Raw genomic sequence first — 55,624 nt, forward strand, 5'->3', positions numbered from 1 at the left:
CACGGACTGCAAGCGGCCATCCGCCTGGCGCAGACGCCCCAGGGCCTCGACGCCGGCAATGCGCCCGGTGGCGGTATCGATGAACGGCTGGAAGCAGGCGAGCGGTTGCCCGTCGATCACGGGGCCTCCTTAAGCGAGGTGGCGAAAAAAAGGCCCGGCCCTCGTTGATGAGGGGCGGGCCGATTCTGTCTGCAAGAATGCAGCCAGCAGGGCTCAGCCTTTACGCGAAGCGCCGGCCATCGCCAATTTGATCAGCGGGATCAAACCGGCGCCCAACCGCACCAGGCGCGTCAGGCTGCTGAGGCTGCCGCTCTTGGCGCCCTTGCCGGTAAAGAAGCCCAACAGCGTTACCGCCGCCACGCCCCACAGCGGCGCGTGCTTGATGCCCAGGCTGTCCTGCCAGTTGTGGCGCATGTCGCGGACTTTGTGCAGGGGCGCCATCAGTTGTTGGGACTCGTGACGGATCTCCTGGCGGTGCATTTCCATGCGCAGGCGGATCAATGCCTTGCGCATTTCCCGGCGGGAGGTGGTGTGGGGGATTTCAGTCAGGCTCATGGCAGCAGGCGCTCCCGGTCATTGGCCAGCTCTTCGAGCGTGGCGTGGAAGGGCGTGGACTCATCGAACACCGCCGCTTTCAAGCGCACGCCGCAGAACGCGGCAGCAAGGGTGTAGAACACGCACAGGCAGATGATCCCGGTAAGGCGATAGCCGGTGTCCCATACCAGAATCATCACCAGCGTCGACAGCCCCACCAGCAACAGCAGGGCAAACACCAGCGCCAAGCCCGCAAACAACAGCAGGCTGACGGTGCGCGCCTTCTGTTCCTGCAATTCGATGCCAAACAGTTCGACGTGGCTGTGCAGCAAGCCTAGAACGGCTGCGCCCAGGCGTCGTGAGGTTGAACTTGTGCCCGTGGACGAGCCGCTTTCGCCGATAGACATAGTGTTAGCGCCTTGTAGCCAGCAGACCGATCAGAAAGCCCACGCCGGCGGCAATGCCCACTGCCTGCCAAGGGTTGGTCTGCACGTAATCTTCAGTGGCGGTGACCGCCGCCTGGCCGCGTTCGCGCAGGGAGTCTTCGGTCACTTGCAGGGTTTCACGGGCCTTGAGCAGGCTTTCGTGGATCTTGCTGCGCAATTCGTCAGCCTGATCGCCGGCCAGGATCGCGGTGTCGTCCAGCAACTTTTCGGTGTCACTGACCAGGGTTTTAAAATCCGCCATCAGTATTTCTTGGGCGGTCTGAGCTGTTTTTCTGGCCATGGTTATCTCCGTGATGGGCTGATCTGTACGTGTGGTTTCGAGTCACCGGCATCGGTGAAGGTTCAGTGCAATTGTCTGGTACAGCTTTTGCTTTGCCTTGGTGCGCGGGTCGCGAGGCCTGCGCTGAAGCTGGGCGGTAAGGCCTCAAGCCCTCAAAAACCTTACCTTAAATAACTGAAACTCGCGGAAAAACCCTGTCGGCGAAGGCCTTTGAGGTTGATCGCTGCGCTAAAGCGGTTCACGCCCTCTGCAGAGGGGCGGTGCCGTCGGTGCCAATTTAGTGCGCGCAACCCCAGGCTTGAACCGCTTTGGTGCTTTTTTGCCTTATACAGGCCTGCCAACCTCAATGGAAAATCTGCAAAGCGCGGTGGACACGCTGGTCCACAGCTCCAACACCCTGTTTATCCTGATCGGTGCGGTCATGGTACTGGCCATGCACGCAGGCTTCGCGTTTCTCGAAGTCGGCACGGTGCGCCAGAAAAACCAGGTCAACGCGCTGTCGAAGATCCTCAGCGACTTCGCCATCTCCACGTTGGCCTACTTCTTTATAGGCTATTGGATCTCCTATGGCGTGAGCTTCATGCAACCGGCGGCCGTGATCAGCGCCGACCACGGTTATGGCTTGGTGAAGTTCTTCTTCCTGCTGACGTTTGCCGCGGCGATCCCGGCGATTATTTCCGGGGGCATTGCCGAACGCGCAAAGTTCGCTCCGCAGTTGTGTGCCACTGCGTTGATCGTGGCGTTTATCTACCCCTTCTTTGAGGGCATGGTGTGGAACGGCAATTTCGGCTTGCAAGCCTGGTTGCTCGCCACCTTTGGCGCCAGTTTCCATGACTTCGCCGGCTCCGTGGTGGTGCACGCCATGGGCGGCTGGCTGGCGCTGGCGGCGGTATTGCTGCTGGGCCCGCGTAATGGACGCTACCGTGAAGGGCGCCTGGTGGCCTTCGCACCGTCGAGTATTCCGTTCCTGGCGCTGGGCTCGTGGATCCTCATCGTCGGCTGGTTCGGCTTTAACGTGATGAGTGCGCAGACCCTGAGCGGCGTCAGTGGCCTGGTGGCGGTCAACTCGCTGATGGCGATGGTCGGCGGCACCGTTGCTGCACTGGTGATCGGTCGCAATGACCCCGGCTTCCTGCACAACGGCCCGCTGGCCGGGCTGGTGGCGATCTGCGCCGGTTCCGATCTGATGCACCCGGTGGGCGCGCTGATCACTGGTGTTGTCGCGGGCGGGCTGTTTGTGTGGTGCTTTATCGCCGCTCAGGATCGCTGGAAGATCGACGACGTGCTCGGCGTGTGGCCGCTGCATGGTCTGTGTGGCGTATGGGGTGGCATCGCCTGCGGCATCTTTGGCCAGACGGCGCTGGGCGGGTTGGGCGGCGTGAGCCTGATCAGCCAGTTGATCGGCACCGGCCTCGGCGTGGCCGTGGCGTTTGGCGGCGGCCTGCTGGTGTACGGCGTGATCAAGCGCGCAAGCGGGCTGCGCCTGAGCCAGGAGCAGGAGTACTACGGTGCGGACCTGTCGATCCACAAGATCGGCGCGGTCAGTCAGGATTGATCGGCGCCTCGTCTTCGCTGTTGGGGTGCGCGTAAAAACCATGCAGCAAGCTGTAGCGGTCATGCCGCACTTCAGCGACCCGCGCCTGCACCTGCTGGTCCGGTAACCCCAGCAGGGTCAAGGCGTGGGAGGCAAGCATCAGGCTCGACTCCAACAGCTCGGGCACCACTTCGCTGGCTCCCGCCGCTTTCAGTTCGGCCAACTGGCTGTCATCGCGCGTGCGCACCAGAATCGGCACCTCGGGGTTGATCCGCCGCGCCTCCTTCAACACCAGCAGCGCGACGTCACTGTTGTCCACCGCAATCACCACCAACCGCGCACGCTCAAGGCCGACCGCGCTGAGCAAGGCGCCGCGACGGCAATCACCGTAATGCACGCTGCTGTCCTCGGTAGCGGCTTCCTGCACTCGTTCCGGGTCGTCATCCAGCGCAATAAACGCCTGTCGCTCGCGACGCAGAAAACGCCCGATGGACTGACCGACCCGGCCATACCCGCAGATCAACGCATGGCCCTGCAATTGCGCGTTGAGAGCACTGATGGTTTCCAACTGCACTTGCTGGTTGGGTTTGCGGTGCAGGCGCAGCGCAATGGCGGGCGCGGCGCGTAACAGCAGCGGGGTCAGCAGCATCGAGCAGAAGGTCGCGGCGAGCAGCAAGCCATTGAACTGGTCCGGGATCAGCCGGCTTTGCTGCATTTGCGCCATCAGCGCAAAACAGAACTCCCCGCCTTGGGCCAGGGCCAGGCCGCTGCGCCAGGCGGTTTCACTGTCGCTGCCGCGCAGCTTGACCAATGCGGCGACCAGGCAGCCCTTGACCAACATCAGTGTGAGGGTCAGGCCGAGGATCAACAGGCCATGGCTGAGGAACAGCTGCAGGTCGATGAGCATGCCGATGCTGACGAAAAACAGCCCCAGCAGGATGTCGCGAAACGGTCGGATATCCGCTTCGATCTGGTGACGATAATGGCTTTCGCCCAGCAACATGCCGGCCAGAAACGCACCGAGGGCAGGGGAGAGGCCGAGCAAATGGGTCAACCAGGCGGTGAGCAACACGATCACCAGCGCCAGCAGCACAAACAGCTCGGCCGAATGGGAGGCTGCGACTTCATGAAACAGACGCGGCAATAACCAGCGACTGGCCAGCAGCAAACCCACGAACAGCACCACGGTTTTACCCAGGGTCAACGGCAGGGCCCAGTACCAGGCTTGGTCGCTGCTGCCGGCAAACACGGGCACCAGGGTCAACAGCAACACGGCCACCACGTCCTGGAACAGCAGCACGCCAATCGCGTTCTGCCCATGGCTGCTGAAGATTTCCCCGAGGCTGGTCAGCTCCTTGCTGACGATCGCCGTGGACGACAACGCCAGCCCTGCGCCGAGCAGCAAGGCGATGCCGGGCGCCACGCCCAGGGCCATCAACAAACCGCCAAGCAGCACCGCGCAACCCAGCACTTGCAAACTGCCCAGGCCAAATACCACACGGCGCAGTGCCAGCATCTTGGTCAGGGAAAACTCCAGGCCCAGGGAGAACAGCAGGAACACCACGCCCAACTCCGCGAGGTCGGGCAGTTCTTCACTGTCGTTCACCCAGTCCAGAGCAGTAGGCCCCACGGCCAGGCCCACACACAGATAGCCGAGCACGGGCGGCAGTTGCAGCCGGCGAAACAGCGCAATCACCACCAGGGATGAGGCCAGAATGATCAGCAGGTTGGCGAACACGAGCAGCTCCGTTGCAGGGGTGAGCGGACAAAAAGCCGCGAGAATCGCTGATTCAGTTATAGGTCATGCTGATCTGGGTCAGTTTTTTTTGTGGGTCACAGCGGGAGGGCGGCTTTAGAATGATCGCTCGTCTCTTGCGAGGTCCAATTGCCATGCTTCCTGAATGCCAGCTGTTCGGCACCCTGGGTTGCCATTTGTGTGAGATTGCTGAGGCGGTAATCATGCCGTTCGTCGTCGGACAGGGGCTGCTCGTTGAGTTGGTGGATATCACCGACCCCGACGACCTGACCGAGGTCTACGGCCTGAGAATTCCTGTGCTTCGACGGGTGGACACGGGGGCGGAACTGGACTGGCCGTTCGACATTGAACAGGTTGTCACCTTTCTTCGCTGAGGTTTATGCGATGGCGGGTTTCCAAATATTAAGTTACTGTATGTTTGTACAGCGATTGAATAGAGGGAACGCCCGTGGTGAATGTTGAACAACTGAAAAGCAGCGTCAATCGCATGTCTGCCGACGTCGTGCGCGATGCGGTGAACGAGCTGCGCCTCGATGGCCTGGTCACGGAAGGCAAGACGCCGTTTAACAAAGTGCATTTCAATACCTGCTTTGCCGAGATCGAAGCGTTGTTCCAGCGCGCCGGTTACCACAAGCAGTTGGACGTGGTGGGTTACCAGGGTTTGCTCTACGCCTTGTACGATCCGGGCCGCTGGGAAGCGGTGGACGTGCTGCGCTGGCTCAAGGAGTTTACCGAGGCGGCCAGTGCCTCAAAGGTGCTGCGGGCCGAATTGGCCAAGGCCTGAGATCGGCCCTAGGCCGAATCCCGCTTCATGCGGGATAATGGCCGCCGGTTTTTTCCAAGGCTTTGAGCATCGGCATGTCCACTTCCGGTTTTTCCGCGTCCCAGCACCAAGCCAGCACCTTGTACTTGCCGCCCGGCCCGTGGGCGACCGTGCTCGATTGCCTGTGCGAGCACTTCCCGGCGATCGGCCGTGAACAGTGGCTGGACCGCATCGCCCGTGGCCGCGTGCTGGATATCAACGGCGGCCCGATTCTCCAGGACCTCGCTTACAAAGAGGGCCTGTGTATCTACTACTTCCGTGAAGTACTGAACGAAAAAGCGATCCCCGTGCAGGAAACCATCCTGTACGCCGACGAGCACTTGGTGGTGGCGGATAAACCGCACTTCCTGCCCGTGACTCCGGCCGGTGAGTACGTCGAGCAAACCTTGCTGCGCCGTCTGATCCGCCGCCTGGACAACCCATCGCTGGTGCCGCTGCATCGCATCGACCGCCACACCGCGGGCCTGGTGCTGTTCTCCGCCAACCCGGCCAGCCGCGCGGCCTATCAGCAGCTTTTTCCCACACGTCAGATCGACAAATTCTACGAAGCCATCGCCCCGGCCTTGCCTGGGCTGACGTTTCCGTTAGTCCACAAAAGCCGCTTGGTGGATGGCGAACCGTTTTTCCGCATGCAGGAAGGCGAGGGTGCCTGCAACACCGAAACGGGCGTGCAAGTGCGGGAGAAGAACGGTGACCTGTGGCGTTACGGCCTGTTCCCTGTGACCGGCAAGAAGCACCAGCTGCGCGTGCACATGACTGCGCTCGGCGCGAGCATCTGCAACGACCCGTTCTACCCGAACGTGATCAAGGATGCCGTGGACGACTACGCCAACCCCCTCAAACTGTTGGCCCAGGGCGTGCGGTTTATCGACCCGGTCACCGGGCAAGAGCGGCGTTTTCGCAGTGCCATCACCCTGGACTGGTAAATCCCAGATACGACAAGGCCCGCACGAGGCGGGCCTTGGGGCAAACGTTAAGCTTTACAGATCTTTAACGGTGCGAACCTGATCCTTGTTGATACGGGTGCGCTTGCCGTCCAGTTGCTGGAATTCATAGAAACCCGAATGTTCGTCGTATTTAGGGGTGTCGACGGCCTGGATTTCGCGACCGTCATTCAGGGTGATCACTGTAGGCGAGGCGCAACCGGCAAGGGTAGCGAGGCCCAGTGCAAGCATGAGAGCGGCGATGGTCCGTTGAGTCATGGGTCTTGTCTCCGAGAGAATACTTTTTAAATGCTGACCTTGTGACGCATGACACGCCGACAAAGTTCCTTGTACGGCGTTCATTCTGACACGCCGGACCTCTGGTGCAACAGTTGCGGTGTATTCAGGTTGGCCAGGCGCGGGTCATCCGCCGGGCATTCCAGGCCGATGCCGCCCAGTTGCAGGAAGAGCTTGCGCGGGCTGCGCTCACCGGCGTGCCAGGCCTGTTCTATCTCGGCTTGCAGGTAGGTCGGGATGATGCAGATCAACGGTTCCCAGAATTCGCCATGACGCACCATGACGGGCCACAACGGATTGCGCTGCCCGGTGTCGCGCAGGGCGTTCAGCAATTGAACGTCGAGGGCCGGCACATCACACGGCAATACCAGCAGATGCGGATGGCGCGCCGCCGCCAAGCCGGCGCGGATGCCGGCGAGCGGGCCGGGAAAGTCCGGGCTGTCGTCGCTCACCAGTTGGTCGGCGTAGGGCGCGTAGCGGTCGTGGTTGCGGTTGCACGAGATGATCAGGTCGTCCGTCAACGGTCGGGTCAGGCGTTGTAGATGGGCGATCAGCGGTTGGCCGCGCCACTGCAGTAGGCCCTTATCCTCGCCGCCCATGCGTTGGCCGCGGCCACCGGCCAATAGCAGAATCGAACAGGGCAGGGGTAAAGATTCAAGAGGCATGGCGGTTCCGCTGCGGCAGGCAAATGGGGGCCTGTGATATAACACCGGGCTGTTCCTTCGACAACCGGACCGTGCCATGAAAGCCAAGGCAGATGCGCCCTTCGTACCCCTGAATATCGCTGTATTGACCGTCAGCGACACCCGCACCCTGGACACCGACACCTCGGGCCAGGTCTTCGTCGACCGCCTGAGCGCCGCCGGCCACAACCTGGCCGAGCGCGTGCTGCTCAAGGACGACCTCTATAAAATCCGCGCCCAGGTCGCTCACTGGATTGCCGAAGACGTGGTGCAGGTGGTGCTGATCACCGGCGGCACCGGCTTCACCGGCCGCGACAGCACCCCCGAAGCCGTGAGCTGCCTGCTGGACAAACAGGTCGATGGCTTTGGCGAACTGTTCCGCCAGATATCCGTGGCCGATATCGGCACCTCCACCGTGCAATCCCGTGCCCTTGCCGGCTTGGCCAACGGTACGCTGGTGTGCTGCCTGCCGGGCTCCACCAATGCGGTGCGCACCGGTTGGGACGGCATCCTTGCCGAGCAACTGGATAACCGGCATCGCCCGTGCAACTTCGTGCCGCATCTGAAACAGGCCGAACCCTGTGAATCCCGTGGGTAAGCCCGGCAAGACCGGCGCCTTGATGCCGGTGGAAGCCGCCCTGCGGCAACTGCTGGCGTTGGCCGAAGCCGCGCCGATCCGCGAGCAGCACGCCGTGCCCCTGGCTGAATGTGATGGCCGGGTATTGGCGCGGGATCTGGTCTCCACCCTCGATCTGCCGCCGTGGCCCAACAGTGCCATGGACGGTTACGCCGTGCGCCTGGCGGATTGGGCCGGCGAGCCGCTGGTGGTCAGCCAGCGCATCTTCGCTGGCCAGGCGCCACAGCCCTTGGCCGCCGGCACCTGTGCGCGCATCTTCACCGGCGCGCCGGTGCCTGAGGGGGCCGACTGCGTGGAAATGCAGGAAAACGCCGTGATTCACGCCGACGAACGCGTGAGTTTTTCCGAGCCCCTGCATCTCAATCAGAACATCCGCCCTCAGGGCCAGGAAACCACCGTCGGCGAACACGTGTTGTCGGCCGGTACGCGCCTGGGCCCGATCGAGCTGGGCCTGGCTGCCTCGCTGGGCCGCGACCGCCTCGACGTGGTGCGCCGCGTCCGCGTCGCGGTGCTGTCCACCGGTGACGAGTTGATCGAACCGGGCTTGCCGCTGGGCCCGGGGCAGATCTACAACAGCAACCGCCGCGTGCTGTGCTCATGGCTGGCGCGTATGGGCTGCGAAGTGGTCGACGCCGGGATCCTGCCGGATGACCTGGAACAGACACGCGCGCGATTGGCGAGCCTGGGCAGCGTCGATCTGATCCTGTCCACCGGCGGTGTGTCGGTTGGCGAAGCGGATTACCTCGGTATCGCCCTGCGCGAAGAGGGCGAGCTGGCGCTGTGGAAGCTTGCGATCAAACCGGGCAAGCCGCTGACCGTCGGCCATTTCCGTGGCGTGCCGGTGATCGGCCTGCCCGGTAATCCGGCCTCGACCCTGGTGACGTTTGCGCTGTTGGCCCGGCCCTACATCCTGCGGCGTCAAGGCGTGGCTGACGTGGAGCCACTGCGCTTCGAAGTGCCGGTGGGTTTCGAGTGGCCAAAACCGGGCAATCGCCGTGAATATTTACGCGGGCGCATCGAGCAGGGCCGGGCGATCATCTACCGCAACCAAAGCTCCGGCGTGCTGCGTAGCGCGGCGTGGGCCGAGGGGTTAGTGGAGGTGGTGGAGGGGACGACCTTGTCGGTGGGTGATCGAGTCAATTTCATCCCGCTGAGCGAAGTCTTGAATTGACACCCAATCCAACAGTGGGAGGTGGCTTGCCTGTGGCTATTCAGTAATCGTCGCCACGCTCGGTCACATCCCGCTCCACCGGCCCCGCATCCGGGTCATACCCCACCGGGAACTTGCCCTTCAGCGTCCAGGCAAACGCGATGATTTCGGCAATCGTGCGGTACAGCTCCTCGGGAATGCTGTCGCCCAGCTCCATGCGCGCCAGCAGCTTTACCAGCTCGGCGTTTTCATAGATCGGCACTTCATTTTCCCGCGCCAGCTTGAGGATCGCTTCGGCCAGGGCATCGTCGCCCTTGGCCGTGAGGGTTGGCGCCTGTTGGCCGTCGTACTTGAGGGCAATCGCCTGGCGTGATGATTCGGTGTTCTTCATGCGGTTTCATCCACCCAGCGTTGTTCCAGTCCGGTTTTCGGCCCGCGTGGCGGGGTGCCCAGGTGGCAGTCCAGGTCGCCGACGTTGATGCCGGACGTCACCAGGCGCTCGCGCAGGCTGCCCAGGTGGCTTTCGATCAAACTCGCCGTAAACGGGCGCGTGGCCCATAGCTGGCTGGAGAGTTTGCCCTGGGTCAGTTGCGCCTGCACCTGCAACGGTCCGAGCGGCTCCATATCGAAGGCCAGTTCGACGCGCCAGAGCATCTGCTTGGCCTCTTTATTCGCCTTGCGTTCCGGTTGGTCCTTGTCCTGCGCCGGTTCTTCGCGCTGGAACTTGACCTGCAGCGGCACAATGTCCTGCAGGGTGCGCATGGGAATTTCCAGCTGCCAGGTGGTTTGCAGGCGACCATCGGCGGTGGTGCCGGTCTGTTCCAGGCTCGACAGTTGATGGCTCTGCAGGCGGGAGATGGCTCCGGCAGCCAGGCGCAGCAGGTTTTCCAGGTCGCCTTCGCCTTCCAGTTTGGCCATGACCCGCTCCGGCAGTGGGAAGCTGACCGGTGCCTGCCGTGCGCTGACCTGGCCGAGGGTATTGAGCGGGCTGCGCACAAAGTTCGGCATGATCTGGGCCAGTGTGTTGGCCGCAAGGATGGCGTTCAAGTTGGTGGCGGTGGGCAGCGCAGGCAGCAAGTCGGCCACCAGGCGCAGCAGCGCGCCCTTCATGTCCAGCGGCGGTACTTGCGGGTTTTGTCCGGCGAGCAGCTTGGCTTCCAGAAACGCCCCGCTGTTCTGGATCACCTGGGCCAGCACCTTGGGATTGCTCACCTGGGCCAGGTCGGGCAGGGCGGCCAGCAAGCGATCCGCTGCGGCGCGCAGGTTGGCGGACGTGCTGTTATCGGAGGCGCTGTCGTCGCTCGGCAGGTTTAGCAAGGCGGTGAACACCGCATCCAGCGAGCCCTGGCGACTCTGCTGGGTGGCGAGTTGTTGCGTGATGGCCAGTTGATCCTTGAGCCCGCTGAGCGGCACAAAGCTCAAGGTCTGCGCGTTCTGCACCACGGCACTGAGCAAACTGCCCACGCGCAACGGCTGCGGGCTTTCCACCGTCAGGGTTGCACCGGCCAGGGCATTGTTGAGCACCGTCACCAGCGAGCGGTAGATCGCCGGTTGTGCGGTGCCCTGGGGCAGCATCTGCGTGGTCAGCACCTTGGCTTGCAGCAGGGTGCCTTCCGGTAACTGGGTGGTATCAATACGGGTGAGGGCGGCCACATTGGCGCTTATCGCCTGCTGCAAGCTGAGGGTCAGGTTGCCCGCCGGCGTTTGGCTCACCGCTACATTGCTGCCCAACGGCAGTGGCTGGGCGCTGGAGGCCTGCACCAGCGTCTGGCGGCCGCCTTCAAGGGTCAGCTTGAGCAACAACTGAAAGGCTTCGCCGCCTTGCTTGAGTGCGATCACCTCAGCGTTCGCGGTTTTTCCGGGGTCGATCAGCCCGATCTGCGGCTCCAGCAGTTTGAGCAATTCACCCGTGGCAGGCGCAAGGCTTTGCCCTGCCACCGGGGCGGGAGGAAGCGTAGGAAGGTTGATCTCGCCGGTCATCGTGCACGTCGTCTCTGGGGAAATAGCCCTCTTTAGCGTAGGGCATCACATGTATAATGCCGCCCGTCTGCAACGAGAGCGGTAAAAACCTCACAACTATTTGATCCAGCTCTCTAAAATCGGTCGCCAAAGCCGTTATTGTGCATCTCTCTTTAACGGCCGCTGCACCGCCGACTTGAACCGTAAAGGCCCGCGATCTCTTGACCAGCCCTCTTCTTGAAGCCATAGCGCTCTCCTGTGAACGCGACCTGCGCCTGCTGTTCGAACACCTCGAGCTGCGGCTGGCGGGCGGCGACATGGTGCAGGTCAGCGGGCCCAACGGCAGCGGCAAGACCAGTTTGCTGCGCCTGCTGGCCGGGTTGATGCAGCCCACGGCCGGCGTTGTACGCCTGAACGGCAAACCGCTCGATGAGCAACGTACTACGCTTGCGCGCAACCTGATCTGGATCGGCCACGCCGCCGGCATCAAGGATGTGCTCACCGCTGAAGAAAACCTCAGCTGGCTCAGCGCCCTGCATCATCGCGCCTCCCGTGACGCCATTTGGCAGGCCCTGGCCGCCGTGGGTCTCAAGGGTTTTGAAGACGTTCCCTGTCACACCTTGTCCGCCGGCCAGCAACGCCGCGTGGCGCTGGCGCGCTTGTACCTGCCGGGCCCGCCGCTATGGATTCTCGACGAACCCTTCACCGCCCTCGATAAACAAGGCGTCGCCCAACTTGAAGAGCACTTGGCGCGGAATTGCGAGCAGGGCGGTACGGTGTTGCTTACCACCCACCATACTCTGGCCCGTGTGCCGTCCGGTTACCGCGACCTGGATTTGGGACGGTGGTCGGCATGAGTGTATTCGCCCTGTTGGTCGCCCGCGAAGCGCGGCTGTTGTGCCGTCGTCCGGCCGAACTGGCCAACCCCCTGGTGTTCTTCGCCATCGTCATCGCGTTGTTCCCGTTGGCGGTCGGTCCGGAGACTAAACTGTTGCAAACCTTGTCCCCGGGATTGGTGTGGGTGGCGGCGCTGTTGTCGGTCCTGCTCTCGCTGGACGGGCTGTTTCGCAGTGATTTCGAAGACGGTTCCCTGGAGCAGTGGGTCCTTTCGTCGCACCCCTTGCCACTTCTGGTACTGGCCAAGGTACTGGCACACTGGGCTTTTTCCGGTTTGGCGCTAGTCTTGCTTTCGCCGCTGTTGGCAATGATGTTGGGATTGCCCAGCGAATGCCTGCCGATCCTGTTGCTGAGCCTGTTGCTCGGTACGCCGGTGCTCAGCCTGTTGGGGGCGGTGGGCGCAGCGTTGACCGTCGGTTTGAAACGGGGTGGCCTGTTGCTGGCCTTGTTGATTCTGCCTTTGTACATCCCGGTCCTGATCCTCGGCAGCGGCGCGTTGCAAGCCGCGCTGATGGGCATGCCGGCGACCGGTTACCTCCTGTGGCTTGGCAGCCTGACCGCCCTGGCGGTAACCCTGACACCCTTTGCCATAGCGGCCGGCCTGAAGATCAGCGTCGGCGAATAATGAGGTCTGGTCAGGCGTTACACGCTTGGCCAGTAAAGACCCTGCGCTTCTTGCCACGACAAGAAGCAACCGTGAGAAACAGCAATGAACTGGACCTGGTTTCACAAGCTCGGCTCGCCCAAATGGTTTTACGGCATCAGCGGCAAGCTGCTGCCATGGTTGAGCGTCGCCGCCGTGTTGCTGATCGGCATCGGCCTGGCCTGGGGCCTGGCTTTTGCGCCGCCGGATTACCAGCAAGGCAACAGTTTTCGCATCATCTATATCCATGTGCCCGCCGCGATGCTGGCCCAGTCCTGCTACGTGATGCTGGCGGTGTGCGGCATCGTCGGCCTGGTGTGGAAGATGAAGCTGGCCGACGTGGCCCTGCAATGCGCGGCGCCCATCGGCGCGTGGATGACCGCCGTGGCGCTGGTCACCGGCGCGATCTGGGGCAAACCCACCTGGGGTTCGTGGTGGGTGTGGGATGCGCGACTAACGTCCATGTTGATCCTGCTGTTCCTGTACTTCGGTCTGATTGCCCTGGGCAATGCGATCAGCAATCGTGACAGCGCCGCCAAGGCCTGCGCGGTGCTGGCGATTGTCGGGGTGATCAACATCCCGATCATCAAGTACTCGGTGGAGTGGTGGAACACCCTGCATCAGGGCGCCACCTTCACCCTCACCGAAAAACCGGCAATGCCCGTGGAAATGTGGGCGCCGTTGCTGCTAATGGTGCTGGGGTTCTACTGCTTCTTCGGTGCCGTGCTGCTGATGCGCATGCGCCTCGAAGTGCTCAAGCGTGAAGCCCGTGCCAGTTGGGTCAAGGCCGAAGTGCAAAGCTGCCTGGGAGCGCGTGGATGAGTTTTGCTTCTTTCAGTGATTTTCTCGCCATGGGCCACCATGGCCTGTATGTCTGGACGGCCTATGGCATCTGCCTGGCGGTGCTGGCCCTCAACGTCGCCGCGCCGATCCTGGCGCGCAAGCGTTACCTGCAACAAGAGGCGCGTCGTCTGCGCCGGGAGACCGAAAAGTGAATCCGCTGCGTAGAAAGCGTCTGTTGATCATCCTCGCCATCATGGCCGGCGTCGGCATTGCCGTGGGCCTGGCCTTGAGCGCCCTGCAGCAGAACATCAACCTGTTCTACACGCCCACGCAGATCGCGAATGGCGAAGCACCGTTAGACACACGCATCCGCGCCGGCGGCATGGTGGAGAAGGGCTCGCTGAAGCGTTCCGGCGATTCCCTCGACGTGACATTCGTGGTCACCGACTTCAACAAGGCCGTGACCATCACCTACCGCGGCATCCTCCCGGACCTGTTTCGCGAAGGCCAGGGCATCGTCGCCCTGGGCAAGCTCAACGCCGACGGGGTGGTGGTAGCCGATGAAGTGCTGGCCAAGCACGATGAAAAATACATGCCGCCTGAGGTCACCAAGGCGCTCAAGGACAGCGGCCAATCCGCGCCAACACCCGCGAAGGAGGGCTGAGTGATGATGTCCGCATTATTTATTCCCGAACTCGGCCAACTGGCAATGATCCTCGCGCTGTGCTTCGCCATCGTGCAGGCCGTGGTGCCGTTGCTCGGCGCCTGGCGTGGCGACCGCCTGTGGATGAGCCTGGCGCAGCCGGCTGCCTGGGGCCAGTTCGCCTTTCTGCTGTTCGCGTTTGGCTGTCTGACCTACGCCTTCATGACCGACGATTTTTCGGTCGCCTATGTCGCCAACAACTCCAACAGTGCCTTGCCCTGGTACTACAAGTTCAGTGCCGTGTGGGGCGCCCACGAAGGGTCGTTGCTGCTGTGGGCCCTGATTCTCGGTGGCTGGACCTTCGCCGTATCGGTGTTCTCGCGCCAACTGCCGCAGGTAATGCTGGCGCGGGTGCTGGCGGTGATGGGCATGATCAGCATCGGCTTCCTGTTGTTCCTGATCATGACCTCCAACCCATTCAGCCGCATCCTGCCGCAGATCCCGGCCAACGGGCATGACCTCAACCCTTTGTTGCAGGACATCGGCCTGATCGTGCACCCGCCGATGCTTTACATGGGCTACGTCGGTTTCTCGGTGGCCTTCGCGTTCGCCATCGCCGCCTTGCTCGGTGGGCGCCTCGACGCGGCCTGGGCGCGCTGGTCGCGGCCTTGGACCATCGTCGCCTGGGCCTTTCTCGGCATTGGCATCACCCTGGGGTCGTGGTGGGCCTACTACGAACTCGGCTGGGGCGGCTGGTGGTTCTGGGACCCGGTGGAAAACGCCTCGTTCATGCCCTGGCTGGTGGGCACCGCGTTGATCCACTCGTTGGCCGTCACCGAAAAGCGTGGAGTGTTCAAAAGCTGGACCGTGTTGCTGGCGATTGCGGCATTTTCCCTCAGCCTGCTCGGCACTTTCCTCGTGCGTTCGGGCGTGCTGACTTCCGTCCACGCGTTCGCCTCCGATCCTGCGCGCGGTGTGTTCATCCTGATCTTCCTGCTGTTCGTGGTCGGTGGTTCCCTGACCCTGTTCGCCCTGCGCGCACCGGTGGTCAAGAGCCAGGTCGGTTTTAACCTGTGGTCGCGGGAAACCCTGCTGCTGGGCAATAACCTGGTGCTGGTGGTGACTGCGTCGATGATCCTGCTCGGCACCCTGTATCCGTTGGTGCTGGATGCCCTGAGCGGCGCCAAGCTGTCCGTCGGCCCACCGTACTTCAACGCGTTGTTTATTCCGTTGATGGGCCTGCTGATGGGGGTGATGGCCGTCGGTGTGCTGGTGCGCTGGAAGGACACCCCGGTCAAATGGCTGGCCGGCATGCTGATGCCGGTGCTGTTGGGCAGTGTGGCCCTGGCCGTGATCGCCGGGGTTGCCTATGGCGACTTCAACTGGGCGGTGCTCGCCACCTTTATGCTCGCCGCCTGGGTACTGCTGGCCGGTGTACGTGATATTGCCGACAAGACTCGCCACAAAGGCCTGATCAAAGGCCTGCCGACACTGACCCGCAGCTACTGGGGCATGCAGATCGCTCACCTCGGCATCGCCGTGTGCGCCCTGGGCGTGGTGCTCTCCAGCCAGAACAGCGCCGAGCGCGACCTGCGCCTGGCGCCGGGCGAGTCCATGGACCTGGCCGGTTACCAATTCATCTTCGAAGGCGCCAAGCACTTCGAGGGGCCGAACTTCACGTCGGATAAAGGCACCGTGCGCGTAGTACGCAACGGTAACGAAATCGCCGTGCTGCACCCGGAAAAACGCCTGTACACCGTGCAGAGTTCGATGATGACCGAAGCCGGCATCGACGCCGGTTTCACCCGTGATCTCTACGTCGCCCTGGGTGAACCGCTGGGCGAGGGGGCCTGGGCGGTACGCGTGCATGTGAAACCGTTCGTGCGCTGGATCTGGTTCGGCGGCTTGCTCACCGGTTTCGGTGGTTTGCTCGCGGCGCTGGACCGACGTTATCGGGTCAAGGTCAAGAGCCGGGTGCGTGAAGCCCTCGGCATGGGAGCTGCGGTATGAAGCGTTGGTTGATGGTGTTGCCGCTGGCGGCGTTTCTGGTGGTGGCGGTGTTCCTCTATCGCGGTTTGTACCTGGACCCGGCCGAGTTGCCGTCGGCGATGATCGGCAAGCCGTTCCCCGCGTTTTCGCTGCCGAACGTGCAGGGCGACAAAACCCTGGCCCGCGCCGACCTGCTGGGCAAACCGGCACTGGTCAACGTGTGGGGCACCTGGTGCATCTCCTGCCGCGTCGAGCACCCCGTGCTGAACAAACTTGCCGACAAAGGCGTGGTGATCTACGGCATCAACTACAAGGACGACAACGCCGCCGCCTTGAAGTGGCTGGCGGAGTTCCACAACCCGTACCAGTTGGATATCCGCGATGAAGACGGCAACCTCGGTCTGAACCTGGGCGTGTACGGCGCACCGGAAACTTTCTTTATCGATGCCAAGGGCGTGATCCGCGACAAATACGTCGGCGTGATCGACGAAGTGGTGTGGCGCGAACAACTGGCCGCCAAATACCAGGCCCTGGTCGATGAGGCCAAGCCATGAAGCGCCTGTTAGCCGCTGCTGTGCTGGCGCTGGGGTTGGCCGGTATGGCCCACGCCGCCATCGACACTTATGAGTTCGCCAACGACGCCGAACGTGAGCGCTTTCGCGACCTGACCAAGGAACTGCGCTGCCCCAAATGCCAGAACCAGGACATCGCCGATTCCAACGCACCCATCGCCGCCGACCTGCGCAAAGAGATCTTCCGCATGCTGGGCGAGGGCAAGGACAACCAGCAGATCATCGACTTCATGGTCGACCGCTACGGTGATTTCGTGCGCTATAAACCGGCCCTCACCGGCAAGACCGCGTTGCTCTGGTTCGGCCCCGCCGGGCTGCTGTTGGCCGGTGTGGTGGTGATGGCTGTGATCGTCCGTCGCCGCCGCGCCGCGCCTGCCGATGGCAGCGACGCGCTGTCCCCTGAAGAGCGTAAACGCCTCGACCAATTGCTGGACACCAAGACTGATGATTGATTTCTGGCTCGCAGCCGGCCTGCTGCTTCTGATTGCCCTGAGTTTCCTGTTGATCCCCGTATTGCGCGGCCGCCGTGCCCAGCGTGAAGAGGATCGCACCGCGCTGAACGTGGCGCTGTATCAAGAACGCGTCGCCGAACTGCAAATGCAGCAGGACGAAGGCGTATTGAATGCCGCGCAACTCGACACCGGCCGCGCCGAAGCCGCCCGCGAATTGCTCGCTGATACCGAAGGTGTGGAAAAACCCCGCGAATCGCGCCTGGGCAAACCGCTGCCATTGCTCGCCGCCGTGCTGGTACCGGTACTCGGCCTGGGTTTGTATCTGCATTTCGGCGCCAGCGACAAAGTCGAACTGACCCGCGAATTCTCCCAGCCACCGGTGTCCCTGCAAGACATGACCCAGCGCCTGGAACGTGCCGCCGTGGCCCAGCCGGATTCGGCCGAAGGCTTGTACTTCCTCGGTCGCGCGTATATGGCCCAGGATCGTTCGGCCGATGCGGCCAAGGTTTTCGAACGCACCGTGGCCCTGGCCGGTCGCCAGCCGGAACTGCTCGGCCAGTGGGCCCAGGCGCAGTACTTTGCCGACAACAAACAGTGGTCGCCAGAGGTGCAGGCGCTGACTGATGAAGCCCTGAAGCTCGACCCCAAGGAAGTCACCAGCTTGGGTTTGCTGGGCATTGCCGCGTTTGAAGGCCAGCGTTATCAGGACGCGATTGATTACTGGGGCCGCCTGCTGACGCAACTGCCACCCGGCGATAACTCCCGCGCCGCGCTGCAAGGCGGGATCGACCGGGCGACGGAAAAGTTGAAAGAAAGCGGTGGCACCGTCGCACAAAAGGCATTGTTAAAAGTCCGCGTGGACCTCGCCGCCGAGGTCAAAGCCAAAGCCCTTCCGACCGACAGCGTCTTCATCTTCGCCCGCGCCGTCAGCGGCCCGCCGGCACCGTTGGCGGCCAAGCGCGTCACCGTCGCCGAACTGCCCATCACCGTCGAACTGGGTGACGCCGACGCAATGATGCCGCAGTTGAAACTGTCCAACTTCCCCGAAGTCCAACTGGTTGCGCGCATTTCCCGGGCCGGACTTCCGACCAAGGGTGAGTGGATCGGCCGCAGCCAACCCCTGGCCAGCAGCACCACTGCGCAGCAGCAACTGACCATCGACAGTCCGGACCAGTAAATTCGAGGAAACGCCATGACCGCATTCGCACGCATCACCCTGCTCAGCCTCGTATTAGGCCTGAGTGCCTGTGCGGTCCACCGACCACCTCCAGGCCCCACCGGCCCGACCATCCCGCCGTCGGGCCCGTCAACCAAACCGAGCACCAAACCGTCCGGCCCGGTAACACCGGCCCCGAAACCGCTGCCGAGCAAATCGCCGACCTTCGCCCCACCGCCCGGCGCCGCCAGCCACTGGGACGGCAAGATGCAGGTCTACGTGCTCGACGACCAACCCGACACTTTCTACCGCCAGCGTACCTACTACCGCTGGAGCAACGGCTGGAGCCGCTCCATCAGCCCAAATGGCCCCTGGGAAGAAACCGACGTGCAGGGCGTGCCGCCGGGGTTGAGCAAGCAATACGCGCAATGACAAAAAGGCGACCTGAGGGTCGCCTTTTTCATGCTTGTGAAATCCATCCTTCCAAACACTGGGGATCAACTGTGGGAGGGGCGGTGCGATCAAGCCACGGGACACTCCCGCTCCAGCGCCGCCTCCACCAACAACTGCGCAATCTCCACCATTTGCACCACCGCCAGCACCCGCTTGCGGCTTGCGCCATCCAGATGCTCGGCACAGTCGTACGCACAGGCCGTCGCCGATTCCAGCATTTCGCTGGCATTGCTCAGGGCAGCTTCGGTGCTGAGGCCAGGGCGGACGGTGAAGATGATGTCGGGTGGGGTTTGTAGGATGTCATCCGAGGTGGATGGTGGGGGATTTGGCGTAACTTTTTTCATGGCGAAGCTCCTATGAATGAGCACCTCCATCTCGCTACCACACGATGTAAGGAGGCGACTGTACACGGGGTGGTAGACCGGTCATAGAAACCCGGCAGGCCGAAGCCTCCCGTGCACAGCCGCCACAAAGCAGCCCGCACAAAAAAACGCCCTTGAGCGTTTTTGGGATCTATGAAGGAACCGGGCTACCACACCCGTTCGCTGATTTTGCAGCGACCCGCGAAGGTTAGCGGCGACACTGATCGGACGCAACCCGAAATCTGTGTAGGGCAGGTCCTAACAACGAAGTTCTCGACTTGAGATGCAATCGACTGTGGAAGGGGGGCTTGCTCCCGATAGCAGTGGGTCAGTTGAAACATCTCTGACTGACACACCCCTATCGAGAGCAAGCTCCATCGCCACGGGGTAGCGCCTATTGCCGGATTCGCAGAACGTGATGCACGGCATGTCTCACTCCGGTAAGGTGGCCGCCGCAGGCAGGGCTGCCGAAGGCCTGCTGGATATATTTTCCCGTGCCGACTACCCGGCGCCGTGGTCCAAGAAGTCTGCAAACAAGCGAAGAGGCGGTATTGATGTCAGGCAGGTTGATCTATCTCATCGGGCCCTCGGGTTCGGGCAAGGACAGCCTGCTGGACGCCGCACGCCCACGGTTGGCCGAGTGCGGCTGTCGCATTGTGCGCCGGGTAATCACCCGTTCGGCGGAGGCGGTGGGCGAAGCGGCCCAAGGCGTGAGCCCGGCGCAGTTTGCCGCGATGCAGGACGAGGACGCGTTTGCCCTCAGTTGGCAGGCCAACGGGTTGTCCTATGGTATTCCCAAAGAGATTGACGCGTGGCTGGCGGCCGGGGAGGACGTGCTGGTCAATGGCTCCCGCGCGCACCTGGCGCAAACCCGCGAGCGTTACCCGACGTTGCTGGTGCTGTTGCTGACGGTTGATCAAGCCGTATTGCGCCAGCGCCTGATCGCGCGCGGGCGTGAGTCTCTGGCGGATATCGAGGAACGCCTGGCGCGCAACGCGCGGTTCACCGAGGAGCTGATCGCCGCCAATGGCGCGGGGTTATGTGTACTGGACAACTCCGGCCCCCTGGAACACACGGTCGAGCGTTTGCTGTGCTGCCTCGACCAGGGGCGCTCGGCCTGCACGTGATTCTGCGTTGCTACGGATTACCCGATATCGGAGCAAGCCCCCTCCCACCGGGGGCTGCATTGCTCTTAGATATTTACAAACACCCGCGGATTAATTTTTAGCAGTTGTTAGTTGGTTTTTGTTGATGTTTCAACGTTTCAATTGGAATGGAATTCGCACTTGTTCACTATTTTTATGTGTGTGATTTTAGTTTTGTTTTATGCGTTTTAATGTTGTGGTTTTGGCACCGTTCGGTGTCAGGTTATTTACAAGTACCCAGGGTATTACCCATGAAGACAATAAGCGCTCCTTCTGTTGAGTACGCGCGCTACACGTGGCGTTCCAACTTTCCTTCGTCTGAAATCGATAAACCGTCTTACTCTACGGACAAGGCGGCGAAACATCTCACCCGATCAGGCTCCCGATGGAGTGATCGCAATAAAGACAAGAAAATAGATCTTTCCTATACCTTGGCACCGGGCTTTACCTCCGCGGAAAAACACCGAATCAGAGAGGGCCTCAAGTCCTGGGCGGAAGTGACTAATGTCACCTTTACAGAAAATGCCACCGGCCGGGACGGCGTGCTCAAGATCAAGGGGCTGCCGGATTATCCCGGTGGTTGGGCCACGCTGCCCAATCCGTACTTCGAGGAAGGTAGCGTCAACGTGGGAACGAGCCGCACCCACACGAAACTGGAGCATGGGACGCAGTTCGACAAGACGTTTGTACATGAAGTCGGCCACGCCATTGGCCTTAAGCACCCTCACGGCGACGTGGAGCCTTACAGGGAGGACACAAGCGCCTATACCGTGATGAGCTACCATGATGCGTCTTTTGGTGATCACCCGTACGAAAGGAAAAAAGTCTCGGCGCCCATGCTGCACGATATTGCCGCCGTGCAACGGTTGTACGGCGCGAACACCGAGACTCGAAAAACCGATACCACCTACGGTTTTAACGCCAATGCGGGCCGGGACTTCTACACGCTCAAAAGTGCCAGGGATAAACCGGTGTTCTGTGTATGGGATGCGGGCGGCACTGACACTCTGGACTTTTCCGGCTTTCGTCAGGACCAGAAAATCAGTTTGAAAGCCGAATCGTTTTCGGACGTAGGCGGCATGACAGGCAACGTATCGATCGCCAAGGGCGTCACCGTGGAAAACGCGGTGGGCGGCTTCGGTCATGACACGTTGATCGGTAACACAGCAAACAACCGCCTCACGGGTGGGCCCGGTGCTGACACGTTGGAAGGCAATGGCGGACGCAATGTTTTCGCTTATGACAACGTCACTGACTCCACGCCCAGCCACCCGGATTTGATAAAAGACTTTGCCAGTGGTGCGGACAGAATCGATATATCAAGACCCTTGTCCGATGCCGCGATTCGGGTTCTTTATATTGTCGAGCGTTTCACCGGGCGCGCTGGCGAGGCGGTGCTGAGTTATAACGAGGGTTTGGGCGAGGGTAAAGTGACGCTCGACTTGAGCGGTAATGGCAAAGCTGATTTTCAGGTTAATACGCGCGGGCGGATTCATTACACTGATTTGATAGTCAACGGTGAACTACCGAATAAACCCGCGCCGGAGCCCGTTGTAAATGAAGTCGACAAAACCGATGTTGGAAAGCCAAAGATCTATACGTACGCGTCGGCGTCTGAATCGGACGGTGAACACTACGATACGTTAAATGACTTTGTCAGCGGCAGAGACGAGATCGACTTGTCACCCATGGCCGAAGCGACCCATACGACGCTCATACAAGCGGATATATTTACGGGAACGCGCGGCGAGGTGATTGTCGTGCCACCCGATCCTGACTTTGACGATTTGTACTCGTTGGTGGTGGATTTGGATGGCGACAGGATCAGTGATTTCATTGTGAGAAGCCCCAATGTAATCAAGCCAAGCGATATCAAGGGTGTGAAGTTGAACAGCGCTCGCCCCTACTAGCGAACGCTGTATCAAAGCCGCCGGTTGGATCAGGCGACGGCGGCCAGGGTCTGCCGTGATGCACTTACGAACCGCAACAACGCCACCAGCGCAAACGCACTGCCCACCAGCATCACCCCCAGCCAGCCGCCGTGTTCATACACGCTGCTGGCGATGGCCGAGCCGAAGGCGCCGCCGATGAAAATGCTGGTCATGTACAGCGCGTTCAGGCGGCTGCGGCTGTGGGCGTCGAGGGCGTAGACGGCGCGCTGGCCGAGGACCATGTTCATCTGCACGCAGAAGTCCAGCACCACGCCGGTCACCGCCAGGCCGATCACGCTGTACAGCGGGTGCACGAAGGCCGGCAGGAAGCTCAGCGCCGCGAACAACATCGCCAGCAGCGAAGCGCGGTGGGTGTGGCCCGCGTCGGCCAGGCGCCCGGCGATGGGCGCGGCGATGGCGCCCAGGGCACCCACTAAGGCAAACAGTGCAATCTCGCTTTGGCTCAGGCCATGGTTACGCGCCAGTTCCAGCGGGGCTGCGGTCCAGAACAGGCTGAAGGTGGCGAACAGGCAGGCCTGGTAAAACGCCCGCTGGCGCAATACCGGTTGCTCACGCAGCAAGGTGCCCAGCGAGCCCAGCAGCTGGCCGTAGCTGGCGCTGTGATCAGGTTGGCGCTTGGGAATGGTCAGCATCAGCACCACGCTGATAAACGCCATCAATGCCGCTGCCGCCATGAACATCGCACGCCAGCCGAAGTGATCCGCCACCACGCTGGACACCGGACGCGCCAGCAGGATACCCAGCAACAAGCCACCCATGATGCTGCCCACCACCCGGCCACGTGACTCGGCCGGGGCCAGGTGCGCGGCCAGCGGGATCAGGATCTGCACCGACACCGAGCTGAAGCCGATCAGCAGCGACACCAGCAGGAACAGGTTTGGCTGCTTGATGAGCGCGGCGCCCAACAGGCTGGCGATGGCGACCACGGTGGTGGAGAGCATCAGCTTGCGGTTTTCCAGCAGGTCGCCCAGCGGCACCAGGAAGAACAGGCCCAGGGCATAGCCGATCTGCGTCAGCGACACGATCAGGCTGGCCATCGCCGGCGTGAGGCCGACGTCCGGGGCGATCAACTCGATGATTGGCTGTGCGTAGTAGATGTTGGCGACGATGGCGCCACAGCAAAACGCGAAGAGCATCACCATGCCCCGGGTCAGGGTGCTGGTGGCAGGGGTGGTTGGGTTCATGGTGTTCTCATAAAAGCGAAGGAAGATGGTGAGCGAGAGTAAAGACAAGGTCCCACCCTGAGTAGGCCGCTTGTGGTGATATCACTTATGCAGGGCGATGATACATTCAGACACAACTTCAGGGGCATGACATAAACCAATGTGAGAGGGGCTTGCTCCCGATAGCGGCGCACCCGTCAACCCATCAGTTGACTGATCCACCTATATCGGGAGCAAGCCCCCTCCCACAGTTTTTACCGCGTTTATTCAGTTATTGACCTGAGTAAATCTGGTCAAACACCCCGCCATCATTGAAGTGGGTCTTTTGTACGGTGCGCCAGTCACCAAAGGTCTTCTCTACCGACAGAAAGTCGACTTTCGGGAACCGGTCGGTGTACTTGGCCAGCACTGTCGGGTCGCGTGGGCGCAGGTAGTTATTGGCGGCGATTTCCTGACCTTGCGGCGACCACAGGTACTTGAGGTAGTCTTCGGCGGCTACGCGGGTGCCTTTCTTCTCGACCACTTTATCCACCACCGACACTGGCGGCTCGGCTTCGGCGGAGACGCTTGGGTAGATCACTTCGAACTGATCGCGGCCGAATTCACGGGCGATCATTTCCGCTTCGTTCTCGAACGTCACCAGCACGTCGCCGATCTGGTTGGTCATGAACGTGGTGGTGGCCGCGCGGCCGCCGGTGTCGAGCACAGGCGCCTGCTTGAACAGTTTGCCGACGAAGGCCTTGGCCTTTTCTTCGTCACCGCCGTTCTTGAGCACGTAGCCCCAGGCCGACAAGTAGGTGTAGCGGCCGTTACCCGAAGTCTTCGGGTTGGGCACGATCACCTGCACGCCATCCTTGAGCAGGTCCGGCCAGTCTTTCAAGGCTTTGGGGTTGCCTTTGCGCACGATGAACACAGTGGCCGAGGTGAACGGCGCGCTGTTGTTCGGCAAGCGGGTGACCCAGTTGTCCGGCACCAGTTTGCCGTTGTCGGCCAGGGCGTTGATGTCGGTGGCCATGTTCATGGTGATCACGTCAGCCGGCAGGCCATCGATCACCGAACGCGCTTGCTTGCTGGAGCCACCGAAGGACATCTGCAGGGTCAGCTTGTCGTTCGGGTGCTCGGCTTCCCAGTGTTTCTGGAAGGCGGCGTTGTAGTCCTTGTAGAAATCGCGCATCACGTCGTAGGAGACGTTGAGCAGTGTGACCGGGGCCGCATGCACGGCACCCGCCAGGGCAAGGCCGGCGGCCAGGAGAGAGGCGCTAACGAATTTTTTCACTGCTCATTCCTTGTTGTTCGACAGAAGGGGGAGGCACTTTGCCAGCGACTATAGCCGGGGCGCCATAGTCGCTTAAAGATTAAAAAGAACTTTGCTTATTCCATTTTTTTGAAAAGATTACTGCCACAACGCGAACAGAATGCCGCGTTGGGCTCATGGCTGTTTTTCTTGCACACCGGGCAGTCGGTTTGCAGTTGCTCGCCGCGCATGGCACTGGCCAGTTCCGCGGTGAAAATCCCGGTGGGTACGGCAATGATCGAGTAACCGGTGATCATCACCAATGATGAAATCACCTGGCCCAGCGGCGTCTTCGGCACGATATCGCCAAAGCCCACGGTGGTCAGGGTGACGATGGCCCAATAGATGCCCTTGGGAATGCTGGTAAACCCGTGTTCCGGGCCTTCGATCACGTACATCAAAGTACCGAATACCGTGACCAGGGTGCACACGCTGACCAGGAACACCACGATTTTCTGTTTGCTGCCGCGCAGCGCCGCCATCAGGTAGTTGGCTTGCTTGAGGTACGGGCTGAGCTTGAGCACGCGGAAAATACGCAGCATGCGGATGATGCGGATGATCAGCAGGTACTGTGCGTCGCTGTAATACAGGGCGAGGATGCCGGGCACGATGGCGAGCAGGTCCACCAGCCCGTAAAAGCTGAAGGCATAGCGCAGCGGCTTGGGTGAGCAATACAGACGCAGGCCGTACTCGATCAGGAAAATGACGGTGAAGCCCCATTCGATATAGGCCAGTACGTCGGCGTAGTTCTGGTGGATCTGGTCGATGCTGTCGAGCATCACGATCACCAGGCTGGCGAGGATGATCAGCAGGAGGATGCCGTCAAAGCGCCGCCCGGCCAGCGTGTCGCTCTGAAAAATCATGACGTACAGGCGTTGGCGCCAGTCGTTGTTGCTGTCCATAAGTCCCGCCCGAATCGAATATCGAGCAAGCCTAGGGCGATTCGAAGGGACTGTCCATGCGCGGTTTCTGAAGCACTCGGCGGCCGGCGCGCACCAGCCAGCAGGCGAGGATAAACGGCGCGGTAAGTGCGGGCAGGTGCAGGGCGGCAAAGCCCGGCGTGAGCAGAATCGTCAGCAGGATGCCGAGCAGCGGCAACCAGGGCTGGCGGCGTGCCCGGCTCAGGGCCAGGGCCGCAAGGGCCGGATTGTAGCTGTGCAGGCCGAGGAGGGCGGCGGGGGCGTCCAGCACCAGGCCGATCAGTACGCCGCTGCTGGCGCCGATCAGGGCCCAGACGGCAGCGCGGCGGTCGGCCAGCCACAGGCCGAAGGCAATCAAGGCGCCGCTCAGAGGCTGGTCCAGCAACATGACTTGCGCCAGGCCGGTGAACGGCGCACTGAGGTGGGTCAGCGCGTCGGGCTCACTCAGGGCAAAGGCGGTTGGTGGGATCCCGCCCAGCAGCAACCAACCCAGCATGACAAACGGCGCGGTGTAGGCGGGCAGGTCATTGGGGTGGGAGGTGTGTTTGAGCCACTGTCGCGTGAGGATTGCACTCAAGCCGCTGCACGCCAGGATCAGCGGTGGCACTAACGCTGACCAGGCAAAGTGCTGGCTGATCAACACACCCAGTAATACGCCGTTGTAGCTGTATAGACCCGCCTGGCGTTCAGCCTTGGGATAGCCTCGGCGCTGGGCCGTGAGCAGCCCGGCCACACCGCCCAACAGCGCGCCGCCGAGCAGGGCAGGGGCGCCGAACAGGATTGCCAGCAGGCACAGCAGGCCGCACAGCGGTTGGCGCTGGAGAAAAATCTGGCTGAAGCCGTTGAGCAGGGCTTCGGCCCAGTCGGGGCAGGTGGGGTTGTGCATTTTTAATGAGTCAGTGGGACCGGATTGTCTTCATCGGGGGCTTGCTCCCGATGGGGCCTTTACAGGCGCTAAACAAGCGCCTCTATACGCAAGAAGTCAGGCGTCATGTTGGGCAGTCTCAAGGATCAGGATGGCGCGCAAGTCGTTGACGTTGGTGCGCGTCGGCTCGGTGACAATCAGCCCGTCGAGCGCGGCGAAATAGCCGTAGCCGTTATTGTTGTCCAGCTCATCGCTGGCGCTCAGGCCCAAGGCTTCGGCGCGCGCGTAACTGCACGGGGTCATGATTGCGCCGGCGTTGTCTTCCGAGCCGTCGATGCCATCCGTATCGCCGGCCAGGGCGTAGACGCCGGGCAGGCCCTTGAGGCTGTCGGTGAGGCTCAGCAGGAACTCGGCGTTGCGCCCGCCACGGCCGTTGCCGCGCACGGTCACGGTGGTTTCACCGCCGGACAAAATCACGCACGGCGCCGCCAGCGGCTGGCCGTGCCGCACGATCTGCCGGACGATCCCGGCGTGCACCTTGGCCACGTCCCGCGCTTCGCCTTCCAGGTCGCCGAGGATCAGCGGGCTGAAGCCGGCCTGACGCACTTTGACCGCCACCGCTTCCAGGGACTGCTGCGGGCGTGCGATCAGCTGGAAGTGGCTGCGCGCGAGTATCGGGTCGCCGGGCTTGACGGTTTCCGAGGCCGGGTTCTGCAACCAGCTGCGCACGGAGGCCGGGGCATCGATGCCATAACGCTTGAGGATCGCCAGCGCCTGTTGCGAGGTGCTTGGGTCGCCGACGGTAGGGCCGGAGGCAATCACCGTGGCCTGGTCGCCTGGCACATCGGAGATCGCGTAGGTGTACACCGTCGCCGGCCACGCCGCTTTGGCCAGTCGGCCGCCTTTGATCGCCGAGAGATGCTTGCGCACGCAGTTCATCTCGCCAATGGTGGCACCGGATTTGAGCAGGGCTTTGTTGACGGTTTGCTTGTCGGCCAGGGTGATGCCTTCGGCGGGCAGCGCCAGCAGTGCCGAGCCACCGCCGGAGAGCAGGAAGATCACGCGGTCGTCTTCGCCCAGGTTGCTGATCAACGCCAGTACGCGGCGGGCCACGGCCAGACCGGCGGCGTCGGGCACCGGATGAGCCGCTTCGACCACTTCGATTTTTTTGCACGGCGCGCCGTGGCCGTAGCGGGTGACCACCAGGCCAGTGACTTCACCCTGCCAGCAACTTTCGACGACGAGTGCCATGGCGGCCGCCGCCTTGCCTGCGCCGATTACGATCACCCGGCCGCTGCGGTCGGCGGGCAGAAAAGGTTCAAGCACTCGGCGGGGATGGGCGGCGTCGATGGCTGTGGCAAACAGCTCGCGAAGCAGGTGTTGCGGATCGACCGACATAAGCGGACTCCCGGATTTTTTGTTATAGGGGACATCAAGTGTTGGGTTGGAATGCGATCTATTGTGGGAGGGGCGGTGCGACGATTCGACTTGCCCCTCCCACATTTGACTGCATTTCAAAAAAAGGAGTGGTGTGGGTTATTGATCGCGAATCGAAAAATTCGCCATATGTTCCAGCCCCTTGATCAGCGCCGAGTGGTCCCAGTTACTGCCGCCCATTGCCGCGCAGGTGCTGAACACCTGCTGGGTGCCGGCGGTGTTCGGCAGGTTGATCCCCAGTTCCTTGGCGCCGGCCAGTGCCAGGTTCAGATCCTTCTGGTGCAGGTTGATGCGAAAGCCCGGATCGAACGTGCCTTTGATCATGCGTTCGCCATGCACTTCCAGGATCTTCGACGAAGCAAAGCCACCCATCAGCGCTTCACGCACTTTGGCCGGGTCGGCGCCGTTTTTTGCGGCGAACAGCAGCGCTTCGGCCACCGCCTGGATATTCAGCGCGACGATGATCTGGTTGGCGACCTTGGCGGTCTGGCCGTCGCCATTGCCGCCCACCCATGTGATGTTCTTGCCCATGCTCTGGAACAGCGGCAATGCGCGTTCGAACGTCTGGGGCTCGCCGCCGACCATGATGCTCAAGGTACCGGCCTTGGCGCCGACTTCACCGCCGGACACCGGTGCGTCGAGGTACTGCGCGCCGTGCTCGTTGATCTTCGCGGCAAATACCTTGGTGGCGGTGGGCGAGATCGAACTCATGTCGATCACCACTTTGTTCGGTGACAGGCCCGCCGCCACACCGTCCGCGCGCAACAGTACATCCTCGACCTGTGGCGTGTCGGGCACCATGACGATGATGAACTCGGCTTCCTGGGCCACCTGCTGCGGGTTGGCCAGGGCCACGGCGCCGGCGCTGATCAGTTCCGCTGGGGCTTTGCCGTGGTGTTCGGAGAGGAACAGTTGGTGACCTGCTTTCTGCAGGTTCGCGGCCATGGGTTGGCCCATGATGCCGGTGCCGATAAAGCCGATTTTAGCCATGAAGAAATCCTCCCGCATTGGGTTCTTTGTTGTGTTTGTTAGATGGCGTTGTGACTCTTGAGCCAACCCAGACCCGCCTCGGTAGTGGTCAATGGCTTGTACTCACAGCCGACCCAACCCTGGTAGCCAATCCGGTCCAAGTGCTCGAACAGGAAGCGGTAGTTGATCTCCCCCGTCCCCGGCTCATTGCGCCCAGGGTTGTCCGCCAGTTGGATGTGGTTGATCTGCCCCAGGTGCGCGGCCATGGTGCGGGCCAGGTCGCCTTCCATGATTTGCATGTGGTAGATGTCGTATTGCAGGAACAGGTTGTCACTGCCCACCTGCTCGCGAATCGCCAGGGCCTGCGCCGTGGTGTTCAGGTAGAAGCCCGGGATATCGCGGGTGTTGATCATCTCCATGACCAGCTTGATACCCGCCGCTTGCAGCTTCTCGGCGGCGTACTTGAGGTTGGCGACGAAAGTTTTTTCCAGGGTTCCGTCGTCCACGCCCTGCGGCCGGATGCCCGCCAGGCAGTTGATCTGAGTGTTGCCCAGCACCTGCGCATAGGCGATGGCCAGCGTGACCCCGGCACGAAATTCCTCGACCCGGTCCGGGTGGCACGCCAGGCCGCGCTCGCCCTTGGCCCAGTCACCAGCGGGCAGGTTGAACAGCACCTGGGTCAGGCCGTTGGCGTCCAGTTGCGCCTTGATCTCGGCGGAGCTGAATTCATACGGGAACAGGTACTCCACGCCCTGGAAGCCGGCATCGGCGGCCGCCTTGAAACGGGCGAGGAAATCCTGCTCGGTAAACAGCATCGACAGGTTGGCGGCAAAGCGCGGCATAGGGTTCTCCTTAATCGAGCAGGGAAATGGCAGTCGGCGCATCGTTGCCGACCAGGGCCAGGTCTTCGAATTCGTTGACGGCGTTGATCTCGGTGCCCATGGAAATATTGGTCACGCGCTCCAGAATGATCTCGACGATCACCGGCACCTTGAACTCCTCGATCATTGCCTGGGCTTTGCGCAACGCAGGCTGTATCTGGCCCGGTTCGAACACGCGCAGGGCCTTGCAGCCCAGGCCTTCGGCGACTGCGACGTGGTCTACGCCGTAACCGTTGAGTTCCGGGGCGTTGAGGTTGTCGAAAGACAGCTGCACGCAGTAGTCCATTTCAAACCCGCGCTGGGCCTGGCGGATCAACCCCAGGTAGGAGTTGTTCACCACCACGTGGATGTACGGCAGCTTGAACTGCGCGCCCACGGCCAGTTCTTCGATCATGAACTGGAAGTCATAGTCGCCGGACAACGCCACCACCTTGCGGCTCGGGTCGGCCTTGACCACGCCGAGCGCGGCGGGGATGGTCCAGCCCAAGGGACCAGCCTGGCCGCAGTTGATCCAGTGGCGTGGTTTATAGACGTGCAGGAATTGCGCGCCGGCAATCTGCGACAGGCCGATGGTGCTGACGTAGCAGGTGTCTTTGCCGAACACTTGGTTCATCTCTTCGTACACACGCTGCGGCTTGACCGGTACGTTGTCGAAGTGCGTCTTGCGGTGCAGGGTGGCCTTGCGCTGTTGGCAGTCATGCAGCCAGGCGCTGCGGTCCTTGAGCTTGCCCGCGGCTTTCCACTCGCGGGCCACTTCGATAAACATCGTCAGCGCGGAACCGGCGTCGGACACGATGCCCAGGTCCGGGGTGAACACGCGGCCGATCTGCGTCGGTTCGATGTCGACGTGAATGAATTTACGCCCCTCGGTGTACACCTCCACCGAACCGGTGTGGCGGTTGGCCCAACGGTTGCCGATGCCCAGCACCACGTCCGACTTGAGCAGCGTCGCGTTGCCATAACGGTGGGAGGTCTGCAGGCCGACCATGCCCACCATCAGCGGGTGATCGTCGGGGATGGTGCCCCAGCCCATCAGGGTCGGGATCACCGGAATACCGGTCAACTCGGCAAATTCAACCAGCAGCTCGCTGGCGTCGGCATTGATCACGCCGCCACCGCTGACCAGCAGTGGACGTTCGGCCGCATCGAGCAGGGCCAGGGCTTTTTCTACCTGGACGCGGGTGGCCAACGGCTTGGCCAATGGCAGCGGTTGGTAGGCGTCAATGTCGAATTCGATCTCGGCCATCTGCACATCGAACGGCAGGTCGATCAGCACCGGGCCTGGGCGGCCGGAGCGCATTTCATAAAAGGCTTTCTGGAACGCGTAGGGCACTTGGCCGGGTTCGAGCACGGTGGTTGCCCACTTGGTCACCGGCTTGACGATGCTGGTGATGTCCACGGCCTGGAAGTCTTCCTTGTGCAGGCGAGCGCGGGGCGCTTGGCCGGTGATGCACAGGATCGGGATCGAGTCGGCCGAGGCGCTGTACAAGCCGGTGACCATGTCGGTGCCCGCCGGGCCCGAGGTGCCGATACACACGCCGATGTTGCCGGCCTTGGTGCGGGTGTAACCCTCGGCCATGTGCGAGGCACCTTCAACGTGGCGAGCAAGCACGTGATCGATGCCACCCACCTTCTGCAAGGCTGAGTACAGCGGATTGATCGCGGCCCCTGGGATGCCGAAGGCGGTGTCCACGCCTTCACGGCGCATGACGAGGACGGCGGCTTCGATTGCTCTCATTTTGCTCATGTTTTGGTGCCTCTTGCGTTTTGTAATTGTATACAAGTGGTTTATGGTCGAAGTGTATTCATGGCGAGCGGCGCAGGTCAATGCATTTTATTGGAGGGCCTTGGCGTTCGTCGGAGGGCATTTTTCCGACGTATTTTGGGTTTGTATGAAAATATTGTATACAAAAATTAATTTTATTGTGTTCTATTTGTTTGGCGGGGCATCTGATCAAACACACCTCCACTGCATTCCTAATAACAAAAGAAGGACGGCACCATGAGCGCTTTAACCTTGAAACTCGCCACCCAACTGGCCTGCCAGGCCCTCAACGCCGGGCGCACCATCGCGGCCGCACCGCTGACCATCGCCGTGCTCGACAGCGGCGGTCACTTGATCACGCTGCAGCGCGAAGACGGCGCCAGTCTGCTGCGCCCGCAAATCGCCATCGGCAAGGCCTGGGGCGCGATTGCCCTGGGCAAGGGCTCGCGCTTGCTGGCGCTGGACGCACAGCAACGCCCGGCATTCATCGCCGCGCTGAACAGCCTGGGGCAGGGCAGCGTGGTGCCGGCGCCGGGTGGGGTGTTGATTCGGGATCACGGCGGTGTGGTGCTGGGGGCTATCGGGATCAGCGGGGATACGTCGGATATTGACGAGCAGTGTGCGATTACGGCGATCGAGGGGGTGGGGTTGCGGGCGGATGCGGGGGTGTCAGCCTGATCTTCGGTTACTGTCAGGGCCCCATCGGGAGCAAGCCCCCGATTGGCACAGGCCCCTAGGTGTATCAGTCCGGCTCACAGCCCTTGAGCACCAACCGGATAATCGTCTGCGCCGCCGCTTCATAATCGGCTTCATCCAGCTTGGCCTTGCCGGTTACCGCGGAGATCTGCCAGTCGAAATCGGCATAGGTCTGCGTCGCCGCCCAGATGCTGAACATCAGGTGATGAGGGTCAATGGCGGCAATCAAACCACGATCCACCCAGCTCTGGATGCAATCGATATTGTGCCTGGCCTGGGCGTTGAGTTGCTCGACCTGCTCGGCGCTCAGGTGCGGGGCGCCGTGCATGATTTCGCTGGCGAAGACCTTGGAGGCAAACGGCAGGTCGCGGGAGATGCGGATTTTCGAGCGGATGTAGTTGCCGAGCACCACCGAAGGTTCGCCGTCCGGGTTGAACGGCGTGGAGGCAGCCAGGATCGGCTCGATAATGCTCTCGAGCACCTCGCGGTAGAGGTTGTCCTTGGACTTGAAGTAGTAATAGACGTTGGGCTTGGGCAGCCCGGCCTTGGCGGCGATGTCGCTGGTTTTGGTCGCGGCGAAGCCCTTGTCGGCAAACTCCTCGCTGGCCGCCCGCAGGATTTTTTCTTTGTTGCGCTCGCGAATGCTGCTCATAAAGTGCTCAGTCTCACAGATACTGTTTCTTTTTGACGGCGTCTGTTGCCGCCATTCTGCGTCGCCGCTCCTCCCCATAGCGAGCGATGAGTCGTCGCGGCTCCTTGCCTGACGACAACAGCCACTCGCCAAAAGAGAAACGTATCTATGAAACTGAGCACGGGAGGTTTCCTTGCCATGACAGGCGGTTGCGCATGGTAGCACCGGCTATCCGCAGGTCTCAACAATGTGCCCGCGACGCGTTATGCTCGCGCCCTCTCTCCCTTATGGATGCACGGTTCATGGCAGGAAGCAGCTTGTTGGTGTTGATCGACGATATCGCCGCGGTACTCGATGACGTCGCCCTGATGACAAAGATGGCCGCGAAGAAGACCTCCGGCGTGCTGGGCGACGACCTGGCGCTCAACGCCCAGCAGGTCAGCGGCGTACGGGCCGAGCGGGAAATTCCCGTGGTGTGGGCGGTGGCCAAGGGCTCGTTCGTCAATAAACTGATCCTGGTGCCGACGGCGCTGCTGATCAGTGCTTTTGCACCCTGGGCGGTCACACCGCTGTTGATGCTCGGCGGCGCCTATCTGTGTTTTGAAGGGTTCGAAAAACTCGCGCATAAATTCCTGCACAGCAAGGCAGACGATCAGGCCGAACATGCGCAACTGGTCGAAGCCGTGGCCGACCCGGCGACCGATTTGGTGGCCTTCGAAAAGGACAAGATCAAAGGCGCAATCCGCACCGATTTCATCCTCTCGGCGGAAATCATCGCCATTACCCTGGGTATCGTGGCCGATGCGCAATTGACGCAGCAGGTCATCGTGTTGTCGGGTATCGCCATCGTAATGACCGCGGGCGTTTACGGGCTGGTGGCCGGTATCGTCAAGCTGGATGACCTGGGTTTGTGGCTCACGCAAAAGCCTGGCCAGGTAGCGCGCAGTGTTGGTGGCGGCATCCTGCGGGCGGCGCCGTACATGATGAAGAGCCTGTCGGTGATCGGCACGGCGGCGATGTTCATGGTCGGTGGCGGCATCCTGACCCATGGCGTGCCGGTGGTGCATCACTGGATCGAGACGGTGAGCCAGAGTGTCGGTGGCCTGGCGTGGTTGATGCCTACAGTGCTCAATGCGGTGGCGGGGATTATTGCCGGGGCCGTCGTGCTGGCGGTTGTATCGATACTTGGCAAAGCATGGCGAGCGGCGAAACGCTGATTCGTTCGTATCGAGTAGAGTTTGAAACGCTGTTTAAGATTAATCCTACAGTTCGGTTTTCCAGGCATTTATAGGATGCGTCGCGCTTCTTCATGTGAAGTGGCGCGATAAAAAATGGATCGATAAGGGGTTAAGGATGAACTGGTGTTTTCAAGCGATAAAAAACTATGCCAAGTTCAGTGGGCGAGCCCGCAGAAGGGAGTATTGGATATTCGCATTTTTTGACGTGGTGCTAATGTACGGTTCGATTGTTGTTGCAGGATGGGCAGGGGTTGCCCACAGCAAATGGTTTTATATACCGCTGGGTATTTACGCTGTCCTTATGATTATTCCCCGCCTATCAGTAACATTTCGTCGGCTTCATGATGTGAATACGACGGGGGCTTACATACTGTGGTACGCGCTACCGGTCGTGGGGTTTATCATGGTGACCGTGCAACTGTTGAAAAAAGGCGACAAGGGAGAGAACAACTATGGATTACCTTGTCGTGAGGTTAAAAACGCTTAGCAGGGTTTGATTTTTCTCAACCGCAATAAAAAGGCCATTCATTCGAATGGCCTTTTTTGTGTGCGTTGTTTACTCGGCAATCTGCAACTTGCGCGATTCGGTATAGATATACCGCACCTTCTCATACTCGAACGGCGAGTTCATCTGGCCGTAGCGGAAGCTGGTCTGGTAGCGCTTGTCCACGGCACGCAGGGCCCAGATTTCCGGGTGGTTGGAGCTGACTTCGGAGACGTTCAGGAAGTTGATCTGGGACTCCGCGGTGTAATCCACCAGCAAGCCGCCGGTGTCGCGCAGGTTTGACGGGCCGAAGATCGGCAGCACCAGGTAGGCGCCACCGGGTACGCCGTAGAAGCCCAGGGTCTGGCCGAAGTCTTCGCTTTGGCGCGGCAGGCCCATGGCGGTGGCCGGGTCCCACAGGCCGGCAATACCGACGGTAGTGTTGAGCAGCAGGCGCCCGGTGGTTTCCAGGGAGCGATGCCCCTTGAGTTGCAACAGGCTGTTCAACAGGTTGGGCACATCGCCCAGGTTGTTGAAGAAATTGCTCACGCCGGTGCGCAGGAAGCTTGGTGTGACGTAGGTATAGCCGTTGACTACGGGCAGGAACACCCATTGGTCGAAACGGTAGTTGAAGTGATAGACGCGGCGGTTCCACGACTCCAACGGGTCATACACGTTGAGCGCGGTGAGCGACGACCGCTCGAATTCGCGCTGGTCCAGGCCCGGGTTGAACTTGAGCTTGGTCAACGGCTCCTTGAAGCCATCGGCATCGATCGTCACCGGCTCGTGGGCCTTGCTGTTGTCGGCATTGGCGACGCCTGCGCACATCAGCGCGGCGAGCAGCAAAAGATATTTAGCCACGGAAGAACTCCAGCATGGCGTCGGCGTTGACGCGGTAATTGAGGTTGCCGCAATGGCCGCCCAGCGGGTAGACGGTCAGGCGATCGCCGAAGGTTTTACGCAGGAAGCCGAGGTCACCCGGGCCCAGGATGACATCGTCGGCGTTGTGCATGACGGCGATTTTCGGGCTGGCGTGCAGGTAGTCCTTGAGGGCGTACAGGCTGACCTGGTCAACCAGTTGCAGCAGGCTGCCGCCGTCGGAGCGGGCGCGCCACATCGGGATCACCTGCTCGGTGAGGTAGCAGTCGAAGTCGCACTGCAGCGCACGCTTGAGGAATGGCGTAAGGCTGGTGCTTTCGGTGATCGGGTACTTCGGCGGGATGATCAGGCCGCGGCGGTTGATCAGGTCCGAGGTGAAGGCGATGTCGGCCGCCGAGAAGCGGAACGAGGTGCCGATCAGCATGGCCATCTGTTCGTTGGTCAGGTGTTGCTTGGACTGTTGGAAGTCGTAGAGCAGGGCGTCGTTGAGGTCGATGTAGCCCTTTTGCTGGAAGTAGCGGGTCAGCTTGTTCAGCACCAGCTCATAGAAGGTGGTGGTGTTGTTGATGCCCTTCACCTCGGTCTGCACCAACTTGTCGAGGTTGGTGATCGAGGTGTAGAGGTTGACCGGCGGGTTCAGCAGCAAGACTTTCTTGAAGTTGAAGCTGCGGCGGGTTTCGTCGAGCTTGCTGACGAATGCCGCATCCAGGGCACCCAGGCTATAGCCGGTGAGGTAGAAGTCGGTCACCGGCAGCGAGGCGTTCTGCGCGCGCACGGCTTGCATTACACGATACATGTCTTCGGCGTCTTCCTGGCTGATGCCGGGGGTGGCGAAGCGCGACGCGGAGGCGATGAAGTCAAAGCTGGTGGGCGACGACAGTTGCACTACGTGGTAGCCAGCCTGGTAGTACAGTTTTTTCAGGTATTCGTTGATGCTGCTGTCAAACCGCGCACCGGTGCCCGCGATCAGGAAAATCAGAGGTGCGGCGCGGTCTTGCTTGGCGATGCGGTAGGTGAGTTTCTTCACTGCCCAGAAGTTGTCCGGCAGGCTGAACTCGCGCTCGGGGCGCATGGTCAGGGTGTAGTCGGACTGGTTGATCTCGTCGTCGGTCGGCAATTTGGGCCGAAGGTCAGGCGGGGTGGTGGCGATGGTCGCTTCGAACGGGTTGGTCAAAGGGTAGCCATAGCTGGCTTGGTCGATGTCGACCGCCAGTGCTGACGCACTCAAAAAAAGGCTGCCCAGTAAGGCAGCACAGCGCAAGGAACGGAGCATGACTTAATCCCTAAGAGGAAACGTGCTGAATGAAGTTCGCAGGCTATGACCACCGCCGTATCACCGAAGTGCCAGCACTCAGTGCGAAAATTCGGAAATACCGTCGGAATCGGCGTAATAGTAGCGAGACGATACACTTTGCCACGCATGGGTGAATACAAATTGTGTGTATGTACCTTGCTAACGGCCGCCGGCGCATTAAGCTGAGCGCCGTTTTTGTCTATCGGAGTGCTCCATGTCCCGCCGCTTGCCGTTGATTTTGCTGCTTATTGCCCTGCCGCTATGGCTGGCTGCCAGTTATGCCGCACGTTACGGCTTCGTCGAGGATGGCCAGTGGGTAGGCATTTGCGCGGATGAGGCCAGCCGCTGGGAGTGCCAGTTGCGCTCGAACCTGGGGTTGATGATCCACTTCAAGGTGCTGGGCTGGGCGGCGTTGGTCACCGCGGTGCTGGCGTTTTTTGTGCCGGGTCGCGCGGGGTGGGGGTTGGCGGTGTTGGGGCTGGTGTTCGGGCTGCCGGCCCTGGCGTTGTACAACACCACATTTGCGGTGTTTGCGGTGGTGATTGCGGGGTTGCGGTTGGTCAGACAACCCCGATAGCGCTCTTAAGCCTTGCGCACCCGCAGGCAACGCCACAGGGCTAACGCCATAAGCAGGCTGACTACCGCCCACCCCCATGCCTGCTGATTCAACAGACCTTCCCGGTACAACTGCGGCGCAATGCCGGCACCGATGATGAAGGTCAGCAGCGCTATCTCCCGACGCGGCCCGGTCACCGGACGCACCAGATACACCAGGGCCGGCAGCACCAGCGCCGCGCTCGGGAAGCTGCGATAGCGCGGATCGAATACTAACGCCAACATCATCACCGCGCCAGCGAACCCTGCGACCGCCACCAGCCAGCCCGCCCGCTGTTCCAGCCAGTTGAAGGCTCGCTCGCGCCATCCTTGCCGAGCGCTCAAGGCCAATGCCGCGTGAGCCAGCACCAGCAGGTTCAGCCCCAGCAGCAGGCCGGCCCATACCCATTCATCATTAAAGCGCGCGGTGACGCGGGTGAGTTCAGCCCAGGTGCCGATGGAGCACGCGGCGACGGCGCCCAGCAGCGGGAGCGCGAGCGCGTTGCGCGTGCTGCCCACACGGCCCCCCAGCACCAGCGTCGCCAGTAGAAGGAGGCCGCCTGCGCCCAGCCACAGCGGCCAGTACGGCACGTTGGTCACCGGCCCGGCGAGGACGCCCTTGTCCTGGCGGTCCGCGTCGAACAGGCCCCAATAACCGCCCACGGCCCCTTCGCTGGCGCGCTTCCACGGCTGATCGAAGGCTTCTATCAGGTTGTAGCGCCAGCCATTGGCCTCGGCCATGGCGACGAAGCCGCGCATGAACCGGGCTTCGTTGACCCGGCTTGGCACTGCGGTTTCGCGTTGGCGACCTTCGCTGGGCCAGCCGGTCTCGCCGATCAGTACATCCTTGGGCGCAAATGTGTTGCCGAAGGTCTGGCGCACCTCACCCACGTGTTTGAGGGCCTGGTCGATGCCGGTCGGTTCATCTTCCCAGTACGGCAGCAGGTGAATGGTCAGGAAATCCACCGCCGGGGCGATTTCCGGGTGTTTTAGCCAGAACTCCCACACATCGGCGTAGGTGACCGGCTGCTTGATCTGGCTTTTGACTGTATGGATCAGTTTGATCAGTTGTGCGGCGGTCACTTCCTTGCGCAGCAGCGCTTCGTTGCCGACGATCACTGAGGTCACCACATCGGGGTTGGCGTTGGCGGCCGCGATCACTTCATCGATTTCTTTTGCGGTGGCCACCGGGTCACTGCTGACCCAGGCGCCGGCCATCAACTTCAAGCCATGCTTGCGCGCCATGTCCGGCAGCGCTTCGAGGCCGGTCATGGAATAGGTGCGGATACACTCAAAACGGGTGGCCAACAGGGCCAGGTCGGCGTCCATGCGCGCGGGGCGCAGGGTGAAGGGCTGGTCGAAGGGCGATTGGTCCTTGTCGAACGGTGTGTAGGACGCGCACTGCAGCTTATGGCTGGCGCTGGCCACATCCGGCAGCACCACCGGCCGGCCGAGGGTATACCAGTAGCCGGCGAGGGCCAGCAGGCAAAGGATCAAGGCGAAGCAATAGGGCAGGGCGGGGAAGCGGGCAGTCGCAGGCATGGTCGGCTTATCTGTTGGCGCAAAGGCGCGCATCTTACCCGGATTTGACTGATGCCAGTGGGGCTGCATAATTTTGACATGCAAACTTCGGGCGGGATTTTGACGCTATTTCCTACAAAACGTCCTACTGGCGATGTGATGTCGTTTCTTGCTTAGCTGAGGTCGCTGACAGAGCAGGTCGATGAACCCGGCAGGTTGATGATCAAGCTGTCAGCACTCCACTGATACTGCAACCACCGGATCGATGCGCGTGAAGGGGGCGCGGTGCACCACATAACAACAGGTTGACGTCGCTCGGCATCCGTCGGGCGCAGCACTTTCGGGGAAGTACGATGAAGATGCGACGACTCTTGGGCGCAGCTGCCACTCTGGTAGTTGCGATGAGCTCCACACTGGCCAGCGCCGACAGCAAAACCCTGAGCATCGGCTACGTGGATGGCTGGTCGGACAGCGTTGCCACCACTCACGTGGCAGCGGAGGTGATCAAACAGAAGCTTGGTTATGACGTGAAACTGCAAGCGGTCGCCACCGGGATCATGTGGCAGGGCGTGGCCACCGGCAAACTCGACGCCATGCTCTCGGCCTGGCTGCCGGTGACCCACGGCGAATACTGGACCAAGAACAAGGACAAGGTGGTCGACTACGGCCCCAACTTCAAGGACGCCAAGATTGGTCTGATCGTGCCGGAGTACGTCAAGGCCAAGTCCATTGAAGACCTCAAAACCGACACCACCTTCAAGAACAAAATCGTCGGGATCGACGCCGGCTCGGGCGTGATGCTCAAGACCGACGAAGCGATCAAGCAATACGGCCTCGATTACAAGCTGCAGGCCAGTTCGGGTGCGGCAATGATCGCCGAACTGACGCGTGCCGAAGACAAGCAGGAATCCATTGCCGTCACCGGTTGGGTGCCGCACTGGATGTTCGCCAAGTGGAAACTGCGCTTCCTGGATGATCCAAAAGGGATCTACGGCGCGGCTGAAACCGTCAACAGCATCGGCAGCAAGGGCCTGGAGGCCAAAGCGCCGGAAGTCGCGGCTTTCCTGAAGAAGTTCCAGTGGGCTTCCAAGGATGAAATCGGCGAAGTCATGCTCGCCATCCAGGAGGGCGCCAAGCCTGATGCAGCGGCCAAGGATTGGGTCGCCAAGCATCCTGAGCGCGTAGCCGAGTGGACCGCTAAGTAATCCACTACCTTGATGCAATACCTTGTGGGAGGGGCGGTTCGACGATTCGACTTGCTCCCGATAGCGGTGTGTCAGTCACAGATATTTTGACTGAGCCACCTATATCGGGAGCAAGCCCCCTCCCACATTAATTTCACCCCCCGCAAATGTTTCTTCGCCCTCACAAACCCTCGCTACACTCGATCTACTACTAAGGTCGTCTGGAACCTGTTCCAGAGCCGCATACAGTGGCTATGTTCCAATAATAAAAAGCTGTGCTGCGAGGATAAAAACAATGAACGACAGCATTTACCTCTCGATTCAAAACAGCCCGCGTTTCAAGGAGCTGGTGAGAAAAAGGGAACGATTCGCCTGGATTCTCTCGGCGATCATGCTAGGGCTTTACTCCGCTTTCATCCTGTTGATCGCCTACGGGCCACAAATACTGGGGGCCAAGATCAGCCCCGGTTCGTCGATTACCTGGGGTATTCCCCTGGGCGTCGGGTTGATTGTGTCCGCCTTCGTGTTGACCGGCATCTACGTGCGTCGCGCCAATGGCGAGTTTGACGACCTGAACAATGCGATTCTCAAGGAGGCTGCGCAATGATTCGTCGTCTACTGGCAGTATTCGGCGCTTCGCTTTTTGCTCCTGCCCTCTGGGCGGCGGACGCATTGACCGGTGAAGTGCACAAGCAACCGTTGAACGTCTCGGCCATCGTGATGTTCGTCGCATTCGTCGGCGCCACCCTGTGCATCACCTACTGGGCTTCCAAACGCAACAAATCGGCGGCCGACTACTATGCGGCCGGCGGCAAGATCACCGGTTTCCAGAACGGCCTGGCGATTGCCGGCGACTATATGTCGGCCGCGTCCTTCCTGGGGATTTCCGCGCTGGTATTCACCTCCGGCTATGACGGCCTGATCTATTCGATCGGCTTCCTGGTGGGCTGGCCGATCATTTTGTTCCTGATCGCCGAACGCCTGCGTAACCTGGGCAAGTACACCTTTGCCGACGTGGCGTCCTATCGCCTCGGGCAAACCCAGATCCGCAGCCTGTCGGCCTGTGGCTCGCTGGTGGTGGTGGCGTTCTACCTGATCGCGCAAATGGTCGGCGCGGGCAAGCTGATTCAGCTGCTCTTCGGTCTGGACTACCACGTCGCGGTGATCCTGGTCGGTATCCTGATGTGCATGTACGTGTTGTTCGGCGGCATGCTGGCGACCACCTGGGTGCAGATCATCAAGGCCGTGCTGCTGTTGTCCGGTGCTTCGTTCATGGCGCTGATGGTGATGAAGCACGTCAACTTCGACTTCAACATGCTGTTTTCCGAGGCGATCAAGGTTCACCCCAAAGGTGAAGCGATCATGAGCCCTGGCGGCCTGGTGAAAGACCCGATTTCCGCATTCTCCCTTGGCCTGGCGCTGATGTTCGGTACCGCAGGCCTGCCGCACATCCTGATGCGCTTCTTCACCGTGAGCGACGCCAAGGAAGCGCGTAAGAGCGTGCTGTATGCAACCGGCTTTATCGGCTACTTCTACATCCTGACCTTTATCATCGGCTTCGGCGCGATCCTGCTGGTCAGCACCAACCCGGCGTTCAAGGATGCCGCGGGTGCCTTGCTGGGCGGTAACAACATGGCGGCGGTGCACCTGGCCAATGCCGTGGGCGGCAGTATCTTCCTGGGCTTCATTTCGGCGGTCGCGTTTGCCACCATCCTGGCAGTGGTTGCCGGCTTGACCCTGGCGGGTGCCTCGGCGGTGTCCCATGACCTGTATGCCAGCGTGATCAAGAAGGGTAAGGCCAACGAGAAGGACGAGATTCGCGTGTCGAAGATCACCACCATCGCCCTGGCGGTGTTGGCCATCGGCCTGGGCATCCTGTTCGAAAGCCAGAACATCGCGTTCATGGTCGGCCTGGCGTTCTCCATTGCCGCCAGCTGTAACTTCCCGGTGTTGCTGCTTTCCATGTACTGGAAAAACCTCACCACCCGTGGCGCGATGATCGGCGGCTGGCTGGGCCTGATCAGTGCCGTGGGCCTGATGGTGCTTGGCCCGACCATCTGGGTCTCGATCCTGCACCATGAAAAAGCCATCTTCCCGTACGAGTACCCGGCGCTGTTCTCGATGATCATTGCGTTCATCGGCATCTGGTTCTTCTCCATCACCGACAAGTCGGCGGCGGCAGAGAAAGAACGTGCGCTGTACTTCCCGCAGTTTGTGCGTTCGCAGACTGGCCTGGGGGCGAGTGGGGCGGTTAATCACTAAGGGCGTAGCTGGATAAGGAAATGCCCCGGTCGAAAGGCTGGGGTATTTTTTTGTCTGGGGTTTATGGGTGTGAGAGCCCCTCCCACACTCGACCGCATTCCAAATGATGTACTCGGTCAGCTGTGGGAGGGGCGGTGCGACGGTTCGACTTGCTCCCGATAGCGGACCAGACGGCACAAACAAAAACGGCCTCCACTAAGGGAGGCCGTTCTCATGACAAACAAGCAGTTAAGTGCTTACTTGCGATCTTCCAGCTTGGTAATGTCACGCGACTCGTAGCCGGTGTACAGCTGGCGCGGGCGGCCAATCTTGTACGGGCTGGAGAGCATTTCTTTCCAGTGGGAGATCCAGCCCACGGTCCGCGCCAGGGCGAAGATCACGGTGAACATGCTGGTTGGAATGCCGATCGCCTTGAGGATGATCCCCGAGTAGAAGTCGACGTTCGGGTACAGCGAGCGTTCGATGAAGTACGGGTCGGTCAGGGCGATCTCTTCCAGGCGCATGGCCAGTTCGAGTTGCGGATCGTTCTTGATGCCCAGTTCCTTCAACACTTCGTCGCAGGTCTGTTTCATGACGGTGGCGCGCGGGTCGCGGTTCTTGTAGACCCGGTGACCGAAGCCCATCAACTTGAACGGGTCGTTCTTGTCCTTGGCCTTGGCAATGAACTTGTCGATGTTGGACACATCGCCGATTTCATCGAGCATGGTCAACACCGCTTCGTTCGCACCGCCGTGGGCAGGGCCCCACAGTGCGGCGATGCCGGCGGCGATACAGGCGAACGGGTTGGCACCCGAAGAGCCTGCCAGGCGCACGGTGGACGTCGAGGCGTTCTGCTCGTGGTCGGCATGGAGGATAAAGATCCGGTCCATGGCCTTGGCGAGCACCGGGCTGATCGGTTTGATCTCGCACGGCGTGTTGAACATCATGTGCAGGAAGTTTTCCGCGTACGTCAGGTCGTTGCGCGGGTACATCATGGGTTGGCCCATGGAGTACTTGTAAACCATTGCGGCCAGGGTCGGCATCTTGGCAACCAGGCGGATCGCGGAAATTTCGCGATGCTGCGGGTTATTGATGTCGAGGGAGTCGTGATAGAAGGCCGACAGGGCGCCAACCACACCGCACATGACGGCCATCGGGTGGGCGTCGCGACGGAAGCCGTTGAAGAACGTCTTCAACTGCTCGTGAACCATGGTGTGGTTCTTCACCGTGCTGACGAACTGGGCTTTTTGCTCAGCTGTCGGCAATTCGCCATTTAGCAGCAGGTAGCAGGTTTCCAGGTAGTCCGATTTTTCTGCCAGTTGCTCGATCGGGTAGCCCCGGTGAAGCAAAATGCCATTATCGCCATCGATATAGGTGATCTTCGACTCGCAAGAGGCGGTCGACATGAAGCCTGGGTCGAAAGTGAAACGGCCCGTGGCCGTCAGGCCCCGTACGTCGATAACATCGGGACCAACGGTGCCGGTTAAAATGGGCAGCTCGACGGGGGCTGCGCCCTCGATGATCAACTGCGCTTTTTTGTCAGCCATGTGGCCTCCTATTTATGCTTCAAATCATCAGACAGACCCCCCACGCAGGGCCCGCACCACTATAGTGAGATAAATTCAGATGTCAATTTGCCTAAAGTCTTGCTCCAGAAGGCTTTAACCGTACTTTTTCCTCGAAATTGCCTGCCATTTACGCCTTTTATCCCGCCAGCGCAATCCGCTATTAGGGTGAGGTGCGCGCGTTGTCATTAGTAACCTAACTGTCTATACTCGGCCACCGACCGCCAAGGGCTTTTGGGCTTGCTTTCATTGGGGGTCGCACTCCCTGGGTGGTGCTTACCTGACCAGTCGCACTCCCCAACAACTTTGCCCTGATTGTTAGGGGCTCTTCAGTGTGAAAAAAAGCCGTGAATAGCCAACGACCTGTAAACCTAGACCTAAGGACCATCAAACTCCCCATCACCGGCGTTACGTCGTTCCTGCACCGTGTTTCCGGCATCATCCTGTTCCTGGGCTTGGGCATCATGCTTTATGCATTGAGCAAATCCCTGGGTTCCGAGGAAGGTTACGCCGAGGTGAAGGCATGCTTGACCAGCCCGCTGGCCAAGTTCGTAGCATGGGGTCTTCTGTCCGCTCTGCTGTATCACCTGGTAGCCGGCGTGCGCCACTTGATCATGGACATGGGCATCGGTGAGACGCTGGAAGGCGGCCGCCTGGGCTCGAAAATCATCATCGCCATTTCCGTGGTGCTGATCGTTCTGGCAGGAGTTTGGATATGGTAACCAGCGTAACGAATCTGTCGCGTTCGGGCCTCTATGACTGGATGGCACAGCGTGTGTCTGCGGTCGTTCTCGCGGCTTATTTCATTTTCCTGATCGGATACCTCGTGGCAAATCCGGGCATCGGCTATGAGCAATGGCACGGCCTGTTTTCCCACAATGCAATGCGAATCTTCAGTCTGCTGGCCCTTGTAGCCCTGGGCGCTCACGCCTGGGTCGGCATGTGGACCATCGCGACCGACTACCTGACGCCAATGGCGCTCGGCAAGTCCGCGACCGCAGTCCGTTTCCTCTTCCAGGCGGTATGCGGCGTTGCGATGTTCGCTTACTTCGTCTGGGGTGTGCAGATTCTTTGGGGTATCTGATTCATGGCTAACATTCCAACTATTTCCTTCGACGCCATCATTATTGGTGGCGGCGGTGCCGGCATGCGCGCAGCGCTGCAGCTGGCCCAGGGCGGTCACAAGACTGCCGTGATCACCAAGGTGTTCCCGACGCGTTCCCACACCGTATCGGCCCAGGGTGGCATCACCTGCGCCATCGCATCCGCCGACCCGAACGATGATTGGCGCTGGCACATGTACGATACCGTCAAGGGTTCCGACTACATCGGTGACCAGGACGCTATCGAATACATGTGCCAGGAAGGCCCGGCTGCGGTGTTCGAGCTGGACCACATGGGTCTGCCGTTCTCCCGTACCGAGCAAGGTCGTATCTACCAGCGTCCATTCGGCGGCCAGTCGAAGGATTACGGTAAAGGCGGCCAGGCTGCCCGTACCTGTGCCGCGTCCGACCGTACCGGTCACGCGTTGCTGCACACCCTGTATCAGGGCAACCTGAAGGCCGGTACCACGTTCCTGAACGAGTACTACGCGGTGGATCTGGTGAAGAATGCCGACGGTGCGTTCGTCGGCGTGATCGCCATCTGCATCGAAACCGGTGAAACCACCTATATCCGCGCCAAGGCTACCGTGCTGGCGACGGGCGGTGCAGGCCGTATCTACGCATCGACCACCAACGCCCTGATCAACACCGGTGACGGCGTTGGCATGGCATTGCGTGCCGGCGTGCCGGTGCAAGACATCGAAATGTGGCAGTTCCACCCAACCGGCATCGCCGGCGCCGGTGTACTGGTCACCGAAGGTTGCCGCGGTGAAGGCGGTTACCTGATCAACAAGCACGGCGAGCGTTTCATGGAGCGTTATGCGCCGAACGCCAAAGACTTGGCCGGCCGTGACGTTGTTGCCCGTTCCATGGTTAAAGAGATCATCGCCGGTAACGGCTGTGGCCCGAACGGCGACCACGTACTGCTCAAGCTCGATCACCTGGGCGAAGAAGTGCTGCACAGCCGCCTGCCAGGTATCTGCGAACTGTCCAAGACCTTCGCCCACGTTGACCCGGTGGTTGCTCCGGTGCCGGTTGTTCCGACTTGCCACTATATGATGGGCGGCGTGCCGACCAACATTCATGGCCAGGCGATCACCCAGAACGCCGAAGGCGTGGACGAGATCATTCACGGTCTGTTCGCGGTAGGCGAAGTGGCCTGCGTATCGGTGCACGGCGCCAACCGCCTGGGCGGCAACTCGCTGCTCGACCTGGTGGTATTCGGTCGCGCTGCCGGCCTGCACCTGGAAAAGGCACTGACCGACGGCATCGAATACGATGACGCCACCGATGCCAACATCGAAGCTGCCCTGGCACGCCTGAACGCTCTGAACGAGCGCACGGACGGTGAAGACGTGGCGACCCTGCGTCGCGAGCTGCAAAGCTGCATGCAGAACTACTTCGGTGTGTTCCGTACCGGCGAATACATGCAAAAAGGTATCGCCCAACTGGCTGACCTGCGCAAGCGCATCGCCAACGTCAAGATCAACGATAAGAGCCAGGCGTTCAACACCGCTCGTATCGAAGCCCTTGAGCTGCAAAACCTGTTGGAAGTGGCTGAAGCGACGGCGATCGCCGCCGAGGTTCGTAAAGAATCCCGTGGTGCCCACGCCCGTGAAGACTATGAAGACCGCGACGACGAAAACTGGTTGTGCCACACCCTGTACTTCCCGGGTGACAAGCGCGTAACCAAGCGTGCCGTGAACTTCTCGCCGAAGACGGTTCCGACGTTTGAACCGAAAATTCGGACTTACTAAGGGTGGCTGCCATGTTGAAAGTCAGTGTTTATCGCTACAACCCTGATCAGGACGCTGCGCCGTTCATGCAGGAATTCCAGGTCGATACCGGCGGTAAAGACCTGATGGTGCTGGATGTATTGGCACTGATCAAAGAGCAGGACGAGGGTTTCTCCTATCGTCGCTCTTGCCGTGAAGGTGTGTGCGGTTCCGACGGCATGAACATCAACGGCAAAAACGGCCTGGCGTGCATCACACCGCTGTCGGCCGTGGTCAAAGGCAACAAGCTGATCGTTCGTCCTCTGCCAGGTTTGCCGGTTATCCGTGACCTGGTCGTCGATATGAGCATCTTCTACAAGCAATACGAGAAAGTTAAGCCGTTCCTGCAGAACGACACGCCGGCTCCGGCCATCGAACGTCTGCAGTCCCCGGAAGAGCGCGAAAAGCTCGACGGTCTGTACGAGTGCATCCTGTGCGCTTGCTGCTCGACCTCCTGCCCGTCCTTCTGGTGGAACCCGGACAAGTTCCTGGGCCCGGCTGCCCTGCTGCAAGCGTACCGCTTCCTGGCAGACAGCCGTGACACCAAGACGTCCGAGCGACTGGCTTCGCTGGATGACCCGTTCAGCGTATTCCGCTGCCGCGGGATCATGAACTGCGTCAACGTATGTCCCAAAGGCCTGAACCCGACTAAGGCCATTGGTCACATCCGTAACATGCTGCTGCAAAGCGGCGTGTAACAGACGTTGTAATAAAGCAGGACCGTTGTGCCCGTAAATGCTGCGGCGCAGGCTTCAACCGGCGCCGTAGTTTTAACTTGAGCAGCGACTTACAAAGCCGCGGCTCTTATTTTGAAGAAATGAGACAAGCAGGGGCATTCGGGTTGGTACCCGAACTATCAGCGTGATCCTAAGTGGCTTGTTTTGGTCGCTGCACTTGGCCTTTTGCAAGCAAACTCGGTGTTTTCGCCGGTGGTGTCCCCAAATCGAGGGTGACCAAGCATGCAAGAAAGCGTGATGCAGCGCATGTGGAACAGCGGCTATCTTTCAGGTGGTAACGCTGCCTATGTGGAAGAGCTTTATGAGCTCTACCTGCACGACCCTAACGCTGTGCCAGAAGAATGGCGCACCAAATTTCAGACGTTGTCTTCAGACGGCAACGCTGCCACCGATGTATCGCATGCTGCGATTCGCGATCATTTCGTGCTGCTGGCAAAGAACCAGCGCCGCGCCCAACCGGTTTCCGCCGGCAGCGTGAGCAGTGAGCACGAGAAGAAGCAAGTTGAAGTACTGCGACTGATCCAGGCCTACCGGATGCGTGGCCACCAGGCGGCCCAGCTTGACCCGCTGGGGCTCTGGCAGCGTCCTGCACCGGCTGACCTGTCGATCAATCATTACGGCTTGACCAATGCCGATCTTGATACGACCTTCCGTGCCGGCGACCTGTTCATCGGCAAAGAGGAAGCGAGCCTACGCGAAATTCACGAAGCGTTGCAGCAGACATATTGCCGCACCATCGGCGCTGAATTCACGCATATCACCGATTCCGAGCAACGCCATTGGTTCCAGCATCGCCTGGAAGGCGTGCGTGGCCGTCCGGTGCTGTCCGCCGATGTGCGCAGCCACCTGCTGGAGCGCGTCACCGCAGCCGAAGGCCTGGAAAAATACCTGGGTACCAAATACCCGGGCACCAAGCGTTTCGGCCTGGAAGGCGGCGAAAGCCTGATCCCGATGCTCGACGAGCTGATCCAGCGTTCCGGTTCCTACGGCACCAAGGAAATCGTGATCGGCATGGCCCACCGTGGTCGCCTGAACGTGTTGGTCAACACCTTCGGCAAGAACCCGCGTGAGCTGTTCGACGAGTTCGAAGGCAAGAAGAAGGTAGAGCTGGGTTCCGGTGACGTTAAATACCACCAGGGCTTCTCGTCCAACGTCATGACCACAGGCGGTGAAGTTCACCTGGCCATGGCCTTCAACCCCTCCCACCTGGAAATCGTTTCCCCAGTGGTCGAGGGTTCGGTCCGTGCGCGCCAGGACCGTCGTAACGACACCAGCGGTGAAAAGGTCCTGCCGATTTCCATCCACGGCGACGCGGCATTCGCCGGTCAAGGCGTGGTCCTGGAAACCTTCCAGATGTCGCAGACCCGCGGCTTCAAGACCGGCGGTACCGTTCACATCGTAATCAACAACCAGGTTGGCTTCACCATCAGCAACCCGCTGGATGCGCGCTCCACCGAGTACGCCACCGACGTTGCCAAGATGATCCAGGCGCCGATCCTGCATGTGAATGGTGATGACCCGGAAGCCGTGCTGTTCGTGACCCAACTGGCTGTCGACTACCGCATGCAGTTCAAGCGTGACGTGGTGATCGATCTGGTTTGCTACCGCCGTCGCGGTCACAACGAAGCGGATGAACCAAGCGGCACCCAGCCGTTGATGTACCAGCAGATCACCAAGCAGCGCACCACCCGTGAGCTGTACGCCGAAAGCCTGACCAAGGCCGGTATCCTGGATGACGCGCGGGTTCAGGCGAAAATCGATGAATACCGCAACGCGCTGGACAATGGCCTGCATGTAGTAAAAAGCCTGGTCAAAGAGCCGAACAAAGAACTGTTCGTGGACTGGCGTCCGTACCTGGGTCACACCTGGACGGCGCGTCACGACACTTCGTTCGACCTCAAGACCCTGCAGGAACTGTCCGCCAAGCTGCTGGAAATTCCAGAAGGCTTCGTGGTGCAGCGCCAGGTTGCGAAGATCTACGAAGACCGTCAGAAGATGCAAGCCGGCGGCCTGCCGATCAACTGGGGTTACGCCGAAACCATGGCGTACGCGACCCTGGCGTTCGAAGGTCACCCGATCCGCATGACTGGCCAGGACATCGGCCGCGGTACGTTCTCGCACCGTCATGCCGTGCTGCACAACCAGAAAGACGCGGGCACCTACATCCCGTTGCAGAACCTGTACGAAGGCCAGCCACGTTTCGACCTGTACGATTCGTTCCTGTCCGAAGAAGCCGTACTGGCGTTCGAATACGGCTACTCCACCACCACGCCTAACGCGCTGGTGATCTGGGAAGCCCAGTTCGGCGACTTCGCCAACGGTGCCCAGGTGGTTATCGACCAGTTCATCACCAGCGGCGAGCACAAGTGGGGCCGTCTGTGCGGTCTGACCATGTTGCTGCCACACGGTTATGAAGGTCAGGGCCCTGAGCACTCCTCGGCCCGTCTGGAGCGTTACCTGCAGCTGTGCGCCGAGCACAACATCCAGGTGTGCGTGCCGACGACCCCGGCCCAGATCTACCACTTGCTGCGTCGCCAGGTGATCCGCCCGCTGCGCAAGCCGCTGGTCGTGCTGACACCGAAGTCGCTGCTGCGTCACAAGTTGGCCATCTCGACCCTGGAAGATCTGGCCGAAGGTTCGTTCCAGACCGTTATTCCGGAAATCGACACACTGGACGCGGCCAAGGTCACTCGCCTGATCCTGTGCAGCGGCAAGGTCTACTACGATCTGCTGGAAAAACGCCGTGCCGAAGGCCGCGAAGACATCGCCATCGTGCGTATCGAGCAGCTTTACCCGTTCCCGGAAGATGACCTCATGGAGATCATCGCGCCTTACACCAACCTCACGAACGCGGTGTGGTGCCAGGAAGAACCGATGAACCAGGGCGCCTGGTACAGCAGCCAGCATCATTTGCGTCGCAGTATCGGCAACCACAACAAGGCCCTGAGCCTTGAGTACGCCGGTCGTGATGCCTCTGCTGCACCTGCGTGTGGTTATGCGTCGATGCACGCCGAGCAGCAGGAAAAACTGCTGCAAGATGCTTTCACTGTTTAACGCCTTCGCGCTGACTGAAACCGAATTTTAAGGACCCACAGATAATGGCTATCGAAATCAAAGCCCCGTCATTCCCGGAATCGGTTGCCGATGGCACCGTTGCCACCTGGCACAAGAAACCAGGTGAGGCCGTCAAGCGTGACGACCTGATCGTCGACATCGAGACCGATAAAGTCGTTCTGGAAGTGTTGGCCGAAGCTGACGGCGTGCTGGGCGCAATCGTTGCCGAAGAAGGCGCTACCGTTCTGTCGAACCAGGTACTGGGTTCGATCGAAGAGGGCAGCGCTGCTGCAGCGCCTGCCGCCGCCGCTGCGCCGGCTGCTGCTTCGGCTCCGGCTGCCGCTCCGGCCGCTGGCGGTGAAGATCCAATCGCCGCACCGGCTGCGCGTCAGCTGGCTGAAGAAAACGGCATCAACCTGGCTTCCATCAAAGGCACCGGCAAAGACGGCCGTGTGACCAAGGAAGACGTGGTTGCCGCTGTCGAAGCCAAGAAGAACGCGCCCGCTGCCGCACCTGCCAAGGCTGCCGCACCGGCTGCCGCCGCGCCTGTGTTCGCTGCCGGCGACCGTACCGAGAAGCGCGTACCGATGACCCGTGTCCGTGCCACCGTGGCCAAGCGCCTGGTAGAAGCGCAGTCGAACATGGCGATGCTGACGACGTTCAACGAAGTCGACATGACCGAAGTCATGGCCCTGCGTTCGAAGTACAAGGATCTGTTCGAGAAGTCCCACAACGGCGTGCGCCTGGGCTTCATGTCGTTCTTCGTGAAAGCGGCCACCGAGGCGCTGAAACGCTTCCCGGCGGTCAATGCTTCCATCGACGGCGGCGACATCGTTTACCATGGCTATGCAGATATCGGCGTTGCCGTGTCCAGCGACCGTGGCCTGGTGGTTCCGGTTCTGCGTAACGCCGAATTGATGAGCCTGGCTGAAATCGAAGGCGGCATCGCCAACTTCGGCAAGAAAGCCCGTGATGGCAAGCTGACCATCGACGAGATGACCGGTGGTACCTTCACCATCACCAACGGTGGTACCTTCGGTTCGATGATGTCGACGCCGATCGTCAACCCGCCACAAGCCGCGATCCTGGGCATGCACAACATCATCCAGCGTCCGATGGCCATCAATGGCCAAGTCGTGATCCGCCCGATGATGTACCTGGCACTGTCTTACGATCACCGCCTGATCGATGGTAAAGAAGCCGTGACTTTCCTGGTGACCATCAAGAACCTGCTGGAAGACCCGGCTCGCTTGCTCCTGGATATTTAAGAGAAGCAGCTGCAAGCGCCAAGTTACAAGCTGCAGGAAAAAGCAGTTTGGCTTTTGCTTGCAGCTTGCGGCTGACAGCTTGTAGCTAATAGAGGATCTATTTTCATGTCTCAGAAATTTGACGTTGTAGTGATTGGTGCGGGCCCTGGCGGCTATGTTGCCGCCATCAAGGCCGCGCAACTGGGCCTCTCGACTGCTTGCATCGAAAAATACACTGACAAGGAAGGCAAACTGGCACTGGGCGGTACTTGCCTGAACGTTGGTTGCATTCCTTCCAAGGCGCTGCTGGACAGCTCCTGGAAATTCCACGAAGCCCAAGACGGCTTCGCGATCCACGGTATCAATCATGCTGGCGTGACCATGGACGTGCCAGCGATGGTCGGCCGTAAAGCCAACATCGTCAAAGGCCTGACTTCCGGCGTTGCCACCTTGTTCAAGGCCAACGGCGTCACTTCCCTGCAAGGCCACGGCAAACTGCTGGCCGGCAAGAAAGTCGAGATCACCAAGCCGGACGGTTCGGTTGAAGTCATCGAAGCCGAAAACGTGATCCTGGCCCCAGGTTCGCGCCCAATCGACATTCCACCGGCTCCGGTCGACCAGAACGTGATCGTCGATTCGACCGGCGCCCTGGAATTCCAGGCAGTGCCTAAGCGTCTGGGCGTGATCGGCGCCGGCGTGATTGGCCTGGAGCTGGGTTCGGTATGGTCCCGCCTGGGTTCGCAAGTGACCGTGCTGGAAGCCCTGGACACGTTCCTGCTGGCCGCCGACACCGCTGTGTCCAAAGAAGCGCTGAAAACCCTGACCAAACAAGGTCTGGACATCAAGCTGGGCGCTCGCGTGACCGGCTCGAAGGTCAACGGCGAAGAAGTGGTCGTGACCTACACCGACAAGGATGGCGAACAGACCATCACCTTCGACAAGCTGATCGTAGCCGTTGGTCGCCGTCCAGTGACCACCGACCTGCTGGCAGCTGACAGCGGCGTGAACATCGACGAGCGTGGCTTCATCCACGTTGACGATCACTGCGCTACCACCGTGCCTGGCGTCTACGCCATTGGCGACGTGGTGCGCGGCATGATGCTGGCGCACAAGGCTTCCGAAGAAGGCATCATGGTTGTCGAGCGCATCAAGGGTCACAAAACCCAGATGAACTACGACCTGATTCCATCGGTTATCTACACTCACCCGGAAATTGCATGGGTCGGCAAGAACGAACAGCAGTTGAAAGCTGAAGGCGTTGAAGTTAACGTCGGCACCTTCCCGTTCGCCGCTTCTGGCCGTGCCATGGCAGCCAACGACACCGGTGGTTTTGTCAAAGTCATCGCTGATGCCAAGACTGACCGCGTATTGGGCGTCCACGTGATTGGCCCAAGCGCTGCAGAACTGGTTCAGCAAGGCGCAATCGGTATGGAATTCGGCACCAGTGCCGAGGACCTGGGCATGATGGTCTTCTCCCATCCAACCCTGTCCGAAGCGTTGCACGAAGCTGCGTTGGCAGTGAATGGCGGCGCCATCCACATCGCCAACCGCAAGAAGCGCTAAGCGAGATAATAAGAAACCACGGCGGAGTTGCCCGTCGTGAGCCTTGTGCGCAAGACTCACCGCGGAATATCCGCTGGACGCAGCCTTGCGCAGCTTTACGGGCCATAAGCCCCGCAAGTTGCGCAAGCAGCAGTCACAGGTGGCGCGGCACTCATAATGAGCGCAGCGCCGAATGCGCAGTACCTAACGAAGACGGTAAAAAGCATGAATCTTCACGAGTATCAGGGTAAGCAGCTGTTCGCTGAATACGGCCTGCCAGTTTCCAAGGGCTACGCAGTAGACACCCCGGAAGCGGCAGCAGAAGCTTGCGACAAAATCGGTGGCACCGAGTGGGTTGTCAAAGCCCAGGTCCACGCAGGTGGTCGCGGTAAAGCGGGCGGCGTTAAGCTGGTTCGCAGCAAAGAAGACGCCAAGGCCTTCGCACAGCAGTGGCTGGGCAAGCGTCTGGTGACTTACCAGACTGATGCCAATGGCCAGCCAGTCACCAAGATCCTGGTTGAATCGTGCACTGATATCGCTAAAGAGCTGTACCTGGGCGCTGTCGTTGACCGTTCGAGCCGTCGCATCGTGTTCATGGCTTCCACCGAAGGTGGCGTGGACATCGAGAAGATCGCTCACGAAACCCCAGAAAAAATTCTGAAAGCCACTATCGATCCACTGGTTGGCGCTCAGCCGTTCCAGGGTCGCGAGCTGGCTTTCCAGCTGGGCCTGGAAGGCAAGCAAGTTGCCCAGTTCGCCAAGATCTTCGTAGGTCTGGCCAAACTGTTCCAGGACCACGATCTGGCCCTGCTGGAAGTGAACCCGCTGGTGATCAAGGCTGACGGCGATCTGCACTGCCTCGACGCCAAGATCAACATCGACGCCAACGCCATGTACCGTCAGCCTAAGCTGAAGACTTTCCACGATCCGTCGCAAGACGATCCGCGCGAAGCGCACGCTGCCAAGTTCGAACTGAACTACGTAGCCCTGGAAGGTAACATCGGTTGCATGGTCAACGGTGCTGGCCTGGCCATGGGTACCATGGACATCGTCAACCTGCATGGCGGCAAGCCAGCCAACTTCCTCGACGTGGGCGGCGGTGCTACCAAGGAACGCGTTACCGAAGCGTTCAAGATCATCCTGTCCGACTCCAACGTCGCTGCAGTACTGGTCAACATCTTCGGCGGCATCGTTCGTTGCGACATGATTGCCGAAGGCATCATCGGCGCAGTGAAAGAAGTCGGCGTTAAAATCCCGGTTGTTGTGCGCCTTGAAGGTAACAACGCTGAACTGGGCGCTAAAGTACTGGCAGAAAGCGGTTTGAACATCATCGCGGCTACCAGCCTGACCGACGCTGCTCAACAAGTTGTCAAAGCTGCGGAGGGCAAATAATGAGCGTCCTGATCAATAAAGACACCAAAGTTATCTGCCAGGGTATTACCGGTTCGCAAGGTAGTTTCCACACCCAGCAAGCCATCGAATACGGCACCAAGATGGTTGGTGGCGTAACGCCGGGCAAAGGCGGTACCGAGCACCTGGGCCTGCCAGTGTTCAATACCGTGAAAGATGCTGTAGCTGCCACTGGCGCCACCGCCAGCGTGATCTACGTTCCAGCTCCTTTCTGCAAGGACTCCATCCTGGAAGCGGCATTCGGCGGCATCAAGCTGATCGTCTGCATCACCGAAGGCATTCCTACCCTGGACATGCTGGACGCTAAAGTTAAGTGCGACGAACTGGGCGTAGTCCTGATCGGCCCTAACTGCCCAGGCGTGATCACCCCAGGCGAATGCAAGATCGGCATCATGCCAGGTCACATTCACTTGCCAGGTAAAGTCGGTATCGTTTCCCGTTCCGGCACCCTGACCTACGAAGCTGTGAAGCAGACCACTGACGCCGGTTTCGGTCAGTCGACTTGCGTCGGCATCGGCGGTGACCCGATCCCAGGCTCCAACTTCATCGATATCCTGAAGCTGTTCCAGGAAGACCCTAAGACCGAAGCGATCGTGATGATCGGCGAGATCGGCGGTTCGGCTGAAGAAGAAGCGGCTGCCTATATCAAGGCTCACGTGACCAAGCCGGTTGTTTCCTACATCGCTGGTGTGACTGCCCCTGCGGGCAAGCGCATGGGCCATGCTGGTGCAATCATCTCCGGCGGCAAAGGCACTGCGGACGAGAAATTCGCTGCACTGCAAGACGCAGGCGTTAAAACCGTGCGTTCGCTGGCAGACATCGGCAAGGCCCTGGCCGAGCTGACCGGTTGGGCTGTCAAGTAAGCCTCGCGCTTAGCTGACGCTTCACCACACAAAGGCCACCTTCGGGTGGCCTTTGTGCATTTTGGGTTCAGCAAAATTCCCTGAGGTTGGCAGGGATGCAAATGTGGGAGGGGGCTTGCCCTAATGCCAGTCAGTTAAGGCTTTGAAGGGGTAAAAAGTGACCTGTGGCGAGGGAGGTCCCGCTAACTCTTCGATTTAGCGCT

The 55,624-nt window shown here is 60.6% G+C and carries 57 protein-coding genes (1 of these 57 cut by a window edge); 34 read left to right on the forward strand and 23 right to left on the reverse strand.

What is annotated here, in order from left to right:
* The 4 genes from V6M90_RS22105 to V6M90_RS22120 form a co-directional block, all read right to left on the reverse strand.
* Positions 1-120, reverse strand: the 5' portion of a protein-coding gene (locus tag V6M90_RS22105; protein ID WP_003172752.1) for an EAL domain-containing protein. 1,044 nt of this gene lie to the left of the window's left edge; only the first 120 of its 1,164 coding nucleotides appear in the window; it begins with the start codon at positions 118-120; its stop codon lies beyond the left edge, outside the window.
* A gap of 93 nt (positions 121-213) precedes the next feature.
* A complete protein-coding gene (locus V6M90_RS22110) occupies positions 214-555 on the reverse strand; it encodes a hypothetical protein (RefSeq protein ID WP_003172753.1) in 342 nt (113 codons plus the stop codon).
* The gene (locus V6M90_RS22115; protein ID WP_003172754.1) at positions 552-941 is read right to left on the reverse strand and encodes a phage holin family protein; all 390 of its coding nucleotides are present in this window, start codon (positions 939-941) and stop codon (positions 552-554) included. Before V6M90_RS22115 ends, V6M90_RS22110 begins: the two co-directional genes overlap by 4 nt.
* Positions 942-945: 4 nt before the next feature.
* Positions 946-1,260 carry a DUF883 family protein gene (locus V6M90_RS22120; RefSeq protein ID WP_003172755.1) on the reverse strand — a complete coding sequence of 105 codons (315 nt, stop codon included), beginning with the start codon at positions 1,258-1,260 and terminating at the stop codon, positions 946-948.
* A gap of 346 nt (positions 1,261-1,606) precedes the next feature.
* On the opposite strand from V6M90_RS22120, the gene V6M90_RS22125 reads away from it, so the two are divergent.
* Complete coding sequence (locus V6M90_RS22125) at positions 1,607-2,815, forward strand: ammonium transporter (RefSeq protein WP_042944396.1); 1,209 nt, start codon at positions 1,607-1,609, stop codon at positions 2,813-2,815.
* On the opposite strand, the gene V6M90_RS22130 is transcribed toward V6M90_RS22125, so the two are convergent.
* On the reverse strand, positions 2,802-4,532 hold the full coding sequence (locus tag V6M90_RS22130; RefSeq protein ID WP_332847143.1) for a cation:proton antiporter: 1,731 nt from the start codon (positions 4,530-4,532) through the stop codon (positions 2,802-2,804). The two genes, V6M90_RS22125 and V6M90_RS22130, sit on opposite strands and share 14 nt — an antisense overlap.
* Positions 4,533-4,684: 152 nt before the next feature.
* Here V6M90_RS22130 and V6M90_RS22135 point away from each other — a divergent pair, with 152 nt between their 5' ends.
* The 3 genes from V6M90_RS22135 to V6M90_RS22145 all read left to right on the forward strand — a co-directional run bounded on the left by V6M90_RS22135 (position 4,685) and on the right by V6M90_RS22145 (position 6,299).
* Entirely contained in the window at positions 4,685-4,924 is a 240-nt protein-coding gene (locus tag V6M90_RS22135; RefSeq protein WP_042945630.1) for a glutaredoxin family protein, read from the forward strand.
* Between the two features lie 74 nt (positions 4,925-4,998).
* The gene (locus tag V6M90_RS22140; protein ID WP_003172759.1) at positions 4,999-5,334 is read left to right on the forward strand and encodes a hypothetical protein; all 336 of its coding nucleotides are present in this window, start codon (positions 4,999-5,001) and stop codon (positions 5,332-5,334) included.
* A 74-nt stretch (positions 5,335-5,408) separates the two neighbouring features.
* Positions 5,409-6,299, forward strand: coding sequence for a pseudouridine synthase (locus tag V6M90_RS22145; RefSeq protein WP_332847144.1), 891 nt, complete (start codon positions 5,409-5,411; stop codon positions 6,297-6,299).
* 54 nt (positions 6,300-6,353) lie between these two features.
* Here the strand turns inward: V6M90_RS22145 and V6M90_RS22150 are convergent, their stop codons facing one another.
* Entirely contained in the window at positions 6,354-6,575 is a 222-nt protein-coding gene (locus V6M90_RS22150; RefSeq protein WP_141063738.1) for a YgdI/YgdR family lipoprotein, read from the reverse strand.
* 80 nt (positions 6,576-6,655) lie between these two features.
* Positions 6,656-7,258, reverse strand: coding sequence for a molybdenum cofactor guanylyltransferase MobA (gene mobA / locus V6M90_RS22155; RefSeq protein WP_141063737.1), 603 nt, complete (start codon positions 7,256-7,258; stop codon positions 6,656-6,658).
* 76 nt (positions 7,259-7,334) lie between these two features.
* Here mobA and moaB point away from each other — a divergent pair, with 76 nt between their 5' ends.
* Together moaB and V6M90_RS22165 are read left to right on the forward strand one after the other, a co-directional pair.
* Positions 7,335-7,874 (forward strand): molybdenum cofactor biosynthesis protein B, encoded by a 540-nt coding sequence (moaB, locus tag V6M90_RS22160; RefSeq protein WP_003172764.1) that lies wholly within the window; start codon positions 7,335-7,337, stop codon positions 7,872-7,874.
* Positions 7,858-9,084 carry a molybdopterin molybdotransferase MoeA gene (locus V6M90_RS22165; RefSeq protein WP_141063736.1) on the forward strand — a complete coding sequence of 409 codons (1,227 nt, stop codon included), beginning with the start codon at positions 7,858-7,860 and terminating at the stop codon, positions 9,082-9,084. The genes moaB and V6M90_RS22165 overlap by 17 nt, the downstream gene beginning before the upstream one ends.
* A gap of 40 nt (positions 9,085-9,124) precedes the next feature.
* On the opposite strand, the gene V6M90_RS22170 is transcribed toward V6M90_RS22165, so the two are convergent.
* Both V6M90_RS22170 and fliK read right to left on the reverse strand, forming a co-directional pair.
* A complete protein-coding gene (locus tag V6M90_RS22170; RefSeq protein WP_003172766.1) occupies positions 9,125-9,454 on the reverse strand; it encodes an EscU/YscU/HrcU family type III secretion system export apparatus switch protein in 330 nt (109 codons plus the stop codon).
* Positions 9,451-11,043, reverse strand: coding sequence for a flagellar hook-length control protein FliK (gene fliK / locus V6M90_RS22175; protein WP_003172767.1), 1,593 nt, complete (start codon positions 11,041-11,043; stop codon positions 9,451-9,453). The genes V6M90_RS22170 and fliK overlap by 4 nt, the downstream gene beginning before the upstream one ends.
* 200 nt (positions 11,044-11,243) lie before the next feature.
* Here fliK and ccmA point away from each other — a divergent pair, with 200 nt between their 5' ends.
* From ccmA to V6M90_RS22225, 10 genes are all read left to right on the forward strand, one after another.
* Positions 11,244-11,879, forward strand: coding sequence for a cytochrome c biogenesis heme-transporting ATPase CcmA (gene ccmA / locus V6M90_RS22180; RefSeq protein ID WP_332847145.1), 636 nt, complete (start codon positions 11,244-11,246; stop codon positions 11,877-11,879).
* Positions 11,876-12,544 (forward strand): heme exporter protein CcmB, encoded by a 669-nt coding sequence (gene ccmB, locus V6M90_RS22185; RefSeq protein WP_003172769.1) that lies wholly within the window; start codon positions 11,876-11,878, stop codon positions 12,542-12,544. Before ccmA ends, ccmB begins: the two co-directional genes overlap by 4 nt.
* An 84-nt stretch (positions 12,545-12,628) precedes the next feature.
* On the forward strand, positions 12,629-13,384 hold the full coding sequence (locus V6M90_RS22190) for a heme ABC transporter permease (protein WP_003172770.1): 756 nt from the start codon (positions 12,629-12,631) through the stop codon (positions 13,382-13,384).
* Positions 13,381-13,557: a heme exporter protein CcmD gene (gene ccmD / locus V6M90_RS22195; RefSeq protein ID WP_003172771.1), complete on the forward strand. Its 177-nt coding sequence runs from the start codon at positions 13,381-13,383 to the stop codon at positions 13,555-13,557. The genes V6M90_RS22190 and ccmD overlap by 4 nt, the downstream gene beginning before the upstream one ends.
* Positions 13,554-14,009 carry a cytochrome c maturation protein CcmE gene (gene ccmE, locus V6M90_RS22200; RefSeq protein WP_003172772.1) on the forward strand — a complete coding sequence of 152 codons (456 nt, stop codon included), beginning with the start codon at positions 13,554-13,556 and terminating at the stop codon, positions 14,007-14,009. Before ccmD ends, ccmE begins: the two co-directional genes overlap by 4 nt.
* Before the next feature lie 3 nt (positions 14,010-14,012).
* Complete coding sequence (locus V6M90_RS22205) at positions 14,013-15,998, forward strand: heme lyase CcmF/NrfE family subunit (protein WP_003172773.1); 1,986 nt, start codon at positions 14,013-14,015, stop codon at positions 15,996-15,998.
* The gene (locus tag V6M90_RS22210) at positions 15,995-16,531 is read left to right on the forward strand and encodes a DsbE family thiol:disulfide interchange protein (protein WP_003172774.1); all 537 of its coding nucleotides are present in this window, start codon (positions 15,995-15,997) and stop codon (positions 16,529-16,531) included. Before V6M90_RS22205 ends, V6M90_RS22210 begins: the two co-directional genes overlap by 4 nt.
* Entirely contained in the window at positions 16,528-17,001 is a 474-nt protein-coding gene (locus V6M90_RS22215; protein WP_003172775.1) for a cytochrome c-type biogenesis protein, read from the forward strand. Before V6M90_RS22210 ends, V6M90_RS22215 begins: the two co-directional genes overlap by 4 nt.
* The gene (gene ccmI / locus V6M90_RS22220; RefSeq protein ID WP_332847146.1) at positions 16,994-18,178 is read left to right on the forward strand and encodes a c-type cytochrome biogenesis protein CcmI; all 1,185 of its coding nucleotides are present in this window, start codon (positions 16,994-16,996) and stop codon (positions 18,176-18,178) included. The genes V6M90_RS22215 and ccmI overlap by 8 nt, the downstream gene beginning before the upstream one ends.
* 15 nt (positions 18,179-18,193) lie before the next feature.
* Positions 18,194-18,589: a hypothetical protein gene (locus V6M90_RS22225; protein WP_003172777.1), complete on the forward strand. Its 396-nt coding sequence runs from the start codon at positions 18,194-18,196 to the stop codon at positions 18,587-18,589.
* 89 nt (positions 18,590-18,678) lie between these two features.
* On the opposite strand, the gene V6M90_RS22230 is transcribed toward V6M90_RS22225, so the two are convergent.
* Entirely contained in the window at positions 18,679-18,954 is a 276-nt protein-coding gene (locus V6M90_RS22230) for a DUF6124 family protein (RefSeq protein ID WP_003172778.1), read from the reverse strand.
* Between the two features lie 572 nt (positions 18,955-19,526).
* Between V6M90_RS22230 and phnN the strand changes: the two genes are divergently transcribed.
* The gene (phnN, locus tag V6M90_RS22235) at positions 19,527-20,099 is read left to right on the forward strand and encodes a phosphonate metabolism protein/1,5-bisphosphokinase (PRPP-forming) PhnN (RefSeq protein WP_003172779.1); all 573 of its coding nucleotides are present in this window, start codon (positions 19,527-19,529) and stop codon (positions 20,097-20,099) included.
* Between the two features lie 146 nt (positions 20,100-20,245).
* Complete coding sequence (locus V6M90_RS22240) at positions 20,246-22,027, forward strand: M10 family metallopeptidase C-terminal domain-containing protein (protein WP_332847147.1); 1,782 nt, start codon at positions 20,246-20,248, stop codon at positions 22,025-22,027.
* Between the two features lie 29 nt (positions 22,028-22,056).
* Here the strand turns inward: V6M90_RS22240 and V6M90_RS22245 are convergent, their stop codons facing one another.
* The 8 genes from V6M90_RS22245 to gcl all read right to left on the reverse strand — a co-directional run bounded on the left by V6M90_RS22245 (position 22,057) and on the right by gcl (position 31,345).
* Complete coding sequence (locus tag V6M90_RS22245; protein ID WP_332847148.1) at positions 22,057-23,253, reverse strand: MFS transporter; 1,197 nt, start codon at positions 23,251-23,253, stop codon at positions 22,057-22,059.
* 250 nt (positions 23,254-23,503) lie between these two features.
* Positions 23,504-24,508, reverse strand: coding sequence for a sulfate ABC transporter substrate-binding protein (locus V6M90_RS22250; protein WP_078823798.1), 1,005 nt, complete (start codon positions 24,506-24,508; stop codon positions 23,504-23,506).
* A 95-nt stretch (positions 24,509-24,603) separates the two neighbouring features.
* Positions 24,604-25,428 carry an ion transporter gene (locus tag V6M90_RS22255; protein ID WP_141063726.1) on the reverse strand — a complete coding sequence of 275 codons (825 nt, stop codon included), beginning with the start codon at positions 25,426-25,428 and terminating at the stop codon, positions 24,604-24,606.
* A gap of 31 nt (positions 25,429-25,459) precedes the next feature.
* Positions 25,460-26,332 (reverse strand): urea transporter, encoded by an 873-nt coding sequence (locus V6M90_RS22260; RefSeq protein ID WP_003172784.1) that lies wholly within the window; start codon positions 26,330-26,332, stop codon positions 25,460-25,462.
* Positions 26,333-26,428: 96 nt separating this feature from the next.
* Positions 26,429-27,709, reverse strand: a complete 1,281-nt coding sequence (locus V6M90_RS22265; protein ID WP_003172785.1) for a glycerate kinase type-2 family protein — start codon at positions 27,707-27,709, stop codon at positions 26,429-26,431.
* Positions 27,710-27,847: 138 nt separating this feature from the next.
* Positions 27,848-28,804, reverse strand: coding sequence for a 2-hydroxy-3-oxopropionate reductase (locus V6M90_RS22270; RefSeq protein ID WP_232291293.1), 957 nt, complete (start codon positions 28,802-28,804; stop codon positions 27,848-27,850).
* Positions 28,777-29,559, reverse strand: a complete 783-nt coding sequence (gene hyi, locus V6M90_RS22275) for a hydroxypyruvate isomerase (protein ID WP_003172787.1) — start codon at positions 29,557-29,559, stop codon at positions 28,777-28,779. The genes V6M90_RS22270 and hyi overlap by 28 nt, the downstream gene beginning before the upstream one ends.
* A gap of 10 nt (positions 29,560-29,569) precedes the next feature.
* Positions 29,570-31,345, reverse strand: a complete 1,776-nt coding sequence (gcl, locus tag V6M90_RS22280) for a glyoxylate carboligase (protein WP_003172788.1) — start codon at positions 31,343-31,345, stop codon at positions 29,570-29,572.
* A 255-nt stretch (positions 31,346-31,600) separates the two neighbouring features.
* On the opposite strand from gcl, the gene V6M90_RS22285 reads away from it, so the two are divergent.
* Complete coding sequence (locus tag V6M90_RS22285; RefSeq protein WP_003172789.1) at positions 31,601-32,041, forward strand: GlcG/HbpS family heme-binding protein; 441 nt, start codon at positions 31,601-31,603, stop codon at positions 32,039-32,041.
* 64 nt (positions 32,042-32,105) lie between these two features.
* On the opposite strand, the gene V6M90_RS22290 is transcribed toward V6M90_RS22285, so the two are convergent.
* Positions 32,106-32,711: a TetR/AcrR family transcriptional regulator gene (locus V6M90_RS22290; protein ID WP_042944402.1), complete on the reverse strand. Its 606-nt coding sequence runs from the start codon at positions 32,709-32,711 to the stop codon at positions 32,106-32,108.
* 281 nt (positions 32,712-32,992) lie between these two features.
* Here V6M90_RS22290 and V6M90_RS22295 point away from each other — a divergent pair, with 281 nt between their 5' ends.
* Both V6M90_RS22295 and V6M90_RS22300 read left to right on the forward strand, forming a co-directional pair.
* Positions 32,993-33,907 carry a DUF808 domain-containing protein gene (locus tag V6M90_RS22295; protein WP_141063721.1) on the forward strand — a complete coding sequence of 305 codons (915 nt, stop codon included), beginning with the start codon at positions 32,993-32,995 and terminating at the stop codon, positions 33,905-33,907.
* 136 nt (positions 33,908-34,043) lie between these two features.
* The gene (locus V6M90_RS22300) at positions 34,044-34,415 is read left to right on the forward strand and encodes a DUF805 domain-containing protein (protein WP_080547076.1); all 372 of its coding nucleotides are present in this window, start codon (positions 34,044-34,046) and stop codon (positions 34,413-34,415) included.
* 69 nt (positions 34,416-34,484) lie between these two features.
* Here V6M90_RS22300 and V6M90_RS22305 read toward each other — a convergent pair whose 3' ends face one another.
* Both V6M90_RS22305 and V6M90_RS22310 read right to left on the reverse strand, forming a co-directional pair.
* A complete protein-coding gene (locus V6M90_RS22305; protein ID WP_003172793.1) occupies positions 34,485-35,273 on the reverse strand; it encodes an MlaA family lipoprotein in 789 nt (262 codons plus the stop codon).
* Complete coding sequence (locus V6M90_RS22310) at positions 35,266-36,564, reverse strand: hypothetical protein (RefSeq protein ID WP_003172794.1); 1,299 nt, start codon at positions 36,562-36,564, stop codon at positions 35,266-35,268. Before V6M90_RS22310 ends, V6M90_RS22305 begins: the two co-directional genes overlap by 8 nt.
* Positions 36,565-36,799: 235 nt before the next feature.
* Between V6M90_RS22310 and V6M90_RS22315 the strand changes: the two genes are divergently transcribed.
* Positions 36,800-37,162 (forward strand): hypothetical protein, encoded by a 363-nt coding sequence (locus V6M90_RS22315; RefSeq protein WP_003172795.1) that lies wholly within the window; start codon positions 36,800-36,802, stop codon positions 37,160-37,162.
* 5 nt (positions 37,163-37,167) lie between these two features.
* On the opposite strand, the gene V6M90_RS22320 is transcribed toward V6M90_RS22315, so the two are convergent.
* On the reverse strand, positions 37,168-38,721 hold the full coding sequence (locus tag V6M90_RS22320) for a glycoside hydrolase family 17 protein (protein ID WP_332847149.1): 1,554 nt from the start codon (positions 38,719-38,721) through the stop codon (positions 37,168-37,170).
* Positions 38,722-39,053: 332 nt separating this feature from the next.
* Here V6M90_RS22320 and V6M90_RS22325 point away from each other — a divergent pair, with 332 nt between their 5' ends.
* The 3 genes from V6M90_RS22325 to V6M90_RS22335 all read left to right on the forward strand — a co-directional run bounded on the left by V6M90_RS22325 (position 39,054) and on the right by V6M90_RS22335 (position 42,146).
* The gene (locus tag V6M90_RS22325; protein WP_003172800.1) at positions 39,054-39,905 is read left to right on the forward strand and encodes a glycine betaine ABC transporter substrate-binding protein; all 852 of its coding nucleotides are present in this window, start codon (positions 39,054-39,056) and stop codon (positions 39,903-39,905) included.
* 274 nt (positions 39,906-40,179) lie between these two features.
* A complete protein-coding gene (locus V6M90_RS22330) occupies positions 40,180-40,491 on the forward strand; it encodes a DUF485 domain-containing protein (protein ID WP_003172801.1) in 312 nt (103 codons plus the stop codon).
* Positions 40,488-42,146 (forward strand): cation acetate symporter, encoded by a 1,659-nt coding sequence (locus V6M90_RS22335; protein ID WP_003172802.1) that lies wholly within the window; start codon positions 40,488-40,490, stop codon positions 42,144-42,146. The genes V6M90_RS22330 and V6M90_RS22335 overlap by 4 nt, the downstream gene beginning before the upstream one ends.
* A gap of 236 nt (positions 42,147-42,382) precedes the next feature.
* Here the strand turns inward: V6M90_RS22335 and gltA are convergent, their stop codons facing one another.
* Complete coding sequence (gene gltA, locus V6M90_RS22340; protein WP_003172803.1) at positions 42,383-43,672, reverse strand: citrate synthase; 1,290 nt, start codon at positions 43,670-43,672, stop codon at positions 42,383-42,385.
* A 365-nt stretch (positions 43,673-44,037) separates the two neighbouring features.
* On the opposite strand from gltA, the gene sdhC reads away from it, so the two are divergent.
* The 9 genes from sdhC to sucD all read left to right on the forward strand — a co-directional run bounded on the left by sdhC (position 44,038) and on the right by sucD (position 55,421).
* Complete coding sequence (sdhC, locus tag V6M90_RS22345; protein WP_003172804.1) at positions 44,038-44,412, forward strand: succinate dehydrogenase, cytochrome b556 subunit; 375 nt, start codon at positions 44,038-44,040, stop codon at positions 44,410-44,412.
* On the forward strand, positions 44,406-44,774 hold the full coding sequence (gene sdhD, locus V6M90_RS22350) for a succinate dehydrogenase, hydrophobic membrane anchor protein (protein ID WP_003172805.1): 369 nt from the start codon (positions 44,406-44,408) through the stop codon (positions 44,772-44,774). Before sdhC ends, sdhD begins: the two co-directional genes overlap by 7 nt.
* Positions 44,775-44,777: 3 nt before the next feature.
* Positions 44,778-46,550 (forward strand): succinate dehydrogenase flavoprotein subunit, encoded by a 1,773-nt coding sequence (sdhA, locus tag V6M90_RS22355; RefSeq protein WP_003172806.1) that lies wholly within the window; start codon positions 44,778-44,780, stop codon positions 46,548-46,550.
* A gap of 11 nt (positions 46,551-46,561) precedes the next feature.
* The gene (locus V6M90_RS22360; protein WP_003172807.1) at positions 46,562-47,266 is read left to right on the forward strand and encodes a succinate dehydrogenase iron-sulfur subunit; all 705 of its coding nucleotides are present in this window, start codon (positions 46,562-46,564) and stop codon (positions 47,264-47,266) included.
* Positions 47,267-47,527: 261 nt separating this feature from the next.
* Entirely contained in the window at positions 47,528-50,359 is a 2,832-nt protein-coding gene (locus V6M90_RS22365) for a 2-oxoglutarate dehydrogenase E1 component (protein WP_078823810.1), read from the forward strand.
* A 44-nt stretch (positions 50,360-50,403) separates the two neighbouring features.
* On the forward strand, positions 50,404-51,627 hold the full coding sequence (gene odhB, locus V6M90_RS22370) for a 2-oxoglutarate dehydrogenase complex dihydrolipoyllysine-residue succinyltransferase (protein ID WP_141063717.1): 1,224 nt from the start codon (positions 50,404-50,406) through the stop codon (positions 51,625-51,627).
* Between the two features lie 105 nt (positions 51,628-51,732).
* Positions 51,733-53,169, forward strand: coding sequence for a dihydrolipoyl dehydrogenase (gene lpdA, locus V6M90_RS22375; protein WP_003172811.1), 1,437 nt, complete (start codon positions 51,733-51,735; stop codon positions 53,167-53,169).
* A 204-nt stretch (positions 53,170-53,373) separates the two neighbouring features.
* Entirely contained in the window at positions 53,374-54,540 is a 1,167-nt protein-coding gene (sucC, locus tag V6M90_RS22380) for an ADP-forming succinate--CoA ligase subunit beta (protein ID WP_003233235.1), read from the forward strand.
* Positions 54,540-55,421, forward strand: a complete 882-nt coding sequence (gene sucD, locus V6M90_RS22385; protein ID WP_003172813.1) for a succinate--CoA ligase subunit alpha — start codon at positions 54,540-54,542, stop codon at positions 55,419-55,421. Before sucC ends, sucD begins: the two co-directional genes overlap by 1 nt.
* Positions 55,422-55,624 lie beyond the last annotated feature (203 nt).

This window comes from Pseudomonas lactucae, assembly GCF_036688725.1.
Taxonomy (GTDB): Bacteria; Pseudomonadota; Gammaproteobacteria; order Pseudomonadales; family Pseudomonadaceae; genus Aquipseudomonas; species Aquipseudomonas lactucae.

Excerpts from the sequence above, each read along its gene's own strand:
- V6M90_RS22110 (WP_003172753.1), bottom strand. The coding sequence starts at position 555 with ATGAGCCTGACTGAAATCCCCCACACCACCTCCCGCCGGGAAATGCGC.
- V6M90_RS22115 (WP_003172754.1), bottom strand. The coding sequence starts at position 941 with ATGTCTATCGGCGAAAGCGGCTCGTCCACGGGCACAAGTTCAACCTCA.
- V6M90_RS22120 (WP_003172755.1), bottom strand. The coding sequence starts at position 1,260 with ATGGCCAGAAAAACAGCTCAGACCGCCCAAGAAATACTGATGGCGGAT.
- V6M90_RS22125 (WP_042944396.1), top strand. The coding sequence starts at position 1,607 with ATGGAAAATCTGCAAAGCGCGGTGGACACGCTGGTCCACAGCTCCAAC.
- V6M90_RS22135 (WP_042945630.1), top strand. The coding sequence starts at position 4,685 with ATGCTTCCTGAATGCCAGCTGTTCGGCACCCTGGGTTGCCATTTGTGT.
- V6M90_RS22145 (WP_332847144.1), top strand. The coding sequence starts at position 5,409 with ATGTCCACTTCCGGTTTTTCCGCGTCCCAGCACCAAGCCAGCACCTTG.
- V6M90_RS22150 (WP_141063738.1), bottom strand. The coding sequence starts at position 6,575 with ATGACTCAACGGACCATCGCCGCTCTCATGCTTGCACTGGGCCTCGCT.
- mobA (WP_141063737.1), bottom strand. The coding sequence starts at position 7,258 with ATGCCTCTTGAATCTTTACCCCTGCCCTGTTCGATTCTGCTATTGGCC.
- moaB (WP_003172764.1), top strand. The coding sequence starts at position 7,335 with ATGAAAGCCAAGGCAGATGCGCCCTTCGTACCCCTGAATATCGCTGTA.
- V6M90_RS22170 (WP_003172766.1), bottom strand. The coding sequence starts at position 9,454 with ATGAAGAACACCGAATCATCACGCCAGGCGATTGCCCTCAAGTACGAC.
- fliK (WP_003172767.1), bottom strand. The coding sequence starts at position 11,043 with ATGACCGGCGAGATCAACCTTCCTACGCTTCCTCCCGCCCCGGTGGCA.
- ccmB (WP_003172769.1), top strand. The coding sequence starts at position 11,876 with ATGAGTGTATTCGCCCTGTTGGTCGCCCGCGAAGCGCGGCTGTTGTGC.
- V6M90_RS22190 (WP_003172770.1), top strand. The coding sequence starts at position 12,629 with ATGAACTGGACCTGGTTTCACAAGCTCGGCTCGCCCAAATGGTTTTAC.
- ccmD (WP_003172771.1), top strand. The coding sequence starts at position 13,381 with ATGAGTTTTGCTTCTTTCAGTGATTTTCTCGCCATGGGCCACCATGGC.
- V6M90_RS22205 (WP_003172773.1), top strand. The coding sequence starts at position 14,013 with ATGATGTCCGCATTATTTATTCCCGAACTCGGCCAACTGGCAATGATC.
- V6M90_RS22210 (WP_003172774.1), top strand. The coding sequence starts at position 15,995 with ATGAAGCGTTGGTTGATGGTGTTGCCGCTGGCGGCGTTTCTGGTGGTG.
- V6M90_RS22215 (WP_003172775.1), top strand. The coding sequence starts at position 16,528 with ATGAAGCGCCTGTTAGCCGCTGCTGTGCTGGCGCTGGGGTTGGCCGGT.
- ccmI (WP_332847146.1), top strand. The coding sequence starts at position 16,994 with ATGATTGATTTCTGGCTCGCAGCCGGCCTGCTGCTTCTGATTGCCCTG.
- V6M90_RS22225 (WP_003172777.1), top strand. The coding sequence starts at position 18,194 with ATGACCGCATTCGCACGCATCACCCTGCTCAGCCTCGTATTAGGCCTG.
- V6M90_RS22230 (WP_003172778.1), bottom strand. The coding sequence starts at position 18,954 with ATGAAAAAAGTTACGCCAAATCCCCCACCATCCACCTCGGATGACATC.
- phnN (WP_003172779.1), top strand. The coding sequence starts at position 19,527 with ATGTCAGGCAGGTTGATCTATCTCATCGGGCCCTCGGGTTCGGGCAAG.
- V6M90_RS22240 (WP_332847147.1), top strand. The coding sequence starts at position 20,246 with ATGGAATTCGCACTTGTTCACTATTTTTATGTGTGTGATTTTAGTTTT.
- V6M90_RS22245 (WP_332847148.1), bottom strand. The coding sequence starts at position 23,253 with ATGAACCCAACCACCCCTGCCACCAGCACCCTGACCCGGGGCATGGTG.
- V6M90_RS22255 (WP_141063726.1), bottom strand. The coding sequence starts at position 25,428 with ATGGACAGCAACAACGACTGGCGCCAACGCCTGTACGTCATGATTTTT.
- V6M90_RS22260 (WP_003172784.1), bottom strand. The coding sequence starts at position 26,332 with ATGCACAACCCCACCTGCCCCGACTGGGCCGAAGCCCTGCTCAACGGC.
- V6M90_RS22265 (WP_003172785.1), bottom strand. The coding sequence starts at position 27,709 with ATGTCGGTCGATCCGCAACACCTGCTTCGCGAGCTGTTTGCCACAGCC.
- hyi (WP_003172787.1), bottom strand. The coding sequence starts at position 29,559 with ATGCCGCGCTTTGCCGCCAACCTGTCGATGCTGTTTACCGAGCAGGAT.
- gcl (WP_003172788.1), bottom strand. The coding sequence starts at position 31,345 with ATGAGCAAAATGAGAGCAATCGAAGCCGCCGTCCTCGTCATGCGCCGT.
- V6M90_RS22285 (WP_003172789.1), top strand. The coding sequence starts at position 31,601 with ATGAGCGCTTTAACCTTGAAACTCGCCACCCAACTGGCCTGCCAGGCC.
- V6M90_RS22290 (WP_042944402.1), bottom strand. The coding sequence starts at position 32,711 with ATGAGCAGCATTCGCGAGCGCAACAAAGAAAAAATCCTGCGGGCGGCC.
- V6M90_RS22295 (WP_141063721.1), top strand. The coding sequence starts at position 32,993 with ATGGCAGGAAGCAGCTTGTTGGTGTTGATCGACGATATCGCCGCGGTA.
- V6M90_RS22300 (WP_080547076.1), top strand. The coding sequence starts at position 34,044 with ATGAACTGGTGTTTTCAAGCGATAAAAAACTATGCCAAGTTCAGTGGG.
- V6M90_RS22310 (WP_003172794.1), bottom strand. The coding sequence starts at position 36,564 with ATGCTCCGTTCCTTGCGCTGTGCTGCCTTACTGGGCAGCCTTTTTTTG.
- V6M90_RS22315 (WP_003172795.1), top strand. The coding sequence starts at position 36,800 with ATGTCCCGCCGCTTGCCGTTGATTTTGCTGCTTATTGCCCTGCCGCTA.
- V6M90_RS22320 (WP_332847149.1), bottom strand. The coding sequence starts at position 38,721 with ATGCCTGCGACTGCCCGCTTCCCCGCCCTGCCCTATTGCTTCGCCTTG.
- V6M90_RS22325 (WP_003172800.1), top strand. The coding sequence starts at position 39,054 with ATGAAGATGCGACGACTCTTGGGCGCAGCTGCCACTCTGGTAGTTGCG.
- V6M90_RS22330 (WP_003172801.1), top strand. The coding sequence starts at position 40,180 with ATGAACGACAGCATTTACCTCTCGATTCAAAACAGCCCGCGTTTCAAG.
- V6M90_RS22335 (WP_003172802.1), top strand. The coding sequence starts at position 40,488 with ATGATTCGTCGTCTACTGGCAGTATTCGGCGCTTCGCTTTTTGCTCCT.
- gltA (WP_003172803.1), bottom strand. The coding sequence starts at position 43,672 with ATGGCTGACAAAAAAGCGCAGTTGATCATCGAGGGCGCAGCCCCCGTC.
- sdhD (WP_003172805.1), top strand. The coding sequence starts at position 44,406 with ATGGTAACCAGCGTAACGAATCTGTCGCGTTCGGGCCTCTATGACTGG.
- sdhA (WP_003172806.1), top strand. The coding sequence starts at position 44,778 with ATGGCTAACATTCCAACTATTTCCTTCGACGCCATCATTATTGGTGGC.
- V6M90_RS22360 (WP_003172807.1), top strand. The coding sequence starts at position 46,562 with ATGTTGAAAGTCAGTGTTTATCGCTACAACCCTGATCAGGACGCTGCG.
- V6M90_RS22365 (WP_078823810.1), top strand. The coding sequence starts at position 47,528 with ATGCAAGAAAGCGTGATGCAGCGCATGTGGAACAGCGGCTATCTTTCA.
- odhB (WP_141063717.1), top strand. The coding sequence starts at position 50,404 with ATGGCTATCGAAATCAAAGCCCCGTCATTCCCGGAATCGGTTGCCGAT.
- lpdA (WP_003172811.1), top strand. The coding sequence starts at position 51,733 with ATGTCTCAGAAATTTGACGTTGTAGTGATTGGTGCGGGCCCTGGCGGC.
- sucC (WP_003233235.1), top strand. The coding sequence starts at position 53,374 with ATGAATCTTCACGAGTATCAGGGTAAGCAGCTGTTCGCTGAATACGGC.
- sucD (WP_003172813.1), top strand. The coding sequence starts at position 54,540 with ATGAGCGTCCTGATCAATAAAGACACCAAAGTTATCTGCCAGGGTATT.